Here is a 56,171-nt window from a genome sequence, read left to right as displayed (position 1 = left end):
CCCGTCACGGCGGACCTGGACGACGGGTACGCGGACCCGGCCGAGACGATCCGTCGCGCGATCGCCGCCGGGATCGTCGGCGCGAACGTCGAGGACCGTCTCCGCCCCTTCGACGAGGCCGTCGCACGCGTCGCCGCGATCACCGCCGCCGCCGAGGCCGAGGGCGTCGCCTTCCAGCTCAACGCGCGCACCGACGCGATCGTCCGGGGTGGCGACCGCCCGATCGACGAGAGCATCGAGGACGCCATCGCACGCGGGAAGGCGTTCCTCGACAACGGCGCCGCACTCGTCTTCGTGCCGGGTGCGATCCAGCGCGACGTGGTCGAGCGACTCGTCGACGGGCTCGGCCGCGGCAAGCTCTCGGTGATCGGGCTGCCCGGTGCCCTGCCCGCGGCGGAGTACGAGGCGCTCGGCGTCGCGCGCATCTCCTACGGTCCGCTCACGCAGCGGGTCGCGCTGCGTGCGCTCCGTGACCTGGCGACCGACCTGTACGGCGACGGCGTCGTGCCGGAGGACACCCCCGCCCTCAACTGACGGCCCACCGGACGGCAGGCGCGGTGCACGATCGCACCGCGCCTCCCGTCCGTCTTCCTGGACGTTCCGGACGAAGCGACGTATAGTGTCTTCTTGGTGCACTGCAGCGAACCCATCTGACTCGCGCACACCAGCACGTCTCGTACCGACCCGCCGGGTCGCATTCCACCGAGACCACCGCTCAGTCCGAACGGACGAGCAGCACGTCGAGACACGACGTGCGCACCCGCAGCCGATGCGTCGTGCCGGACCACGGAGTCCGCCGACCAGAGCACGGCCGGGTGCCGAACGACCAGGAAGTACCGCACCACCATGACCAGCAACGACCGCATCACCATCTCCGGGACCGCACTCGCGGCCCCCACCGTCTCCCCCGACCGCATCGCCGAGTTCCCGGTGCGCGACGACCGCTCGCAGCGCGAGTACCTCGTCCGCATCCCGGCCGACGACCTCCGCCTGTTCGTCACGCGTGACGCACGCGTGGACGTCGACGGCGAGGCCGGCTGGACCGTGCCCGGCCGCTCCTGGCGGGGCGAGTCGAGCCGGACCATCCTGCTCGCGCGCCGCGTCGGCAAGGGCGAGCTCGCCCTGGCCGCCTAGGTCGGACCTCGCCCGGGACCGCTCACACGGTCCCCGGTCCACACACGACGAACGCCGTCGGCCCAGCGCCGGCGGCGTTCGTCGTCTGTGCCTCCGGGTTGTCAGGCCGGGCCGTGCGACGACGGTTGCTCGGCGCCGCGGAACCGCAGCCCGCCGTCCGCGTTCACCGGCAGCGCCGGACCCGCGCGCCGTGCCGCGTCACGCAGACGACGGATGAACGCCGGGTCCTCGGGCTCGAGCTCGTCGTCCGGGGCGACCGTCACGCAGAGTTCGCTCGCCGGGCCGACCAGCAGGATCGACGTCGACACCGCGCCGTCGTCGCCCACGCTCGGCACCGTGATCGTGTCGGTGCGCGAGTTCGCTCCGAGGACGGCCGCGTAGTCGGCGACCGCATCCGCGATCAGGTCCCCCGTGAGGATCAGGCTCGCGTCGTAGTGGATGTACTTCACGTCTCCTCCTCATCTCTCCTTCGACGGTAGGTACCGCGTGTGCGAGGACGTACGGAGTGTGCGTTCCGTGGCCAGAGTGCCCCCGGCACGGGCGGCGATCAGACCTGCGGCGGTTCCGTGCGCAGGCGCTTCGCCTCGGGCTCGTCGGAGTGCGACGACGCAGCGTCCGTGAACCGCCCGCCGCCCACGACCGCGATGCGGCGCCCGAGCTCGTTGACCAGGTCCTCGTCATCCGGCTCGAGCTCGTCGTCGGGAGCCGCCTCGACCATGATCTGGGAAGCCGGGCCGAGCAGCACCTGCGCCGTGGTGCCGTAGCCCTCGGCGTCCGCGGTCGGGATCTCGACGATGTCCGTCGTCCCGTTCTCGCCGAGCGCAGCAGCGTAGGCGAGCACCGCCTCGGCGATCGCGTCGCCGGTCATCACTCGGTTCTCTCCGTAGACCACGTACTTCATGGGTCCAGTCAACGCCGCACCCTTGGTGAGCACTCAGGTCGGACGGGCCGCGGGGGACGCGCTGCTGCTCCGCCACGCCGGGCCTGCACGGCTGCGGAGATCGGCTCTTCCCAGTTCTGGGGACTGGTCAGGGCAACGCCCACCCGTTGGACTGGTCCCATGCGATCGTTCCACCCCCTCGACACGTCAGCGCTGCTCCGGGTCGAGATCGTCGACGCGATGATCCGCGTGCTCCGCGCGAACGCCCTGCACGAGGTGTCGTACGAGCACGTGGCCACCGAGGCGTCGCAGTCGCTCGACGTCGTCACCGAGGTGTTCCCGACCTGGGACGGACTCCTGCTCGCCACCATCGACCAGTGGAACGACCAGCGGACCACCGCGCTGCTGCCGATCGCCGAGCGCAGCGGCACGATCGTGTTCCTCCGCGCCATCGTCCGCGCGAACGTCGCCGACCCGTCGCTCATGCGGTTCCTGACCTCGACGCTCAACATCGCCGCGACGCCGCACCACCCGCTCGCGCCCATGCTCCACCTCCGCTGGCGGCGCTTCCACGCGTTCGTGCTCGCGGCCCTGCAGCGCGACGTCGAGCTCGGCCGGGAGCCGCGCACGATGGAGCCGGCTCGTGGCGCCGAGCAGCTCCTCGCGACGTACGAGGGGCTGCAGCTGCAGTCGATGGTCCGGCCGGAGATGGACCTGCTCGAGTCGTTCGACCGTGCGGTCACCCGGCTCCGCGAGGGCTGGTCGCGGGAGTACGTGCCGCCGGTGTGGGACCTCGAGGCCGTCGGCGGCGTCTGACGGACAGCAGCGCCCGCGCAGCCCTCGGCTGCACGGGCGCTCCCGGCCACGGCGCTCAGTTGTTGAAGCGGAACTCCACCACGTCGCCGTCCTGCATGACGTAGTCCTTGCCCTCGATGCGGGCCTTGCCGTGCGCACGCGCCTCGGCGATCGAGCCGGCCTCCACGAGGTCCTCGAACGAGATGACCTCGGCCTTGATGAAGCCCTTCTCGAAGTCGGTGTGGATCACGCCGGCAGCCTGGGGAGCCTTCCACCCCTTGCCGATCGTCCACGCCCGCGCTTCCTTCGGCCCGGCGGTCAGGTAGGTCTGCAGCCCGAGCGTGTCGAAGCCGATGCGGGCGAGTTGGTCGAGGCCCGACTCGGTCTGCCCGGTCGACTCGAGGAGCTCGGCGGCGTCCTCGGGGTCGAGGTCGATGAGCTCGGACTCGATCTTCGCGTCGAGGAACACGGCCTGGGCGGGAGCGACCAGCGCGGAGAGCTCGGCCTTGCGCGACTCGTCGGTGAGCACGGCCTCGTCGACGTTGAACACGAAGATGAAGGGCTTGGCGGACAGCAGCCCGAGCTCGCGGATCGGCCCGAGGTCGATCGAGGTCGCGGACAGCAGCGTGCCCTGCTCGAGCGCGGCCTTGGCCTCGTTCGCGGTCTCGAGCACGATCGGCTCGGCCTGCTTGAGCTTCACGGTCTTCTCGTACCGGGGCAGGGCCTTCTCGATGGTCTCGAGGTCGGCGAGGATCAGCTCGGTGTTGATGACCTCGAGGTCGTCCTTCGGCGAGACCTTGTTCGCCACGTGCACGACGTCGTCGTCGGCGAAGCCGCGGACGACCTGCGCGATGGCGTCGGCCTCGCGGATGTTCGCGAGGAACTTGTTGCCGAGGCCCTCGCCCTCGCTCGCACCCTTGACGATGCCGGCGATGTCGACGAACGACACGGGTGCCGGAACGGTCTTCTCGGAGCTGAAGAGCGTCGCGAGCTGGTCGAGCCGCGGGTCGGGCAGGTTCACCACGCCGACGTTCGGTTCGATCGTCGCGAACGGGTAGTTCGCGGCGAGGACCTGGTTCTTGGTCAGGGCGTTGAACAGGGTCGACTTGCCGACGTTCGGGAGACCGACGATTCCGATGGTGAGAGCCACGGGAGGACAGCCTACCGGCGGCGACCCGCCGGAGCCGACCCGTCCCTCCAGGCCGGTGTCGTCAGGACGGCCAGATGCCGGACAGGAAGCTCACGAACGTGAGCAGCAGGCCGTGCGCGATCCCGAGCACGATGCAGGCGACCAGCCCACCGGTGGCGAGCAGCGTCACGCCAGGACCCACCCCTCGGCGGGCGGTGTGCGCCTGCGCATCGACGCGGTGCGCGTGCGCCAGCAGCTCATCCCGGTCCCTCGACTCCCCCATGCGCCCGACTGTACGTCGCGGCGGATCACGACACCAGCGTCGCGATCCGCTCCTCGACCAGGTCGAGCACGTCGGCCTGGAGGCGCTGGGATCGCCGCCAGTCGCCGCGCACCTCGAGCGCGTGGTCGGCTCCGTCGACCGTGTGCAGCCCGGCACGGGTCGTCGCGACCGCGGACGGCAGCCACATCGGGTCGGCAGATCCGCCGAGCGCAAGCGATCCGGGTCCGGCCGCAGCGAGCGCGCCGACCACCGCCGCGTGCGTCAGGACCGGCGTGAGCCACACGCCGTCAACGCCGTCCCGGACCGCCCACGGCAGGGCGAAGCAGCCGAACGACTTCGCGACGACGAGGTCCGGGCGGCGGCCGTCGAGTGCGGCTGCCACCTGGTGCTCGACGAAGGCGACCGGGTCGTCCTTCGCTGCGGCGTCGACCGTCCACGTCGGCGCGACGACTCCGACGCCGTGCTGCTCGGCGATCGCGCGGGTCCACCAGAGCAGGGGCGCCTGTCGTCCGTACCCGGCACCGGGCAGGACGAGGACGAGCGGCGGGGAGGTCGGTCCGGTCACGCTTCGGACGCTACCGCGCCGGGCCGCAACGCCGGGGCCGCGTGCGGGTGATGTCGGAACCCCGTGCGACCATCGAGGGCGTGCCGTTGAACTTCACCGCGATCGACTTCGAGACCGCGAACAGCTCCCCCGCGAGCGCCTGCTCCGTCGGACTCGTCAAGGTCCGCGGCGGCCGCGTGGTCGAGCGGGCGTCCTGGTTCATCAAGCCGCCGGTGGGGCACGACGCCTTCCTCGAGTGGAACACCCGCATCCACGGCATCGTCGCGACGGACGTCGTCGGGGCCAAGGGCTGGGCCGAGCAGTACCGCGACATCGTGGCGTTCGCAGAGGGGGACGTCCTGGTCGCGCACAACGCCCGCTTCGACATGGGCGTGATCGCCGGCGGGTGCTCGGCGACGGGCACCGAGCTCGCCGAACACCACTCGCTGTGCTCCCTGCAGGTGGCGCGGAAGACCTACACGCTCGACTCGTACCGCCTGCCGATGGCGGCTCGCGCGGCCGGGCACGAGGGCTTCCAGCACCACGACGCCGCCGCCGACGCCGAGGCCTGCGCCGCGATCGTGGTAGACGCTGCGGGCCAGCACGGCTGCGACACGGTCGAGGCACTCGGTGCGGCGACCCGGGTGCACATCGCGCCGGTGCGTCCGCGGACCGAGCAGCCCCGCGCGGCGGGCCAGCCTCGGCTGTCGAACCGCCCGATGATCTTCGCCGACTGACGCCGTCCGGTCGCCGGGGCGGCGGAACGCCGGTGGTATTGTCACGACATTGCCCTACGGCGCCGTCGCCGGTGCCCTCTCCCCCGAAGGACCGCGATGACCAACGAAGGCCAGCTGCCGTCCGACCTGTTCATGGACCTCGACCGGTCCGGCCCGATGCCGCTGTACTTCCAGGTCGCCTCGCGCATCGAGGAGGCGATCCGCTCCGGAGCGATGCCGCCCGGTGCCCGGCTCGAGAACGAGATCGCCCTCGGCGAGCGACTCGGGCTGTCGCGTCCGACGATCCGTCGGGCCATCCAGGACCTCGTCGACAAGGGCCTGCTCGTCCGCCGTCGCGGCATCGGCACGCAGGTCGTGCACGGGCCGGTGACGCGCAAGGTCGAACTGACGAGCCTGTACGACGACCTGGCGCAGGGTGCGCAGACTCCGGCGACGAAGCTGCTCGCGCGCGACGACGTGCCCGCGAGCGACGTCGTGGCCGAGGCACTCGGCATCGCGCCGGGCACGACCGTGGCACACATCCGTCGGGTCCGCTTCGCCGAGGACGTGCCGATGGCGATCCTCGAGAACTTCCTGCCGCCCGAGTTCACCGACATCACCGACGACGACCTGCAGGCGCACGGGCTCTACCAGCTGCTCCGCGGCCGAGGAGTCACGATGCGCGTCGCGAAGCAGCGGATCGGGGCGCGGGCGGTCACGGACGACGAGGCCTCGTTGCTCGAGATCGAGGACGGCGACCCCGTGCTGACCATGACCCGCACCGCGTACGACGCGTCGGGCCGGGCGGTGGAGTACGGCGTGCACTGCTACCGCCCGGACCGCTACTCGTTCGAGGTCACCCTCGTCGACAAGTAGGCGACGGGTCCGCTGCCTCAGCTCGCGGACGGCACGCCGAGCTCGCCGGTCAGGTACTGGGCGCGACCGAAACCGAAGGACCAGTCCTGCGGGCCGTTCTCGACGTAGCCGATGAAGACGTCCTCGCTCGCGACGCCGACCTCGGCCAGGCGATCGTGGACCGCGCGGTAGAGGCCCTGCTTCGCCTCGTCGCTGCGCCCGCGCTGCGTGAAGACCTGGATGACGACGACCCCCTCCGTGCGCTCGAAGCCGAGACCGGCGTCCTCGGCGATGATCTGCTGCGCGGGGTGTTCGGTGATCACCTGGAAGCGGTCGCGCTCCGGGATGCCGTACTCGGCCACGATGGCGGTGTGGATCGCGTCGGCGATCGCACGGACCTCCTCCGGGGTGCGGCCGGTGGCGAGGTCGATACGGACGAGCGGCATGGTGCCTCCTGGTTCGGGAACTTTGTCCGTACATTCTCACAAGCGCCGGTCCAGAAGTCTCCCCATGACGGACGGGAGGCGCGGTGCCAGCCTGCACCGCGCCTCCCGTCCTCCTCCAGGTGCGTCTACAGCACCGGTGCCGCCGCTTCCGACGTCAGCCGTCCGTCCACCCGCGCCACGTCGTGCCACGCGCCGTCGGCGAGCGACGCCTCCGCCGCCTCCACGATCGACGCGGCCGCCAGCCCGTCGGCGACCGAGGGCGCGAGCTGCTCGCCGCGCAGCACGCTCGCGACGAACTGTGCCGCCTCGATCGTCTTGAGGTCGTCGTACCCCATCGCTGTGCCGGCACCGGGGTGGAAGCGCGCGAAGTGGCCGTCGCCCGGCGCGACGAGGTGCGTGACGTACCCGTCGACCTCCTGCCCGTCGAGCGCGACCTGCAGCTCGTTCAGGCGCTGGAAGTCCCACCGGACCGAGCCCTGCGTGCCGTAGACCTCGAGCGTGTACTCGGCGTGCGGGCCACGCATCACGCGGCTCGAGTCCATGGTGCCGACCGCGCCGCCCGCGAAGCGGAACAGGAGGGCAGCGTAGTCCTCGTTCTCGACGGCGCCGTGCTCGCCCGTCGCGGCCGCCGAACGGTCCACGATCCCCGTCCCGGGCCTGGGCCGGGTGTCGATGAAGGTCTCGGCGAGCGCCGTCACGCTGGTGATCCTGCCGACCAGGTACTGCGCGAGGTCCAGGCCGTGGGACAGCAGGTCACCGAGGACACCCGACCCCGCCCGCTCACGCTCGAAGCGCCAGGTGAGCGGGGCGTCAGGGTCGGACGAGTAGTCGGCGAGGAGCGACCCGCGCACGTTCGTGATGCGACCGAGCCGACCGCTCCGGACGAGCTCGCGGGCGCGCTGGATCGCCGGAGCGTGCCGGTAGTTGAAGCCGACGCTCGTGACGAGTCCCGCTCGCTCGACGGCTTCGTGGATCGCCCGGGAGTCGCTGGCGTACCGACCCATCGGCTTCTCGATCCAGAACGGCTTGCCGGCGGCAGCAGCCGCCACCGCCATCTCCCGGTGCAGGAAGTTCGGCGAGCAGATCGAGACGACGTCGACCGTGGGGTCGGCGAGGACCTCGTGGAAGTCGGCGACCGCGCGCTCGTACCCGAGGCGACCGACGGCCTGGTCGCGGGCCTCGGGCACGGGGTCGGCGGCGACCACCAGCCGCGGGCGGACGCCGAGCTCCGGGAAGTGGTCGGGCAGGGCGCGGTAGGCGCGGGAGTGCAGTCGTCCCATCCACCCGACCGAGACGAGACCGACGCCGAGGGTGTCCATCGCCGTCAGACCGCCGGGACGATGATGTCGCGCACCAGGGCGTCGAGCTTCGCGTCGGCGTCCAGGAACTGCCGCAACGTCGTGACCGTCGCGCCGAACCGGTCGAACTCGTCGATCGTCATGCCGTCGACGTCGTACCCGCGGGCGAACTCCGGCGTTGCTGCACGGAGGGCGTCGAGGACGTGCGCCGGGACCTCGTCGTCGATGGCGTCCGGGCGGAACGGCCAGGCGTTCTCGTTGATGTCCTTCGACCACTGGAACGGGGGCGAGACGACGAGGTCACCGCCCTGGAACTCCGACCACTGCAGTGCGTTGCGGAAGGCGGCGACGAGCACCCGCGAGCGGAACCCGCGCTCGCGGAAGACCCGGTACGCGTGCTTCACCGCGGCGACGCCCGCCCACTCCAGGTACCCGGGGTCGATCATCACGTGGTCGCGCGTGACGACGGTCTTGAGCCAGTCGTCGAACCGTCCGGCCATGAGGGTGACGACGTGCCCGAACTCCTGCTCCGGCAGACCGTCGGCGGCCCGGCGATCGAGTGCGCGCTCGATGGCCTCGCCGACCGCGACGACCTGCGGGACCGTGAAGGACACCGTCGCGTTGATCGAGACACCGCGGTACGCGGCCTCCTCGATGGCGGCGATGCCGACCTTCGTGGCGGGGATCTTCACGATGATGTTCGGCGCGAGCTGCGAGAAACGGACTGCCTGCTCGACGAGGGCGTCGCGGTCGCGGTGGAACCGTGGGTCGGTCTGCATGCTGAGCCGGCCGTTGCGGCCACCGGAGGACTCGAACGCCGGCAGCAGCTGAGCGGCGGCGGCGATCGAGAGCTCTTCGACGGCCTTCCACCCGATCCAGGACTCTCCTGCGGTCGGGTGCTCGGCGGCGATCTGCCGGATCCGGGGCTCCCACGTCCCCGGGTCCTGCTGGATGCACGTGTACGCGATGACCGGGTTGCAGGTCGCCCCGACGGCCCCGTACTCGTGGATGGCGGTCGCCAGCTCGCGCGGGTCGGCCGAGTCGTTCCAGAGTGCGGTCGGCGTCTGCGTCGCCGCCTGCAGCGTGACGGGGCGGGTGTCGGCCTCGGCGTGGGGTGGGGTCTGCAGGGTCGTGGTCATCGGTCGAGTCCCTTCCTGATGGCGTCGAGCTGGAAGCGCGACACGGCGTCCGCGTTCTCGTCCTCGGCGAAGACGCTGGACACGGCGACGGTGTCGTCGCGGTCGGTGAACCCGATGCGGGCGAGCCCGGCCCAGAACGCGTCGAAGTCGACGTCGGCCTGGCCGACCGGCAGGTGCTGGTGCACCCGTGCGGTGTTGCCCGGCGGGTTCGAGATGTAGCGCAGGCCGTGCGACCGGGTGTGGTCGAAGGCGTCGGCGACGTGCACGAGCTGCAACGAGTCCCCTGCCGCGTCGATGATCTCGTCCATGTTCCCGCCGTAGTGGAACGTGTGGCAGGCGACGTAGACGAAGCCGACGTGCTTCGAGTTCAGTCCGCGGATCACCCGCAGCGCCTCGAGCCCGTCCTCGACGAAGTCGTCGGGGTGCGGGTCGATGAGGACGCGCAGGCCCGCGTCCTCGATGATCGGCAGGAGTTCCTCCATCGAGCGGTAGAACGCGTCCTCGGACTCCTCCGCCCGTTCCGGACGGCCGGAGAACTCGGTGTTGATCGTGTCGACGCCCAGTCGCTTCGTGATCTCGATCACGCGCTTCCACTTCGTGACCGCCGCCTCGCGGGCATCACGGTCGGGGCCGGACCAGCGCAGCACCGGCAGCACGCTCGCCACCTGGACACCCGCGTCCGAGCACGCCGCGGCGAACGCGTCGACGAGGTCGTCGTCGGCCTTGGGGTGCCGGTAGAACGGGATGAAGTCCTGGTGCGGGGTCAGCTGGAGGTACTCGTAGCCGAGGTCGGCGACCTTCTGCGGGAACTCGAGCAGGGACAGGTCGTGGTGGAACGGCGTCGGGTCGAGGGCGATCTTCGGCATCAGGCCCCCGCGAGCACGTCCGCGGCGGCGGTCGTGTCGTAGAACGCGGGCTTCGCGACCGCGTACTCGACCGTCTCGAGCGCACCGGACTGCTGCGCCCGGACGGCGACCTCGGCCACGACCGACGCGGTGTACCCGTCCCAGGCACTCGGACCGTCGATGCCACCGGTGCGGGCGGCGTCGACCCAACGCTGGACCTCTTCGTCGTAGGCGGCGCCGAAACGCTCCTTGAAGGACGGCGTGACGCCCTGACCGGTGGCTCCAGCCGCGACGACCGTCGCCGAGGTGTCCCGCCCGATGTACGCGACGCCGGACTCGAACACGGCGTCCGTCGTGACCTGGTAGCCGAACTGGGCGTTGACGTTGATCTCGACGATCGCCATGGTCCCCGACTCGGTCGTGAACAGCACGAACTGCGGCTCGGGCAGGTCGGCCGGCGCGAGCGAGTTCTTCCGCGGCTTCTTCACCTCGACCGCGACGATCGACTCGCCGGTCAGGAACGGGATGATGTCGATCTCGTGGATCACCGAGTCGTGGATGAGCATCGACTCGCTGAAGTTCGGCGGGGTCGTCGGGTTGCGGTGCGCGTGGTGCAGGGCGAGCAGCGCACCGTGGGCGCCGGACTCACGCAGCGCCCTGAGCTCCTGGTACCCGGCGTCGAAGCGACGCATGAAGCCGACCTGGATCATCGGGCGATCGGCGTGCTGCTGCTCGAGCTCGACGATCCGCAGCGAGTCCTCCGCGCTCGTCGTCAGGGGCTTCTCGCACAGGACCGTCAGACCCCGCTCGAGCGCGGTCACGAGGATCGGCTCGTGCAGGAAGCCCGGCGTCGCGATGATGACGCCGTCGATCTGCGTGGCGTCGAGGGCCTCCTCGAAGGACGCCGCGGTGATCGCGCCGGGGGCCAGCGCTGCGGCGGCCTGCGCGCGGGCCTCGTCCGGCTCGACGACGGCGACGACGTCGGCGTTGGAGATCTTCGCGGTGATGCGCCGGACGTGGTCGGCGCCCATCATGCCCGCGCCGACGACGGCGACGCGCAGGTTCTGGTTGGTGGTCATGGTGTTCTCTCCTGGTGGTGGACGACGCTGCGTGGACGGTGCGTCAGGAGACGCGGGCGGCGGAGGTGGAACCGAAGATGTGCTGGAAGGTGCGCTCGGCGATCGGACCGGGGGCGTCGACCGAGCAGCCGTACATGTCCTGCTCGACGATGCCGAAGACCTGCGGGTTGATCCGTGCGACGGCCTCGATGATCGGAGCCAGCTCGGGGGTGCCGTGCGGCGGCTCGGTCATGATCCCCTGTGCGACCGCGGTGGCGAACGGCACGTCGTTCTTCAGGACGTCGAACAGCAGGTCGGTGTCCACCTGCTTGAGGTGCAGGTACCCGATCCGCTCCGGGTGCGCCGCGATGAGCTTCAGGTTGTCGCCGCCGTAGTACGCGAAGTGCCCCGTGTCGAGGCAGAGGTTCGTGTACTCCGGGTTCGTCACCTCGAGGAACCGCACGGTTTCCTTGTAGGTGCCGACGTGGCTGTCGGCGTGCGTGTGGAACTGCTGGTGGACGCCGAACTCCTCGAGCAGCGCCTTGCCGAGCTGGTCGTGCCCCTTGCCCAGGCGCTCCCACTGCTCGTCGGTCAGCGTGCGGGCCTCGAGGACCTCCTCCGTCGCGTCCGAGCGCCAGAGGTCGGGGATCGTCACGAGGTGCTCGGCGCCGAGCGCCGCCGCGAGCCCGGCCACCGCGACGGCCTGGTCCCACGCCCGCTGGAACTGGTCGTCGCCCTTGTGGAACCCGGTGAAGACGGTCCCGGCGGACAGCTTGAGCCCGCGGGACTCGAGCTCGTCGGACAGCTGCGACGGGTCGGTCGGCAGGTAGCCGTAGGGACCGAGCTCGATCCACTCGTACCCGGCCGCGGACGCCTCGTCGAGGAAGCGCTGCCACGGCACCTGTCCGGGGTCGTCCGGGAACCAGACGCCCCACGAGTCCGGGGCGGTACCGATGCGGATGGAGGCGGGTGCCGCGTCCGTGGACGGGGCGCCGGCGGGGGCTGCGGTGTCGGTCATGACGTCGCTGTCGCTTTCTGGGTGGGGTGGACGGTCGGGTCAGCCGAGCAGGGGCCGCTGCGACGCGACCTGCTGTTCGTACTCGGCACGGGCGTTCCGGGTGCTCTCGAGCGTGGAGGTCTGCGCGACCGGTACGTCCCACCAGCCGTTGCCCTCGGGGGCGTAGACGAGCGGGTCCGAGTTGATGTGCACCAGGGTGGTGTGGTCGTTCGCCTTCGCCTGACGCAGCGCGGCCTTGAGGTCCTCGACGGCGTCCGGGCCGGGCTGGACCTCGATGACGTCGACGCCGTAGGAGCGGGCGTTCGCGGCGAGGTCGACGGGGAGCGGGTCGCCGTTCTCGAACGACCGGGTCTCGTCGAGGTACCGGTACTTCGTGCCGTACCGCTCGGAGCCCACCGTCTCGGACAGGTGCCCGATCGACGCGTACCCGTGGTTCTGGATGAGCACCACGATGATCTTGATGCCCTCGGCCACCGCGGTGACGAGCTCGGTGTGCAGCATGAGGTACGACCCGTCGCCGACCATGACGATCGCGTCGCGGTCCGGCGCGCCCCGGCGGACCCCGATGCCGCCGGCGATCTCGTAGCCCATGCACGAGAACGCGTACTCGACGTGGTAGCCGAGCGCGTCCCGCACCCGCCACAGCTTGTGCAGGTCGCCCGGCAGCGAGCCCGCGGCCTGGATGACGACGTCGCGGGGGTCGGAGACCTCCTGCACCGCGCCGATGATCTCCGGCTGCCCCGGCAGGGCGCTGCCCGACGGCGCGAACGCGGCGTCGACCATCCGGTCCCACTCCTGCTTGCGGGACGCGATCTCGGCGGCGTACCCGGCGTCGACGGCGTACGACGATTCCGCCGTGAGGGCCGCAGTGAGGGCGACCAGCGCCTCCCGGGCGTCGGCGATCAGTGGCAGCTGCGAGCCGTGCTTGTAGGCGTCGAACGACGCAACGTTGACGTTGACGAAGGTGACGTCGGGGTTCTGGAAGGCGGTCCGCGAGGCGGTCGTGAAGTCGCTGTAGCGCGTGCCGATGCCGATCACGACGTCCGCCTGCGCGGCGATCGCGTTGGCCGCGGCCGTCCCGGTCGCTCCGATGCCACCGAGGTACTGCGGGTGGTCCCAGACGAGCGAGCCACCGCCGGCCTGCGAGGTGCCGACCGGGATCCCCGTCGCCTCGACGAACGCGCGGAGCCTGTCCTCGGCGCCTGAGTACAGGACGCCACCACCGGCCACGATGACCGGACGCTCCGCGCTCCGGATCGCCTCGACCGCACGGGCCAGCGGTCCGCGTTCGGGCAGCGGACGCCGGACGTGCCACTCGCGCGGCTGGAGGAACGACACCGGTACGTCGAGCGCCTCGGCCTGCACGTCCTCCGGCAGGGCGATCGTCACGGCACCGGTCTCGGCCGGGTCCGTGAGCACGCGCAGCGCGGCGAGCGCGATCGAGAACAGCTGCTCGGGCCGCTCGACGCGGTCGAAGAACCGCGAGAGCGGACGGAACGCGTCCGTGACCTGCAGCGAGGTGTCGTGCGGCATCTCGATCTGCTGCAGCACCGGGTCGGTCGTCCGGGTCGCGAACGTGTCCGAGGGCAGCAGGAGCGCGGGCAGCCGGTTCGTCGTGGCGAGCGCCGCGGCGGTGAGCATGTTCGCCGCACCCGGACCCACCGACGCCGTCGACGCGAAGGTCGCACGGCGGCGGTGCATGCGGGCGAAGCCGACGGCCTCGTGCACCATCGCCTGCTCGTTGCGGGCCTGGTGGTACGGCAGCAGGCCGGGCTGTTCGTCGTGGAGCTGCTTGATCGCCTGGCCGAGGCCCGCGACGTTGCCGTGCCCGAAGATGCCGAAGATGCCCGGGATCGTGCGCTCGCGGACGTCGCCGTCGACGGTCCACTGGTTCGATAGGAACTCGACGAGCGCCTGGCCGACGGTCATCCGGCGGGTCTGCTCCGGACCGGTGTGCTTGCTCATCGGGAGGGCTCCTTCTCGTAGGGCAGGCGTGGGTCGATCGACTCCGCGGTCCACGTCTGACGGACCCACCCGTGGGCCGGGTCGTCGGTGATGTTCCAGACGCGTTCCGGGTCCGGCCCGGCCATCACGTTGAGGTAGTACATGTCGTAGCCGGGGGCGGCGACGGCCGGGCCGTGCCAGCCGTACGGCACGAGGGCGATGTCGCCGGTCCGCACCTGGCGGAACTCGTCGATGGGTCGGTCGTCCGAGGCGTACGCGCGGTGCAGGGCGAACGGGTCGGCGCCGGCCGGCACCTCGACCACCCCCGACGAGACGTCCCGGGAGACAGCAGCCTCGTAGTAGTAGATCTCCTCGAGGTCCGACTCCTGGCCCGGACGGTTCGTGTCGTGCTTGTGCGGCGGGTACGACGACCAGTTGCCGGCCGGCGTGATCACCTCGCAGACGATGAACCCGACCGCGTCGAGGGCGGCCGGGGTGCCGAAGTTGTGCACCTGCCGGCTGGACTGCCCCGCGCCGCGGAGCTCGACCGGGACGTCGTCGCGCGCGACGTACACGCTCGGCTTGACCGTCTCGGTGGGTGCCTCGGCCACGGCGACCCGACCGGAGCCGGTGATCGTCGCGGCGGTACCGGACCCGAGGTACAGGACGTCGGTCGGCCCCTCGAAGACGTCGGAGCGTCCCTCGAGCGCCTGCTCGGTGTCGTCGTACGCGACGGTGAAGCTGCCTGCGAGCGGGACGACGAGCCGCTCGACCGCGTCGGCCGGGAGGCGCAGTTCACCCCCGTCCTGCACGGCGCCGGTCCGCAGACCGGTGTGCGTCCACCCCTCGATGCGGCCGTCGACGACGTCGGTCCAGCCCGCCTCGGGGCGGGAGCCCGCCGGGATGAACCAGCGGTCGTGCTGCTGCTGTTCGTTCGCCATGCTGCGGATCAGCCGTTCGACGGGAAGCCGAGGTCGACACCGCCGTGCGTGGCCGGGTCGAGCCAGCGCGAGGTGATCGCCTTCTGGCGGGTGAAGAAGCTCACGCCGTCGGCGCCGTACGCCTTGTGGTCGCCGAACAGCGAGTTCTTCCACCCGCCGAACGAGTAGTGGGCCACCGGCACCGGGATCGGGACGTTGATGCCGATCATGCCGACCTGTACGTCGCGCTGGAACCGTCGGGCGGCACCACCGTCGTTCGTGAAGATCGCCGTGCCGTTGCCGAAGGCTCCGGAGTTGATCAGCTCGAGGCCCTCGTCGTAGGACTGCACCCGGACGACCGACAGCACGGGCCCGAAGATCTCCTCGGTGTAGACGCGGCTCGAGGTCGGCACCTGGTCGATCAGCGTCGGGCCGAGCCAGAAGCCGTTCTCGTCGCCGTCGGGTCGGACGGTGCGGCCGTCCACCACGACCACCGCACCGTCCTGCTCGGCGACCTCGATGTACGAGGCGACCTTGTCGCGGTGCTGCTGGGTGACGAGCGGGCCCATGTCGCACCCGCGGCGTCCGTCACCGATGCGCAGCGTCGCGGCGCGCTCCGTGATCTTCGCGACGAGCTCGTCGGCGACCGGCTCGACCGCGACGACGACGGAGATCGCCATGCAGCGTTCGCCGGCCGAACCGAAGCCCGCGTTGATCGCGTTGTCCGCGACGAGGTCGAGGTCGGCGTCGGGCAGCACCAGCATGTGGTTCTTCGCCCCGCCGAGCGCCTGGACGCGCTTGCCGTGCTTCGTGCCCGTCTCGTAGACGTACTGCGCGATCGGTGTCGAGCCGACGAACGAGATCGACTCGACGTCCGGGCTGGTCAGGAGGCCGTCGACGGACTCCTTGTCGCCGTTGAGCACCGTGAGGACGCCGTCGGGCAGCCCGGCCTCCTGGAACTTCCGCGCGAGCCAGATCGCGGCGGACGGGTCCTTCTCGCTGGGCTTGAGCACGACGGTGTTGCCGGCGGCGATCGCGATCGGCAGGAACCACAGCGGCACCATCGCCGGGAAGTTGAAGGGCGAGATGATGCCGACGACGCCGAGCGGCTGGCGGATCGAGTAGACGTCGATGCCGGTCGAGACCTGGTCGGAGAACTCGCCCTTCATCAGCGACGGGATGTTCGTCGCGAGCTCCACGACCTCCTGCCCGCGGGCGATCTCGCCCAGGGCGTCGTCGATGACCTTGCCGTGCTCGCTCGTGATGATCTCGGCGAGCTCGGCCTTGTCGCGGTTCAGGACCTCGCGGAACGCGAAGAGGATCTGCTGCCGCTTCGCGAGCGACAGGTTCGCCCACGCCGGGAACGCCGCCTTGGCGCTCGCGATCGCCCGCTGGATCTCGGCCTCGTCGGCCAGGGCGACCTGCTTCGTGGCGACGCCCAGCGCCGGGTCGTAGACCGGAGCCGTCCGGCCGGAGGTCGACGTCACGTGCTCGCCGTCGATCCAGTGCCCCACCGTCGTGGTCTCGGTGCTGGTCTCGGTGCTGGTGGTCATGCGTGGCTTCCTTCCGGGACGGACGTGTCCAGGGTGGTGGACGAGGCAGGCGAGTCGGCGTGACCGCGAGCCGGTGTGGAGAACTCGTTCCGTGCCTCCCGGCTGTGGACGAGTGAGGACGCGACGTCGACCGCGGTGGCGACGTCACCGTCCTGCGGGTAGAGCAGGGTCCGGCCGACGACGAGTCCGCGGACGCCCGGCAGGGCGAGCGCGTCGGCCCACGTGGCGTAGGTCTCGTCGGGGCTGCCCGACGGGTCGCCGCCGAGCAGCAGCGTCGGCAGGGTGGTCGCGGCCATGACGCGGGCCATGTCGTCGACGACCGGGATCTTCAACCAGCTGTAGGCGCTCGACTCCCCCAGCCCGGCTGCGATCGCCATCGAGGTGATCACGGCGTCGGCGCTCAGGTCGTTGACGACGCGACCGTCGCGCCACGAGGACATGAACGGCTCGAGCATGATCGGCAGCTGCAGCGCGGCGGCTTCGCTGACCGCCCGTGCCGTCGCCTCGAGCGTCGGGGCGGTGCCGGCGTCGTCGAGCGCGACGCGGACGAGCAGCTTCGCGAAGTCGAGCCCGGCGTCCTTGATGGCCCGTGCCGAGTACGCGGTGTAGCGGTCGTCGAGCTCGAACGAGGCGCCGCGCAGGCCGCCGCGGTTCATCGAGCCGACGACGACCTTGCCGTCCAGCGCCCCCAGGAGGGCCAGGTCCTCGAGGACGTCCGGCGTGCCGAGGACCCCGTCGACGCCCGGTCGGCCGAGTGCCACGACGAGTCGTTCGAGCAGGTCGTAGCGGTCGGCCATCGCCGAGGCGTCGTCGCGGACGGCGAGCGCACCACGGGCGGGGTGGTCGGCTGCGACGATGAAGAGCTTGCCGTCGTCGGCGAGCAGCGGACGACGGGTGCGGGTCCGCAGGACCTCCGCGACCCGTTCCGGGGACCCGGCGCGCAGGTCGCGCAGCCGGGCGAAGTCGGCGGGGCTGATCTCAGGCATCGATGCCCTCCTTCGTGGTCGCCTGCGCCGGGTTCGTGCGCAGGAACTCCTCGATCTCGTCGCTCGTCGGCATCGCGGTCGAGCACTCGAAGCGGGTGGCGACGATGGCGCCGGCCGCGTTCGCGAACGCGAGGGTGCGGTCGAGGCTCCATCCCTGCAGCAGGCCGTGCACGAGTGCGCCGCCGAAGCCGTCGCCGGAACCGAGCCCGTTGACGACGTCGATGGTGTGCGGCCGGTACTCGACGGTCTCGTCGCGGGTCTTCGCGAGCACGCCCTTCGGTCCCTGCTTCACGATCGCGACCTCGACCCCGCGTTCGAGCAGCGCGTCGGCGGCGCGCACGGGGTCGGTCTCCCCCACGGCGACCTCGCACTCCTCGCGGTTGCCGACGGCGACGGTGGCGTGCTCGAGGGCGACGCCGACCTCACGGGTCGCGGCGGCCGGGGTCGACCAGAACACCGCCCGGTAGTCGAGGTCGAGCACGGTGTGGAGCCCGGTGGTGCCCTGCGCCTGCAGTGCCGCGCTCCGTGCCGCGTAGGCCGCGTGGTGCGCGCTGCGGCTCGGCTCCTCGCTGAGTCCCGTCACGGTCGTCCAGAACACCCGGGTCCGTTCGATGGCGTGGAGCGGCAGGGACTTCGTCGTGATCATCAGGTCCGGGGCCTTGGGCGCCCGGTAGAAGTACAGCGGGAAGTCGTCCGGCGGGAAGATCTCGCAGAAGGCGACGGGGGTGTTCAGGCCCTCGACGGTGGCGACGAAGTCGTTCGCGACGCCGAACTCCGGCAGTGTGCGGGCGATGTACCGACCGAAGGGGTCGTCGCCGGTGCGGGTGACGACCGCCGCGTCGGCGCCGTGCCGGGCGGCGGCGATGGCGACGTTGGTCGCGCTGCCCCCGACGGACTTCGAGAAGGTCGTGACGTCCTCGAGCGGTCCTGTCTGCTGCGGGTAGACGTCGACGCTGACGCGTCCCATCGTGATCACGTCGTGGACGTGGGGGGCTTCGTTGGTCATGCGACGCGAGGACCTTCCGTGCGGCTTCATCGGCGGACGATCACGACTGTACACGGACTTTGCCCTAATGTCAGTACATGGATGTGCCCGTTCCTCCGACAGGCGTGCACCCGCTCTGGAGGCGCGGTGTCGGTGGGCACTGCCACGGTTGCGTCATGCAGATCCTCGCCCTGGTCATCGGCCTCGTCCTCGGTGTCGCCGTCGGTGCCGTCGTCGCGTGGTCGCTCGCCCGCTCACGCGCCGGCGTCGACGCCGCCGCGGCCCACGCGACGGCCGACGCGCTGCGTGCGCAGCTCGACTCGGTGCGCGCCGACGCCGAGGAACGCCTCGACGCGCAGGACGCCCAGTACCGCCGCCAGGTCGACTCCCTCGAGCGACGGGCCGCCGAGCTCGAGCACCTCGTGCAGCGCATGCACGGCGCGGACGCGGCTCGGAACCAGGGCGAGTCGAAGGTGCTGTCGGCGCTCAGCCCCGTCGCGCAGACGCTGGACCAGATGCGGGCGAAGATCGCCGAGCTCGAGCAGTCGCGGTCCGAGCAGTACGGCGCCCTGTCCGCCCAGCTGCGGTCGGCCGCCGAGTCCGAGGAGCGGCTCCGTGCCACCGCGGACACGCTCGCGAGCGCCCTGTCGTCGAACAGCACCCGCGGCGTCTGGGGCGAGACGCAGCTGCGGAACGTGGTCGAGGCCGCCGGGCTCCTCGAACGGGTCGACTTCGACGTGCAGTCCGAGGTCACGACCGCCGCGGGCACCGCCCGACCGGACATGGTCGTGCACCTGCCCGGGGGCAAGACGATCGCCGTCGACGCGAAGGTCCCCTTCAGCGCGTACCTGCAGGCAGCGGAGATCCCGGCGAGCGCGACCGGGGCCGAGGGCGCTCGACGCGACCAGCTCGTGGCGCAGCACGTCAAGGCACTGCGGGCGCACGTGGACGCCCTGGCCGCCCGGGAGTACTGGACGGGCTACGACGCGTCGCCCGAGCTGACGATCGCGTTCATCCCGTCCGAGTCGCTGATCTCGAGCGCGCTGGCCGCCGACCCCGGGCTGCTCGACCACGCCTTCCGCAAGCGGATCGCGCTGGCGTCACCGGTCACGCTGTGGTCGGTGCTCAAGACGGTGGCGTTCTCGTGGCAGCAGGACGTCGTGACCGCCGAGGCCCGGGAGCTCTTCCGGGTGTCGCGCGAGCTGTACGGACGGCTCGCGACCCTGGGCGGACACGTCGACAAGCTCGGCCGCGCGATCCGGGGGTCCGTCGTCGACTACAACCGCTTCGTGGGGTCGCTCGAGCGTCAGGTGCTGCCGAGTGCCCGGCGCCTGTCGCTGCTCGACGAGTCCAAGGTGCTCGCCGACCCGGCGACGATCGACGACGAACCGCGGTTGCTCACCGCGCCCGAGCTCGTCGGCGCCCTCGACGAGGACTGAGCGCGGCGGCGGGCACGAGGCGCCCCCGCACAACGAGAAGCACCCCGAACCACGTGATCCCGTGGTGCGGGGTGCTTCTCGTTGTGCGAGCGGTCAGGCGTCCCGGAGGAGGTCAGCGCACCGGGCGGATCAGAACCACTTCTCGGCGCGGTGGTCGGCCTGGATGCGGCGGATCGTGTTCGAGCGCGAGCGCAGGACGAGCGAGTCCGTGTGGATGACGCCGCGCGAACGACGGACACCGTCCACGAGCACACCGTCGGTGACACCCGTCGCGACGAAGAACGTGTTGTCGCCCGTCACCAGGTCGTCCTGGTCGAGGACCTTGTCCAGGTCGTGCCCGGCGTCGAGGGCTTTCTGGCGCTCCTCGTCGTCCTTCGGCTGGAGCTTGCCGAGGATCACACCACCGAGCGCCTTGATCGCGCACGCGGTGATGATGCCCTCCGGGGTACCGCCGACACCGACGCACATGTCGATCTTCGAGCCGGGCAGCGCGGCCGAGATGCCGCCGGCGACGTCGCCGTCGAGCAGCAGCCGGGTGCCGGCACCCGTGGCGCGGATCGCGCGGATGAGCTCGTCGTGGCGCGGGCGGTCGAGGACGGCGATCTGCATGTCCTCGATGTCCTTGTGCTTCGCCTTCGCGAGCGCGCGGATGTTCTCACCGATCGGCTTCTCGAGGTCGAGGATCCCGCGACCCTCGGGACCCGCGGCGATCTTGTCCATGTAGAACACGGCCGACGGGTCGTACATCGACCCGCGGTCCGACACGGCCATCACGGAGATGGCGTTCTGCCGGCCGGCGGCGGTGAGCGAGGTGCCGTCGATCGGGTCGACCGCGATGTCGCAGGCCGGGCCGTGGCCGTTGCCGACGTGCTCGCCGTTGAACAGCATCGGGGCGTCGTCCTTCTCGCCCTCGCCGATGACGACCACGCCGTCGAAGTTCACCGTGCCGAGGAACTTCCGCATCGCGTCGACGGCCGCACCGTCCGCGAGGTTCTTCTCGCCCCGGCCGACCCACGGCTGCGCACGGATCGCGGCGGCCTCCGTCGCACGCACGAGCTCGAGCGCCAGGTTGCGGTCGGGCTGGAGGAACAGGGAGCCGGTCTCAGTCGTGGGAGTCACGACCAGAGCCTACCGACCGGCGACCAGCCGGGGCCGCAGCAGCGGACGTCGTGAACGCATGTGCACGACGCCCGGAAGGTACCCGCGTAACGACCACCGCGCCTCCAGTGCCGCTGACTAGGCTCGGCGGGGAACCACCAGTCGAAGGAGATCGCAGTGCCCATCGCAACGCCGGAACAGTACGCCGAGATGCTCGAACGAGCGAAGGCCGGCAAGTTCGCCTACCCCGCGGTGAACGTGTCCTCCTCCCAGACGATCAACGCGGTCCTCCAGGGCCTGCAGGAGGCCGGCTCGGACGGCATCCTCCAGGTCACCACCGGTGGTGCCGACTACTTCGCCGGGCACACGGTGAAGAACCGCGCCGCCGGTGCCCTCGCGATGGCGCGCTTCGCCCACGAGGTCGCGAAGAACTACGACGTCACCGTCGCGCTGCACACCGACCACTGCCCGAAGGACGCCCTCGACGGCTTCGTCATGCCCCTCATCGCCGCGAGCGAGGAGGAGGTCCGTCAGGGCCGCAACCCGATCTTCCAGTCGCACATGTGGGACGGCTCGGCCGTGCCGCTCGACGAGAACATCGAGATCGCCCGGACGATGATCGAGAAGACGCGCAACATCAACGCGATCCTCGAGGTCGAGATCGGCGTCGTCGGCGGCGAGGAGGACGGCGTCCAGCACGAGGGCACCAACGATGCGCTGTACACGACCCCGAACGACGTCGAGAAGGTCGTCGACGCGCTCGGGCTGGGCGATCGGGGCCGCTGGATCGCCGCCCTCACGTTCGGCAACGTGCACGGCGTCTACAAGCCGGGCAACGTGAAGCTGCGCCCGGAGCTCCTCGGCGAGATCCAGGCCTCGGTCGCGCAGAAGCACGGCACCGGCGAGAACCCGCTCGACCTCGTGTTCCACGGCGGCTCCGGCTCGACCGACGAGGAGATCCACGAGGCGGTCCGCAACGGCGTCATCAAGATGAACATCGACACGGACACGCAGTACGCGTTCACGCGCTCGATCGCCGACTCGATGTTCCGCAACTACGAGGGCGTGCTGAAGATCGACGGCGAGGTCGGCAACAAGAAGCAGTACGACCCGCGCGCGTGGGGCAAGGTCGCCGAGACCGCCATGGCGGCCCGCGTCGTCGAGGCCGCGAAGGTCCTCGGCTCGGCCGGCAACAGCAAGGGCTGATCCGACCGCAATCCGGGGGTCACCGGCCGGCAGGAACGGGGCGCGTCCGACGGACGCGCCCGTTCCGCGTCCGGTCGCCCCCACCGCCCGTGACACGATGGACCGGTGACCACCGACGCCATCGCCTCCTCGTTCGCCCAGTACGTCACCGAGTCCCCCACCGCGTTCCACGCGGCCGCGGTCGCGCGGGACCAGCTCGTCGCAGCGGGGTTCACCGAGCTGTCGGAGCTCGACGCCTGGCCGACCGAGGCGGGCGCCTACGTCGTCGTCCGTGACGGCGCGGTCATCGCCTGGCGTCTGCCGGAGTCGGCGACGCCCACCACCCCCTTCCGGATCCTCGGTGCACACACCGACTCCCCCGGCTTCCGCATCAAGCCGAACCCGGCCGTGCGCGTGGGCGGGTGGGAGCAGCTCAACGTCGAGGTCTACGGCGGCGCGCTCCTGTCGACCTGGTTCGACCGCGACCTCCGCATCGCCGGCCGTGTGGTCGACGCCGACGGATCGGTCCGCCTCGTCTCGACCGACGCGGTGGCCCGGATCCCGAACCTCGCGATCCACCTCGACCGCGGGGTGAACGACGGCAAGGAGATCGACCGACAGCGCCACACCCTGCCGGTCGTCGGCACGGACGGCACCACCGGCGGCACCGACGTGCTCGCGTGGCTGCGCGGACGGCTCGGGGACGACGCGGTGTCGTGGGACCTCTTCCTCGCGGACACGCAGGCCCCGGCACGGATCGGCATCGACCGGGAGTTCCTGGCGTCCGGCCGGATGGACAACCTGACGAGCGTGCACGCCGGGCTCCGCGGGATCGTCGACGCACCGACCGACGGCGACCACGTCCCGGTGTTCGGGGCGTTCGACCACGAGGAGATCGGCTCGTCGACCCCGTCGGGTGCCGGCGGACCGTTCCTCGAGGACGTCCTCGGCCGCGTGCAGGAGGGACTCGGGGCCACCCGGTCCGAGGCTGCTCGGGCGTTCCGAGCCTCGTGGCTGCTGTCGAGCGACGCCGGGCACCTCGTGCACCCGAACCAGCCCGAGAAGCACGACCCGACCAACCGCCCGCGTCCGGGAGGCGGGCCGCTCCTGAAGATCAGCGCGAACCAGCGCTACATGACCGAGGCGAAGGGCGAGGCGGTCTGGGCTGCCGCGTGCGACGCCGCCGGGGTGTCCTGGCAGCCGTTCGTCAACGTGAACACGATCCCCGGCGGCTCGACCATCGGCCCGATCGCGGCGACACGACTGGGCATCCCGACGATCGACATCGGCGTCGGCCTGCTGTCGATGCACTCGGTGCGCGAGCTCGTGCACGTCGACGACCTCGCAGCACTGCACGGAGCGGTCGCCGCCTTCCTGGCCGGCTGACGGACCCGGTCGGGCGTCTGCGGGTCAGGCGCCCGACTGCTGCATCAGCACCTGCACGAAGCCCGGGTCCTGGAACATCACCACGGCGAACGCGACCAGGCTGATCAGCGACGCCACGGCCCCGCCGAGCAGCGGGACCCAGAACGTCCACCGTCGGGCAGCCAGTCGACGCACGGACCACCACGCGACGAGGGCGAACACGACGACGTTCGCGATGGCTCCGACGACCGCGGCGGTCGACAGTGCCGCGGGGTCGGAGAGCTGCAGGCCCTGCTGTTCGAACGCCCTGCGAACGGCGGAGGCGACGTCACGCACGGCGAGCGCCTGCACGACCGAGAGCAGACCGAACGCGAGCAGGGCGACGCTCACCACGAAGTCGAACTGCGACGCGCCGAAGCGGCTCGACAGCGCCGTCGGCCGTTCCCGCCCGGCCGCCGGGCCCCGGGACGGAGCGGCTCCACGGTTGCTGCGGGCGCCCGTCCGACGGTCCTGCCCGGCTGTACCCCGGCCGGCCGGCGTCCCCGCGGCTGCGCGGTCGCGCTCCTCGGCCTCGCGGCGTTGCCGTTCGAGCCGTTCCTGCTCGACCAGGACCGGGTTGACCCAGCCGTCCGGTGCGTACTCGCCGTACTCGGGTGCCGGCGTGCCGTGGACCCGGCCGTCCCGCCGACCGGCTGCCGGTGCGGCGGACGTGGGGCGGGCCTCCCGGCCGAGCGCGGTCTCGTCGACGTGGCCCGGCTCGCGGGCCGGTGCCGACGACCAGTCGCCGCTCACGAGCGACGCCCGCCGAGGGCGCGGGTGGGGTTGCCCGAGGCGTCCGTGCGGAGCTCCTTGGGGAGCGAGAACATGAGGTCCTCGTGGGCGGTCACGACCTCCTCCACGGTGCCGTAGCCGGCGTCCGCGAGCTGCTCGAGCACCTCGGTGACGAGTTCCTCGGGGACCGAGGCGCCGCTGGTGACGCCCACCGTGCGGACACCGTCGAGCCAGTCCTGACGGATCTCCTCGGCGTAGTCGACGCGGTGTGCGGCGGCTGCACCGTACTCGAGGGCGACGTCGACGAGCCGCACGCTGTTCGACGAGTTCGCCGAGCCGACCACGATGACGAGGTCCGCCGCGGGGGCGACCTTCTTCACCGCGACCTGGCGGTTCTGCGTGGCGTAGCAGATGTCGTCCGACGGGGGGTTCTCGATCGACGGGAACCGCTCGCGCAGCAACCGCACGGTCTCCATCGTCTCGTCGACGCTCAGCGTGGTCTGCGACAGCCAGACGAGGTTGTCGGGGTCGGGGACCTCGAGCGCGGCGACGTCCGCGGGGCCGTTCACCAGGATCGTGCGCTCGGCGGCGTGCCCCATGGTGCCCTCGACCTCCTCGTGCCCGGCGTGGCCGATGAGGACGATCGTGCGGTCAGCCTTCGCGAAACGGGTGGCCTCGCGGTGGACCTTGGTCACGAGGGGGCAGGTCGCGTCGATCGCGTGCAGGTCACGCTCCGCGGCACCGGCCACGACGGCGGGTGAGACGCCGTGCGCGCTGAAGACGACGTGCGCGCCGCGCGGGACCTCGGCGACGTCGTCGACGAACACCGCGCCGCGCTGCTCGAGCGTGGAGACGACGTGGACGTTGTGGACGATCTGCTTCCGCACGTAGACCGGCTCGCCGTACTGCTCGAGCGCCTTCTCGACGGCGACCACGGCGCGGTCGACACCCGCGCAGTACCCGCGGGGGGCGGCGAGCAGGACCTTCTTCGTGCCGGCGACCGGCTCGTCCCGCAGTCGGCCGCGCGCTGCGTGCACCCGGGGCGGGGCGAGCGGGACCGTGCGGCCGTTGGTGATCGTCACGCCCCCGATGATAGGTGCCGGGCACGCGCGGGGCCTGGGTGCGGCGCTGTCGCCGGCGCGCGCCGGGGCAGGCGTGCAGCAGCGCGTGTCGGCGCTGTCGTCGGCATGCGGCACGATGGGGGCATGGCGATCGAACAGGGCCCGCCGACGGCCGACAACCCGTGGCCCGTCGCCCTGCTCGGAGCGAAGCTCCGCGACTGGATCGACCGGCTCGGTACCGCCTGGGTCGAGGGCGAGATCACGCAGTGGAACGTCGCCGGCGGCAACGTCTACGGCAAGCTCAAGGACGTCGAGGTCGACGCGACCGTGTCGTTCTCGATCTGGTCGAGCGTGCGCTCCCGGGTGCCGGCGGACCTGCGGCAGGGCGCCCGGGTCGTCGCGGCCGTCAAGCCGAACTACTGGGTCAAGGGCGGCTCGCTCACCATGCAGGTGGTCGAGATGAAGCACGTCGGGCTCGGTGACCTGCTCGAACGGCTCGAGCGACTCCGACGCACCCTGGCCGACGAGGGGCTGTTCGACCCGTCCCGCAAGAAGCGCCTACCGTTCCTGCCGCACCGCATCGGGCTCATCACGGGCAAGGACTCCGACGCCGAGAAGGACGTCAAGCGGAACGCGCAGCTGCGATGGCCGCAGGTCGAGTTCCGCACGGTGCACACGGCGGTCCAGGGCGAGCGCGCCGTCGGCGAGGTGACCGCGGCGATCGTCGAGCTCGACGCCGATCCGACGGTCGACGTCATCATCGTCGCCCGGGGCGGCGGCGACTTCCAGAACCTGCTCGGCTTCAGCGACGAGGGGCTCGTCCGGACCGCGGCCGCCGCCACCACCCCGATCGTGTCCGCGATCGGGCACGAGGCCGACCGGCCCATCCTCGACGAGGTCGCCGACCTGCGCGCCTCGACCCCGACCGACGCCGCGAAGCGCGTGGTGCCCGACGTCGCCGAGGAGCTCGCGAACGTACGGCAGGCACGGGCCCGGCTCGGACTTCGCCTCTCGCACACCCTGTCGGTCGAGGCCGACCGGATCGCGGCACTCCGGTCCCGTCCGGCCCTGGCGTCGACGGCATGGCTCGTGGACACCCGGGCAGAGGAGGTCGCGCGCGACCTGTCCCGTGCTCGCGAGCTGCTGGACCGACGACTCGAACGCTCGCACAGCGACGTCGGGCACCTGACCGGACGCCTGCGGGCGCTCTCGCCGCGCGACACCCTGCGCCGCGGGTACGCGATCGTGCAGCGGACGGACGGCGGCGTCGTGCGCGGCACCGAGGACCTCGACGGCGCGACCCCGGTGCACGTCACGCTCGGTGCCGGCACCGCGACGGGCACGCTCGAGCCGGAGGGTCCCGGGCCGGACGGTTCGGGGGCGTAGCCCGTTCTCCACACCCTCGGCCGCGGGTGCGCCACGTCGGAGGGCGCTCGGTAGGATCGGGGTGTGTCATCCCAGCAGGAACCCGTGCCGTCCGACGTGCAGTCGCTGAGCTACGAGGCAGCGCGCGACGAACTCGTGCGCGTCGTCGGTGAGCTGGAGCAGGGGTCCGCGACGCTCGAGCGTTCGCTCGCACTCTGGGAACGTGGCGAAGCCCTCGCGGCCCGCTGCGAGGAGTGGCTCGTCGGTGCACGGGCCCGGCTGGACGCCGCCCGTGCCGCATCGACCGGTGCGGACACCGCCGACCACGACGGGGCAGCACGGTGACCGACCGCGACGGACGTCCCGTCGTCGCCGAGCTCGGCCGCCCGGAGACCCCGGAGGAGACCTGGGCCCGGAAGGACGCCGCGCGCCGCACCCGACGCGAGCACCAGACCGCGTTCAACCTCGTCCTCGCGCTCATCGCCTCGCTCGGCATCGTCCTCTTCCTGGTCGCCGTCGTGGTCCGGCCCGACCAGACCGTCGACCGCTCGGTCGACTACCAGCAGGTCGCCGCCGGCGCGGACGTGCCCGGCGTGACGCTCGCGGCACCGGACCTGCCCGACGGCTTCACCTCGAACCGCGCCGACTTCCAGGACAAGACCTCGGACGGCGTCCGGGTCTGGACCGTCGGACTCGTCACCCCGGACCGCCAGTACATCGGTCTGCAGCAGGGCCTCGACGCGAACGCGTCCTGGGTGGCGAACCAGCTCGACCAGAAGCCGTCCACCGGCGACCGCACCATCGACGGCACGAAGTGGACCGTGTACGACCGCCGCGACGAGGGCAAGGACGCCGGCAACCACGCGTACTCGCTCGTCCACACCTTCGGCGACAGCACGATCGTCCTGTCCGGCACCGCCGACGACTCGTCGTTCACGACCGTCGCGAAGGCCGTGACCGAGCAGTTCGCGAACTGACCCCACCCGACCGAACCCGAAGCACGAGGAAGACCATGCCCGACCGCGCCGCATCCACCCCGTCCGACGCCCTCCGCCTGCTCGTCGAGGGCAACGCCCGCTTCGCCGCCGACAAGCGCCGCACCGGTCGGATCGACCCGGACCGTCGCGGCGAGCTCACCGGCTCGCAGGCCCCGTTCGCGACCGTGCTCGGGTGCTCCGACTCCCGCGTGCCGTTCGAGCACGTGTTCGACGCCGGGATCGGTGACCTGTTCGCGATCCGCAACGCCGGTCAGATCGTCGACGACGTCGTGCTCGGCTCGATCGAGTTCGCGGTCGTCGCCCTCGGCACCCCGCTCGTCGTCGTCCTCCGACACACCGCGTGCGGGGCCGTCGCCGCAGCGCGCTCGGGTGAGCCCGTTCCCGCCCCGCACCTGCAGTCGCTCGTCGACGCGATCGCGCCGAGCGTCGAGCGGGTCCGCGCGACCGATGCCGAGCTCCCGCAGGAGGCCGTCGGTGCCGCGCACCTCGAGGCCACGCTCCGCCAGGTGATCGAGCGCTCCGGCGTCGTCTCCGACGCGATCGCCGAGGGCCGGCTCGCCGTCGTCGGCGCGACCTACGACCTGGGGACCGGCGAGGTCTCCGTCGACACCGTCGTCGGCGAGGCCTGACCGGCACCGACGACGACCGTCCCGACACCGACGGGGCACCACGACCGCACCGACGCGACCGCGCCGGTGCACCACAGGAAGGACCACGACGACGTGACCGACACCACCGCGACCACAGCCACGAACGGCAGCCCCGAGGGCGAGTACCGCATCGAGCGCGACACGATGGGCGAGGTCCGGGTCCCGGCATCGGCCCTGTACCGTGCCCAGACCCAGCGCGCCGTGGAGAACTTCCCGATCTCGGGCAGCGGTCTCGAGCCGGCGCAGATCGTCGCCCTCGCCCGGATCAAGCGAGCCGCGGCGGTCGTCAACGGTTCCCTCGGCATCGTCGACCCGGCCGTCGCCGACGCGATCGCGCAGGCCGCCGACACGATCATCGGCGGCGACCACCACGACCAGTTCCCGGTGGACGTCTACCAGACCGGCAGCGGCACCTCGTCGAACATGAACATGAACGAGGTCCTGGCGACCCTGGCGACCCGCATCGCCGGCACGGACGTCCACCCGAACGACCACGTGAACGCGTCGCAGTCGTCGAACGACGTCTTCCCGACCTCCGTGCACGTCGCCGTGACCGAGGCCCTCATCCGCACGCTCGTCCCCGCGCTCGAGCACCTGGCGGAGTCCCTCGAGGCCAAGGCCACGCTCTGGGCCGACGCGGTGAAGTCCGGGCGCACCCACCTGATGGACGCCACCCCGGTCACCCTCGGCCAGGAGTTCGGCGGCTACGCCCGGCAGGTCCGCCTCGGCATCGAGCGCGTGCAGGCCACGCTCCCCCGCGTCGCCGAGGTCCCGCTCGGCGGCACCGCGGTCGGCACCGGCATCAACACGCCGAAGGGCTTCCCGCAGCAGGTCATCGCCCGGCTGGCCTCGGACACCGGACTGCCGATCACCGAGGCGCTCGACCACTTCGAGGCCCAGGGCGCCCGTGACGCACTGGTCGAGGCGTCGGGTGCCCTCAAGGTCATCGCGGTCAGCCTGACGAAGATCAACAACGACCTGCGCTGGATGGGCTCCGGTCCGAACACGGGTCTCGGCGAACTGCACATCCCCGACCTGCAGCCCGGCTCGTCGATCATGCCCGGCAAGGTCAACCCGGTCATCCCCGAGGCGACCCTGATGGTCGCGGCCCGGGTCATCGGCAACGACGCGACCGTCGCGTGGGCAGGCGCCTCGGGTTCCTTCGAGCTCAACGTCGCGATCCCGGTGATGGGCACGGCGCTGCTCGAGTCGATCCGCCTGCTCGCGAACAGCTCGCGGGTGCTGGCCGACAAGACCGTCGACGGGCTGCAGGCGAACCTCGAGCGTGCGCGCGCCTTCGCCGAGTCGTCGCCGTCGATCGTCACGCCGCTCAACCGCGTCATCGGGTACGAGGCCGCCGCCAAGGTCGCCAAGTACGCCGTCGCCGAGGGCATCACGGTGCGCGAGGCCGTCGTCGCCCTGGGCCACGTCGAACGCGGCGAGGTCACCGAGGAGCAGCTGGACAGCGCGCTCGACGTGCTGTCGATGACGCACCCGAACTGACGGGCGCCACCCGCTGACGGGAGGCGCGGTGCCGGCTGGCACCGCGCCTCCCGTCCGTCGTGCTGGTTGCCCGAGACTCGCGCCCAGCGACACTTCTCGGGCCGCCGAGCGCGAGAAGTGTCGCTCAGAACGAGACTCGGCGCGGCGCCACCTCCGCTACCCGAGGTCGGGCGAGTCGAGCAGCTCGGTCACGAGCGCCGCGATCGCCGACCGCTCCGAGCGGGTCAGCGTCACGTGTGCGAACAGCGGGTGCCCCTTCAGCCGCTCGATCACCGTGGCGACCCCGTCGTGCCGGCCGACCCGCAGGTTGTCCCGCTGTGCGACGTCGTGCGTCAGGACGACCCGCGAGTTCTGCCCGATGCGCGACAGCATCGTGAGCAGGACGTTCCGCTCGAGGGACTGCGCCTCGTCCACGATCACGAACGCGTCGTGCAGGGAGCGTCCGCGGATGTGCGTCAGCGGCAGGACCTCGAGGATCCCGCGCTCGACCACCTCGTCGAGGACGTTGTCGGACACCAGTGCGCCGAGTGTGTCGAAGACCGCCTGCGCCCACGGGTTCATCTTCTCGGAGGCGTCACCGGGCAGGTACCCGAGCTCCTGCCCGCCCACGGCGTAGAGCGGCCGGAACACCATGATCTTCTTGTGCTGCTGCCGTTCGAGCACGGCCTCGAGCCCGGCGCACAGCGCGAGCGCGGACTTGCCCGTGCCGGCGCTGCCGCCCAGGGACACGATGCCGATCTCCGGGTCGAGCAGGGCGTCGATCGCGAGCCGCTGCTCCGCGGAGCGGCCGCGCAGCCCGAACACCTCGCGGTCGCCACGGACGAGCGACACCGCGCCGGCCTCGTGCACGCGTCCGAGGGCCGACCCGCGCTCCGAGTGGATGACGACACCGGTGTTGACGGGCACCCCGTCGAGCGTCGAGGTCCGGATCTCCTCGCGCTCGTACAGGTCGCTCATCTGCTCGCCGGAGACCTGCAGGTCGGTGATGCCCGTGTAGCCGGAGTCGACGGCGAGCTCGGCGCGGTACTCCTCGGCCGCCATGCCGATGGAAGAGGCCTTGACCCGCAGCGGCAGGTCCTTCGACACGACGACGACATCGAGCCCGTCGTTCGCCAGGTTCGACGCGACGGCCAGGATCCGCGAGTCGTTGTCTCCGAGCTGCAGCCCCGACGGCAGCACGGACTGGTTGGAGTGGTTCAGCTCGACGCGGAACGAGCCGCCGCCGTCGAGTGCGACGGGGAAGTCGAGACGCTCGTGCTCGATGCGCAGTTCGTCGAGCAGCCGCAGTGCCTGCCGCGCGAAGTACCCGATCTCCGGGTCGTTGCGCTTGGACTCCAGCTCGCTGACGACGACCACGGGCAGCACCACGGCGTGCTCGGCGAAGCGGAACAGGGCCCGCGGATCACTGAGGAGCACCGAGGTGTCGAGCACGTACGTGCGTTGGGCGACCGGTGTGGACGAGTCCGCGGTGGTCCGCTGGGCGGCTTCGCGAGAGACGTTACGAGAGGTCACGACCACTCCATCCCCGGGCCGCACTCGGCCCGGTCACTGTCCTCGACGCGGCCGGAGAGCGGTCCCGAAGCACCGTTGCCTGGCCGCTTCGACCGGGCACTGTGCCCGGTGGGGCCAAGCTACGACCGGCCCCTGACAGGCGTGCCGCGACACGCGGTTCCGCAGGTTACGGTCGCGTGAACGCGGGCCGCGCACGGCCTCCGACGATGGGTCCGAGTCTCGCGCTCACCGACACTTCTCGGGCCTCCGGCCACGAGATTCGTCGCTCAGCCCGAGTCTCGCCGCGCTGCGCGCAGCGCGCCGCGCGCAGCGCGCTACTGCATCGTGGCGTAGGACAGGCAGGCGTCGCGGAACATGTCGAGCGTCGCGTCCGTGGTGGAGGCGAAGACCGACACCCGTGCGACACCGAGCCGCGTCGTCGCGGTGACCCCGTGGTTGTGCAGCGCGGCGGACAGGGCGGTGAGCCGACCCTGCGGCGGTCGCAGCACGACGATGCCTGCGCGCTCCCGCGGGTCCCGGCTCGACTCGACCGACAGACCGAACTCGTCGGCGATGTCGAGCACCCGCTCCACGCGATCGGCCACACGTTCCTGCACGGCCCCGACCCCGACGGACACGAGCCGCTCGAGCGACACGGCCATCCGTGCCTGGGCGACCGGGTCGACGCGCGTCATCTGGTAGCCCGCGGCACCCGGCTTCACCGACGGCACCTCGGTCGGCCAGCCGGTCGTGCCGTGCGGTCCGGACAGCGCCGGACGCAGGCGGTTCAGGGCCCGGTCGCTGAACGCGACGAAGCCCGTGCCCCACCCGGCGTGCAGCCACTTCTGCCCACCGGCGGCGACGACGTCGGCGACCTCGTACGGGGCGTCGACGACCCCGAAGCCCTGGATGGCGTCGACGATCAGCAGGCGGTCGCCGATGACCTCCCGGATCGCGGCGAGGTCGGCGAGGTACCCGGTCTGCCAGTCGACGAGGGACACGGCGACCGCGGTGACGTCGTCGGTCAGGCGCTCCTGGACGAGCGACGGGGTCATCCAGCCGGCGCCGGACTCGATCACGACGGGCTGCACACGGCCGCCGGTGGCCGAGGCCGCGCTCGCCAGTGCGAGCGGCAGCGACGGGTACTCGTCGGCAGCGACGAGGACCCCGCCGGTCAGGCCGAACGCGGTGTGCAGCAGCCCCGGGGTCGTGGCGGTCTGCGAGACGACCTGGTCCTCGCGGCGACCGACGAGCCGGGCGGCGACGGTGCGCACCCGGGCGTCCTGCTCGTCGAGGGTCTCCATGGCGCCGAAGCGCATGCGCTCCTGGATCGTGCCGAGCACGCGCTGCTCCTCGAGCACGGCGGTCTGCACCGGCCCGAAGGCGGCGTGGTCGAGGTAGCCGGACTCCTCGTCGAAGCCCGCCGCGTACTCGGCGATGTTCACAGGCGCAACCTTCCGTGGGACGAAAACCCTGTGAGCCTACTGGGACCGGCCGGGCCCGAGCGAACCTGGGCCGCGGGACGCACTCGCAGCGGCACCCCGAGTGGCCCGCGATCAGCAGCCGAGGTGACCGTCCGGACGGCGATCAGCCGCCGAAGCGGCGGGAGCGCAACCCGAAGTCGCGGACGGCACGCAGGAAGTCGACCTCGCGCAGGTCCGGGTAGAAGGCCTCGACGAAGTAGAACTCGCTGTGCGCGCTCTGCCACAGCATGAAGTCCGAGAGTCGCTGCTCCCCCGAGGTGCGGATCACCAGGTCCGGGTCCGGCTGGCCCTGCGTGTAGAGGTGGTCGCCGATGAGCTCGGGCGTCAGCACCTCGGCCAGGGTGTCGAGGGTGCCGCCGCCCTCGCCGTGCGCGCGCACGATGCTCCGCATGGCGTCGGCGATCTCCCGTCGGCCGCCGTAGCCCACCGCGAGGTTGACGTGCAGGCCGGAGTGGGCCGCGCTCAGGGCCTCGGCGTCGGCGAGCGCCCCGAGGAGCCCCGCGGGCAGTCCCTCGTCGGAGCCGACGTGCTGCACACGCCAGTCACGGTGCCCGGCGAGCGTCCCGGCGAGGTCGCCGATGATCCCGACGAGCTGCTCGAGCTCCTCGCCGCCGCGTCCGGTCAGGTTGTCGGCGGACAGCAGGTAGAGCGTCACGACCTCGATGCCGAGGTCGTCGCACCAGTCGAGGAACTCGGGGATCTTCGCGGCACCTGCGCGGTGCCCGTGGGCGGCCGACTCGAGGCCGAGCTGCTTCGCCCAGCGACGGTTGCCGTCCACGATCATCGCGACGTGCTTCGGTATCGCCTGGCCGTCGATCTGTCGGCGGATACGGCGCTGGTAGGCACGGTAGAGGACGCCGCGCCCTGCCCATCCCACCCTGCCGGTCACGCCACGACTGTAGTGCACCGCGGCCTCGACCGTGCCGAGGTGTGCACTCCCTGCTGCCGTTCGGCCTGGGGCCCTACTGTCGCCCCATGCAGGACGAGACCGACACGCTCCCCCACGTCCCGTTCACCGAGGAAGCAGCCACCACCGAGGCACCCCGCCCTGCCTGGCGCGGGTGGATCCACCTCGGCACGTTCCCGTTCGCCATCGCGATGGGCATCGTGCTCATCACCCTGGCCGACAGCGGGGCGGCGAAGGCCGGCAGCGCCGTGTTCATGGCGACGTCGCTCCTGATGTTCGGCGTCTCCGCGACCTACCACCGCTTCCCGTGGGGTCCGACGGTGAAGAAGGTCCTCAAGCGGATCGACCACACGAACATCCTGCTGCTGATCGCCGGTACCTACACGCCCATCGCGATCTGCGCGTTGCCGCACACGCTCATGGTCGTCGTGCTCTGGGTGATGTGGACCGGCGCCGCGCTCGGCATCGCCTTCCGCGTGCTGTGGATCGGCGCACCGCGCTGGCTGTACGTGCCGATCTACCTGGTGCTCGGGTGCGCCGCGCTCGGCCTGCTCCCGCAGTTCTTCGCCGCGAGCGTCCCGATGACGATCCTCGTGCTCTCCGGTGGCCTGGCGTACATCCTCGGCGCCTTGGTGTACGGCTTCAAGCGGCCCGACCCCGCCCCGACCGTGTTCGGCTTCCACGAGGTCTTCCACGCCCTGACCGTCGTCGCCTTCGCTGCGCAGTGGGTCGGCGTGCTCATCGTGGCCCTCGACCCGGTGCGCTGACCGCGACCGCCGCCGGCGGCGGTCGGTGAGGGTGACCGCAGACGGACGGGAGGCCCGTGGCACGCTCGCCACGGGCCTCCCGTCCGTCTGCTGGTCGCGTCACGACCGGTGATGACGCTGCTGCCGACGTCGCTGCTGCTGACGTCGCCGCGGCAAGCCGCGGTCAGCCGCGTTCGGTGTCGTCGCCCACGTCCGTCCGGCCGTCCTCGCCGATGCGGCGCGACGGCTCGTCCGTCGTGACGCCCTCGCCGGCGTCGGACTCGAGCCGCTGCCGGATCTCCGCGCGGTACCGGGTCCGGCGGATGCGTCGGGTCATGTCGACCACGAGCAGGATCGTCACGACCGCGACGACCGCGATCGCGATGAAGCCGGCGACCCCGGGGGTGACGTCGACGTCGGGCACGACCGACGGGCTCGGGCTGGGGGCGGCGGCGATGGCCGTCAGGGTGGTGCTCACGCGGTGGTGTCCTCGTCGTCAGGGAGCCCCGCGAACAGGTCGGACTCCGGTAGGTCGGTGGGCACGCGTGCCTCGACCAGCTGGTAGTCCTCGGTGGGCCACACCGTCGCGAGGAGGTCGTTCGGCCAGGAGAAGAAGAAGCTGTCCGGCGGCACCTGGCTCGCGTGCGCGTGCAGCGCTGCGTCGCGGGCGTCGAAGTACGCGCTGACGTCGACGTGCGTCGTCGCGAGGTCGGGCCGGTCGGCGAACCGCTCGACCCACTCGCGGAGCTGCTCGACCGCCGGGTTGTCCGGGTCGCGCTCGCGCAGTGCCTCGTGGATCGTGCGGAAGCGGCGGGGGTTCATGGTGCGCTCGTAGTAGAGCTTGCTGACCGCCCACGGCTCCCCCGCTGCCGGGTACTTCGTCGGGTCGGCGGCGTCGCGCCACGCGGCCACCGAGACCTCGTGCGTGCGGATGTGGTCGGGGTGCGGGTACCCGCCGTTCTCGTCGTAGGTCACGAGCACGTGCGGGCGGAAGCGGCGGACCACGCGGACGAGCGCCTCGGTCGAGTACTCGAGCGGCACCGTCGAGAACGTGCCCGGACGGACCGTCTCGCCCTTCTCGGCGTCCGGCAGTCCGGAGTCGTGGTAGCCGAGCCACACGTGGTCGATCCCGAGCGCTGCCTGCGCCGCGGCCATCTCCGACCGGCGGTAGCCCGCCATGTCACGGTGCGCACGGCTCGTCGCGGGTTCGCCGAGCTGGTCGTTGAGGATGTCCCCGGCCTCGCCACCCGTGCACGAGACGACCATCACCTGGTGTCCCTCGGCGACGTACCGGGCGGAGGTCCCGGCGCCCTTGCTCGACTCGTCGTCGGGGTGGGCGTGGACGGCCAGCAGGCGGAACGGCACGAGGATCCTCACGGGTGCGGGTCGAGCGGGGCGCGCACGCGTCGACCGCGGGCGTGGGGGCAGCGCACAGCGGGGCGTGAACTACCCTGGGACCAGGATAATCACCCCAGGAGCCCCGAACTGTCCGAACCGCTGCACCCCACCGCCACCGCTGCGACCGCCGCGCCCGGCACGGCCGCGTCGCTGGACGATCGGTACGGGCGCACGCCGGAGCGTCGGCGCCGCGGCAGGCTGTTCGGGATCGTCGCAGCGATCGCCGTCGTGCTCGTGTTCGTCGCGTGGGTCGTCTGGGCCGGGCTCGACCAGGAGTCGCACGGGCTCGACAACACCGAGCTCGGCTACACCGTCGTCTCCGACCACAGCACGGTCGTGCACTCGCAGGTGTCGGCCGACCCGGGCACCGAGGTCCGCTGCGCCGTGCAGGTGCTCGACAAGTCGTACTTGATCGTCGGGTGGAAGGAGGTGTCGCTGCCGGCCTCCGAGCAGCGCACCCGCTCGATCTCGACCGAGGTGAACACCACGACCCGCGGCGTGACCGGCTTGATCCACGACTGCTGGGTTCCCTAGACTCGACTGATTCGCGGACGAGACCGGCCACACCGGCCGGTCTCGTCCTTTGTCGAAAGGGAGACCGATGAGCAACGACACGCAGACCACCTGGCTGACCCAGGAGGCGCACGACCGTCTCACGGCCGAGCTCGCGCAGCTGTCGGGCCCGGCCCGCAAGGAGATCGCGGACCGCATCGAGGCGGCGCGTGAAGAGGGCGACCTCAAGGAGAACGGCGGCTACCACGCCGCGAAGGACGAGCAGGGCAAGATCGAAGCCCGCATCCGCCAACTCACCGAGCTGCTCAAGCACGCCACTGTGGGCGAGGCGGACTTCGACGGCACCGTCGAGCCGGGTACCGTCGTGACCGCGGTCATCGCCGGTGACGAGTCGACGTTCCTCGTGGGCAACCGCGAGATCGTGGCCGAGGGCTCCGACCTGACCGTGTACAGCCCGGTCAGCCCGGTCGGTGCCGCGATCCTCGGGCTGCGCGCGGGCGACGAGACGACCTACACCGCGCCGAACGGCAAGGAGATCAGCGCCAAGGTGACGAAGATCGAGCGCTACCAGCCGTAGGCGGCCGGCGGCGGCGCCACGGCCCGCGGCCGGCGGCTGGCGGCCGGCGGCGCGACGTGCCCGTGCACGACCAGGAGCAGCTCGCACCACGGAACCACGTGGCGCGAGCTGCTCCTCGTTGTGCGACGGCCGGGCCGCGCGCACGGTGCCGGGTGCGCGTCGCCCGGCACGGCGACGCACGCACGCCGCCGGGCCGGGCGCTCGGCGCCGGTCAGTGCGCCACGACGTCGCGGTGCGCGAGCGACCGGACGCACGGGAAGCACACGAGGTCCCCGACGGCGACGTCACCCGGCAGCAGCACCTCGTGCCCGGCCGTCCCGGTCGTGTTCGTCGTGAGCGTCACCTCGGCCGCGGGAGCGACGCTGCGTCGGCCGATCAGCCGCGCCGCGGTCAGCACGGCGCAGTCGGGAACGACCGCGTCGAGCTCGACGAACGCCACGCCCCACGGTCGCCGGACCCGCGTGACGGTCGCGACGGTCACGCAGACGTCGGCGGGGTGCCAGTCGCGTGGGCGGTACCGCGGCGGTGCCTGCTCCGCGGTGTGCACGCAGGGCGTCCCGGCCACCGCGGCCAGGCGCTGCATCGACACCGCGCGGACCCGGACGTCGTCGAGCGTGGCCTCGGTGCCGGCTGGCCAGACCGTCGGGTCGAGCGGATCGGGCAGCGAGGCGCGGAGCGAGGGCAGGATCGACGTGAGGGTCATGACGGGAGCATCACGCGCCTCCCGGCCGTCCGCGGCGTCGCTCACGCGCCCCTGACGCCGGGACGGCCGTCCCGTGCGCAGCGCTGACACCGACGTGTGCAGCGCGGCTAGTCAGTGCTCGAGCAGCTCCGGACGGAAGCCGACCTCGTGGAGGCGCTTCATGACCTCCTGCGCGTGTTCCGGGCCGCGTGCCTCGATCGACAGGTCCAGGGCGACCTCGTTGATCACCAGGCCCTGCCCGTGCCGGGTGTGCAGCACCTCGACGACGTTGGCGCCGGCGTCCGAGATGACCTGTGCGACGCGGGCGAGCTGGCCGGGGCGGTCCGGCAGCATGATGCGGATGCCGATGTAACGCGACGCGGCGACGAGCCCGCGGGTGATGATGCGCTCCATCATGAGCGGGTCGATGTTGCCGCCGCTCAGCAGCACGACCGTCCGGCCGGTGTCGCGGACGGCGCCGGACATGATCGCTGCGACACCGACGGCGCCGGCTGCCTCGACCACGAGCTTCGCGCGCTCGAGCAGCACGAGCAGGGCGCGGGCGGTGTCGTCGTCCGACACGGTGACGATGTCGTCGACCAGGTCGCGGATGATCGGGAAGTTCAGGTCGCCGGGTCGGGCGACGGCGATGCCGTCCGAGATCGTCGGCTTCGTCGTGATCGTCACCGGCTGGCCGGCGGTGATCGAGGACGGGTAGGCGGCGGCGTTCTCCGCCTGCACGCCGATCACCCGGATCGGACGGCCCAGGCGCTCGGACATCCCCTTCACCGCGAGGGCGATGCCGGAGATGACCCCGCCTCCGCCGATCGGCACGACCACCGTGTCGACGTCGGGCACCTGGTCGATGATCTCGAGACCGAGCGTGCCCTGGCCGGCGATGACGTCCGGGTGGTCGAAGGGCGGGATGAACACCGCGCCGGTGTGGGCGGCGAAGTCCTTGGCGGCGCTCAGTGCTTCCTCCACGGAGTGGCCGCGCAGCACCACGTCGGCGCCGTAGTGCCGTGTCGCCTGGAGCTTCGGCAGCGCGACTCCGACCGGCGTGAAGATCGTGGCCGGGATGCCGAGCTCGCGGGCGGCCAAGGCCACGCCCTGCGCGTGGTTGCCGGCGCTCGCGGCGACGACACCGGCCGCACGCTGCTCGGGGCTGAGCGCGGCGAGCCGGTTGTAGGCGCCCCGCACCTTGTAGGCGCCGGTGCGCTGCAGGTTCTCACACTTCAGGTGCACCGGTGAGCCGAGCAGCTCCGCGAGGAACTGCGACGTCTCCATCGGCGTGACGCGCGCGACGCCCGCGATCGTCCGCTGCGCGGCCTCGATGTCCGCCAGCGAGGGGAACGCCGCGGTCTGCTGCTGGGGCACGGAGGTGTCGGTCACGGTCCCATCATCGTCCGTCAGGGCGTCCACGGCGAACTCGTGACGGTCCTTCGGTGAGCGCCCGCTCAGCCCGCGGTCCCCTTCGCGGCGGTGGGCTGCTCGTCGCTGCCCGGCGCGGGGACGCCATCGGGGTGGCGCTTCCGCCAGCGGCGGCGCTTCTTGGCCTCGACGGTCGCGTGGTGGTCGCGCTGCTTCGCCTCGAGCACGTGGTCGGAGTCGAGCCCCTTCCACCGGCCGCTGGCGATCGTCGTGACCATCGAGTTCACGGTCGCGATCAGCGGCACGGCGAAGAACGCGCCGGCGATGCCCGCGAGCCCGGACGCCGCCGTCACGCCGAGCACGACGGCGAGCGGGTGCACCTTGACGGCACTGCCCATGACGAGGGGCTGCAGGATGTGCCCCTCGACCTGCTGCACGACGAGGATCACGCCGAGCATGACGAGGGCCGCGACCCAGCCGTTGAAGATGAGCGCGATGAACACGGCGAGGAAGCCCGTCACGATGGCACCGACGACCGGGATGAACGCGCCGAGGAAGACGAACACGGCGATCGGGATGACGAGCGGGAGCTGCAGTGCGGCGGCGCCGATGCCGATGCCGACCGCGTCGACGAAGGCGACGAAGATCTGCACGCGGATGAAGCTCGTCAGCGTCGTCCACCCGGCGACACCCGCGCCGTCGATGGCCGAGCGGGCGTTCTTCGGGAACAGCCGGACGGTCCAGCGCCAGACGTTCTTGCCGTCGATGAGCAGGAAGATCACCGTGAAGATGACGACGAAGAGCCCGGTGAGCAGGTGCGTCAGCGACGAACCAGCGCTCGCCACCCCCGACAGGATCGAGCCGGAGTTGCTCGACAACCAGTCGGTCGCCTGGTTCAGGTAGTTGTTGAGGTCGGACTGGCTGATGCCGAGCCCGGAGTTCAGCACGAACTCGCGGATGGTGTCGTACTGCGAGAGCGTCCGGTCGCGGAGCGAGGGGTACGACGCCGCGATCTGGTCGACGACGAGCCAGATGAGCCCGCCGACGGCCGCGAGACCCCCGACCAGGCTGACCACGACGGCGATCCACTTCGGCACGTGGTGCCGCTGCATCCAGTTCGACAGCGGCACGAGCAGGGCGGCGACGACGATCCCGATGAGGAACGGGATGAGGACCTCGCTGAAGAGCGTGACGAGGTAGATGAACACCGCGACGACACCGATGACCACCAGCACTCGCCACGACCACGCGCCCGCGATCCGCATGCCCGTCGGCACGACCTGCTCGACGACGGGATCCGGATGCGTCTTCTTTCCCCAGGCCATGCGGCGAGTGTACCGACGGGCGCCGGAGCGTGTTCCAGATGCGGCATACGTCCGTCCGACGTCGGTGTCGGCGCTGATCGGTAGCGTCGTGCCATGGTCAGGTCCACGCTCTCCGCCGCCGAGGCCCGCCGTGTCACCCTCGCGGCCCAGGGCTTCGGCGCACCCGCTCGCGACGCCGTGGGCACCCGCACGCTGACGACGACGATCGGCCGACTCGGGCTGCTGCAGATCGACTCGGTCAACGTCTTCGAGCGCAGCCACTACCTGCCCCTCTTCGCCCGCCTCGGCGCCTACGACAAGTCCACGCTGGACCGCTTGACCATGCGCCGCTCCGGCCCGTACGCCGAGTACTGGGCGCACGAGGCCGCGTTCCTGCCGCGGGCCGACCTCCCGCTCTTCCGCTGGCGGATGGACGCGTACCGCGAACGCGACGCCCGGCCGAACCGGATCGCCGGCGTCGAACGCACCGCGAGCGTCCGCCGCGAGCTCCGCGCCCTGCTCGCCACCGAGGGTCCCCTGCCCGCGAGCGCGGTCGAGCACGAGGCGAACGTCCGCCGCGGGCCGTGGTGGGGGTGGAGTGACGTGAAGGCGGGCCTCGAGCAGATGTTCCGCTGGGGCGAGGTCGTCAGCGCCGGACGCGCCGGGTTCGAGCGCGTGTACGCCCTGCCCGACCAGGTGTTGCCGGCGGGCACGCTCGAGGGTGCTCCCGACCGGCACACCGCCGTCACCGAGTTGGTCGGGCGCGCCGCGCGCGCGTTCGGCGTCGGGACCCGCGCGGACCTCGCCGACTACTTCCGCCTGCGCGCGGACGACACCACCGCCGCGATCACGGAGCTCGAGGAACGCGGCGAGCTCGTGCCGGTCCGGGTGGAGGGCTGGCGGGACCCCGCTTGGCTGCACGCCGATGCCCGGGTCCCGAGGCACGTCGCCGCCGACGCGGTGCTCAGCCCGTTCGACCCGGTCGTCTGGTTCCGGCGCCGAGCGGAGCGCATGTACGACTTCCACTACCGGATCGAGATCTACACACCGGCGCCGAAGCGCGTGTTCGGCTACTACGTGCTGCCCGTCCTGCAGGACGACCGCCTGACCGGTCGCGTCGACCTGAAGAGCGACCGGCAGCGCGGGGTCCTCCGGGTCCGGACCGCCTGGCAGGAGCCGGGTGAGCAGCTGGACGCGGAGCGCCTCGCCGCGACGCTGCGGCGGGCGGCCGCGTGGCAGGGCCTCGACGGCGTCGAGGTCACCGACCGGGGTACGGCCGCCGGCGCGGTCGCCGCAGCGCTCGGGGTCGCGCTCGTCCCGCACGAGGCCGCGGACGACGCCGACGCTGCCGAGGCGGCTCCCGGGGACGACGCGGTCGCCTGACCGCCGGCCGGGAGGCACGGCGTGGGTCCGCCTCGCCCGTCCGGCCCCGGTGCGGCACGACCCGGCTCAGCTCGGCTCAGCTCGGCTCAGCTCGGCTCAGCTCAGCTCGGCTCGGCCCACGCGAGACGCCGCGAGTTCCGCGAGGCGCCGCGGCTTCGTCGAGACGCCGCGACTTCCGACCGCGTCTCGACGGTGCGAGGCCGTCTCGCGCACACGCCCGCGTATCGACGACCGCGGTGCGAGGCCGCCTCGCGCAGACGCCGGCGTCTCGACGACCGCTGTGTCAGAACCGGTCGAGGCTCCCCCGGAGTCGAGCGACCCGGTCGGGCAGCGGCGGGTGTGTCGAGAACAGCCGGTCCATCACACCCGGGCGCATCGGGTCGGCGATCCACAGGTGCGCCATCGACGAGTTCTGCGTGCGTGTCGGTCGGCCGTACGCCTCGAGCTTCTCGAGCGCGCGGGCGAGCCCCTCGGGGTACCGCGTCGTCAGCGCGCCCGTGGCGTCGGCGAGGTACTCGCGCTGCCGGGAGACGGCGGCCTGCACCGCGGCGGCCGCGATCGGGGCGACGAGCACCGCGACGAGCCCCGCGATGATCAGGATCGGGTTGCCGCCACCGCCGCCGTTGTCGTTGTTCCGCCCGCGACCACTCAACCCGCTGAAGATCGAGATGCGCAGGAGCACGTCCGCCAGGAACCCGACCGCGACGACCAGGCCGAAGACGATCGTCGAGACGCGGATGTCGTAGTTCTTGACGTGCCCGAGCTCGTGGGCCATGACGCCCTGCAGTTCGCTGTCGTCCATGATCGCCAGCAGCCCGGTCGTCGCCGCGACGGTGGCGTGCTCCGGGTCACGACCGGTGGCGAAGGCGTTGGGCGCCGGGTCCTCGATGACGAACACCCGTGGCATCGGCATGCCGTTGGTGATCGCCAGGTTCTCGACCGTCCGCCAGAGCCGCGGTTCCGTGTTCCGGTCGATCTCGATGCCGCCCGCGATGGCCGTGGCCTGTCGTCCGGCCAGGAAGTACTGGAGCAGCGCGTACCCGAGTGCGACCAGGAGGACGATGACGCCGACCGAGACGTTGCCCGCGAGGTAGCCGCCCAGGAACCCGAGTGCCCCGACGATGATCAGGAAGACCAGGATGATGACGACGGTGTTGCGCTTGTTCCGCGCGATGGCGCTGTACACGGGTCAGGCCGCCCTCGTCGAGGTCAGAACTGGACGCGCGGCGGTTCGGCGATCGCCGCGGGCTCGGCCGTCTCGAAGAACGTCGCCTCGGTGAAGCCCTTGCTCTTCGCGAACGTCGAGTTCGGGAAGACCCGGATCTTCGTGTTCAGCTCACGCACGCCACCGTTGTAGAAGCGTCGTGCGGCCTGGATCTTGTCCTCGGTGTCGACGAGCTCCGACTGCAGCTGCAGGAAGTTCTGGCTCGACTGCAGCTGCGGGTAGCCCTCGGCGACGGCGAACACGCTCTTCAGGGCCTTCTGCATGTGTCCCTCTGCCACGGAGGCGCTCGAGGCGTCACCGGCGCCGAGGGTCTCGGCCCGGGCACGCGTCACCGACTCGAAGACGGACTTCTCGTGCGCGGCGTACCCCTTCACCGTGTCGACGATCGTGGGGATGAGGTCCGCGCGGCGCTTCAACTGCACCGTGATGTCGCTCCACGCCTCGTCCACGCGCAGCTTCAGCGTGACGAGCGAGTTGTAGGTCACCCAGAGGTAGATCCCGATCACGACGAGCAGGACCACCACCACTCCGACGACGATCAGCGTCGTGACGAGTCCGGTGTCCATCTGGGCGTACTCCTTTGCGCGTCGGGTCCGGCGCGGTGGGACAGCGACCGGTGCGTGGCCGTGGAACGACCGTCCACGAGTGTACCGAGGCGCACCGGACCGACCCGTTCCCGCAGGATGGTTCACGGGTGATTCCCGAGTGGCGTACACCAGCCGTGCGGCGACCTCCACCCGAGCGTGGGTACGAGCACACGTCGCGGGACACATCATCCGGGTGGTGGATTGACCCGAGCCCGATCATCACGTGTGATGGAGGTGGTGGACACGCTCGGGGACAACGTGCAGACGAGGACGGTCGGAGGCGGCGGTCCCGTCGGTCGACCCCGATCGCGGACCGGACTGCTGACCGCGGCGCTGGCGATCGTGATGACGGCCGGAGCGGTCCTGCTCGCCGCACCACCCGCCTCCGCGGCGACCGTCGCGCCGCCCGCCCCCACGGCGACCACCGCGCCGCAGCAGGACGTCCGAGCCCGGACGGCGTCCCCGACGCCCTTCCCCCAGTTCGGCACGCTGCCGCCGGACACCGACTCCCCCTCGCCGTCCCCGACGGACCGTCCCGCCGTCCGCCCGACCATCGCCGATCCCGGTGACGTCACGACCGCCACCGTCCGGTTCCACGGCAGCGGTACCCCCGGGCACCAGGTGCGCGTCTCCGGTCCGGCGACCACCGGCTCGACCGGATGCGCGGCAGCGGTCGCGTCGGACGGCTCGTGGGCGTGCATCGCCACCGTGCGCTCGGGTCCGCAGCAGGTCTTCACGGTGACCGACGAGACGGACACCACGCTCGGGTCCTCGCGCGCGCCGGCGTCCGACGTCGTGGTCCCGCCGGCCGTCACGACGGACCGACCGACGTCCGGTCCCCTGTCCGGCACCGGTCTCCCGGGAGCCACCGTGGCCGTGTCGGTCGCCGGCTCCCCGGCGGACCGCACCGCGCGCGTGGACGCCAGCGGCCACTGGACGGTCACGCTGCCCGGCGACACCCGGGACGGCCGCGTGACGGTCTCCGCAGCCCAGACCGCGAGCACCGCGAGCGGCTTCCGCTCGGACCTGCGGAGCGCCCCGTCCGACCCGCGGACGATCGTGGTCGACCGGACCGCCCCGGCAGCGCCGGTCGTCACGGCGCCGGGGTCCGACGAGCGCGTGCGCTCGCAGCCCTTCACCGTGCGCGGGACCGGTGAGCCCGGCGCGGTCCTCACGGTCTACCTCGACCGCTCACCGGTGTGCCGTGCCGAGGTCGGGGCGGACGGCCGGTGGGCGTGCACGACGACGGGCGCCGCCGCCCGTGCCGGTACCCGGAGCGTGAGCGCCATGCAGCAGGACGCTGCCGGCAACTCCTCGCCGTCCTCGACGGCGGTCCGCATCGTCCTGTCCGGCCCGACCGCCGCGCCGACCGACGGACCGAGCGCGAACGCCTCCGGCGCCCCCGACGGAGCGACCACGGCGTCCGGCGCGCCGGGCGCGACGCCGGATGCGAGCGGTGCCGCCGGTGGCGGTCCGACCGACGGTCACACGGGCGGCGGGACGACCGGCTCGACGGGGAGCACCGGCACCGGCACCGGAGGCGGAGCCTCCGGGCGGCCCGACTGGTCCGGCCCTGCCGGCGACTGGTCCGCCAGCACCGCGTACGACCGCGGAGTCCGCACCGTCCAGGCGTCGTTCTCCTGGGGCACGGTGCTGCTCGCCACCGGGATCGCGGCAGGGTTCCTCCTGCTCGTCGCCGTCCCGCTCGCCCTGGTCGGGGCCGCCGCTCGCGGCCGCCTCCGCAACCCGTTCGCCGCCCTGCTCGGCCGCAACCGCTCCCGGACGGACCGACGGCTCGGCGACGAGGTCATGCCGACCTGGGCCGCGGCGGCCGTGGGCGTCGGGATCGTCGTCGTGACGACGCTGCTCGGCGTCGGTGTCTCGCTCGAGGCCCGCTACGTCCGCCTGGCGCTCGGAGTGCTGCTCGGGTCGGCCGTCACCACGGGCGTCGTCGTCCTGGCCTCCCGCTGGGCTGCCGACCGGGACCGCGCCGCCGTCGGCTTCCGGGTCTCGCCGTGGCTCGTGCTCGCCGCCGTCGTGGGGTGCACCCTGACCCGGGTCGCCGACCTCTCCCCCGCACTGGTCGTGGGAGCGGTGCTCGTCCCCGTCGGACGTCCCGGCGCCGACACCGCCGCCCTGCGTCTGGGGACGAGCGCTGCCCGCGGTGTCCGGAGCGCCACGGCACGCTCGATCGCGCTGCTCTGCGTCGCCGCGGCCGGTTGGGTCCTGCACTCGCTCGTGGACGCTTCCGGGTTCTGGACGACGCTGACGGCCGAGTTCGCGACCACGCTGTGCGTCGGGGCCGTCGGCGCGCTCGTCGTGACGCTCCTGCCGTTCCGCGGCTCGGCGGGTGCGGCGCTCGTCACCGAGGCGCGTGCGCGCTGGGTCGCGCTCACGGCCGGCGCGGTGGTGCTGGCGGCGCTCGCCACGGGCGGGGCGGCGCCCGCCGTTCCCTCCCCGACGGAGACCGCAGTCGCCGCCGGCGTGAGCGCCCTCGCGGTCGCCTGCTGCTGGGTCTGGGTGCGCGGCTCGAGCACGCGCACACCCGCGTCGCGCAGCTGACCGGCCACGGCCGCACGGTCGCCAGTCGCCCGTCGGACAGGAGGCGCCGGGTCCGACCGCCACGTCGCGCCGGCTCGCACGCACCGGACAGGGGACCTGCGGCACGGCCGCCACGCACCTCCCAGCCCGCATCGACCGGACGGGAGGCATGCCGCACGGCCGCCACGCGCCTCCCGGCCCACGCACCGGACGGGAGGCGCGAGCGCGGACCGCCACGAGCCTCCCGTCCGTCGGGTACCCACCCGCGTCAGGTGGTGCGGTGCGGAGCGTTCCGGCGGAACAGGCCGGGCAGCAGGCCGCCGATCTTCGTCCCGATGCACAGGCTCACGAACGTCGCGAGTGGGACGCCGAGTGCGACCGGGTCGAAGGTGGTGACCGCGACGAGCCCCACGGTGCCGGGCACGAGGAGCAGGAACGCGGGGAAGAACGACACCGTCGCCGGGATCACCGGCACGAGCCGCTCGAGCAGGCGGGTCGCGACGAAGAGCAGCGCGGCCGCGGCGCCGGTCGCGACGACACTGCCCCAGACGGGCGTCGTGCCGCTCACGACCGCGTAGGCGCTCATCATGACGGCGACGGACACGACGGTCAGCCGCCACCCGGAGCGGAACACCAGCCCGAGACCGACGGCCAGGCCGGCCACCGCGACCCAGGACACCCAGTAGGACGGGACGGCCTCCCAACCACCCCGGAGGGTCCCGACGCCGGCGACCTCGCCGACGAGCGCCGCCGACGACGGGTCCACCCGCAGCCCGGTCAGCGCGCTGCCGGCGGCGATGCCCGCGGCCATGAAGCCGAGCGTGATGAGCCCCTGGACGAGCCGCGAGGCGCCGGTCACGATGTCGGCGGCGGTGAGCTCGAGCAGCGCGTTCGTGATGAGCGCACCGGGCACGAACACCGCCACGGGTGCGCAGACGGCGAACAGGGGCACGTGGTCGAAGCCGGTGCCGGCGGCGACGAGGCCGACGACGCTCGTCGACATGAAGGCGGCGAGGAACGGGATGATCGCGACGGCCTCGCGGAACCGCCGGAGCACCAGGCTGAGCACGCCGACGAGCGCACCGACGACGAGCGCGAGCACGATCGCCCACCAGGGGCAGCGGAACACGACGGCCAGGCCGACCGAGGTCAGCGCGTTGCCGGTGATCCAGGGCAGCGCCGGCGGTGGGACGGTGCCCGCACGGATGGCGCGCACGCGGGCGGGGATCTCGGCGAGGGCGATCGACCCGCGCTCGAGACCGAGCACCAGTCGGTTCGCGCGCGCTGCCTGGCGGGAGGAGAGCTCCACGCCCTCGGCGTTCACGATCGTGGCGGCGCCGGTGGCGACCTCGCTGACCATGACGAGCGCGGGCAGGACCCCCACGGCGAGCGTCGGTCCGACCCCCGCGGCGTCCCGGGCCTTCTCGAGCGCGGAGCGGACGTCGGTCACGGAGCTGCCTGCGTCGAGCAGCAGGGCCCCGAGGGTGCCGAGCAGCATGCCGGTGGGGACCGTCTCACCGTCGACGACCTCGACGTGTGCCTCGGGTCGGTTGAGTGCGTTGCGCAGGTTCGCGAGGGCGCTTCCGAGTCCGACCACGGGACTCGATGGTACGCGGCCGTGGCGGTGCTCCCGGCCGCGGCGCTGGTCCCGAGTCTCGGGCCGAGCGACAGGACTCGCGGGTCGCGGCCCGAGGATCGTCGCTCAGGCCGAGTCTCGCGGCGGCGGACCCGGGTCTCGTGGTACCCCCGGTGGGACTCGAACCCACAACTCGGCGATTTTAAGTCGCATGCCTCTACCGATTGGGCCACGGGGGCGGCCCGGAACAGCCTACCGATGCGACGACGGCCGCCGCCCCACGCGGGGGCGACGGCCGTCGGTCGTCTGGCGCCTGGTGCTACTTGGCGTCCGCCGGAGCCGCGACGGGCTCGGCGTCCTTCGAGACGTCCTCGGCCGGGGTGGCGTACGCGGGGCCGGCGGCGTCGGCCGGCTGGCCCTCTGCCGGAGCCGGGGCAGCGACGGCCGCGGGCTCCTCGGCGGCAGCGGGCTTCGGACGCGACGCGAAGGCCTCGAACGCGGCGCGCGGCGTCTCGCGGTCGTCGAGCGACGCGATGTCACGGCCCAGGAAGAAGCCGCCGACCCAGTCGCCGATGACGCGCCACTTGCGCTCCCACGACGGCATCGCCAGACCGTGGTACCCGCGGTGCGCACCCCAGGCCAGGAAGCCCTTCATGGCGAACTTGCCGGACTGGAACACACCGGTGCCGAGACCGAGGCCCGCGACGGCACCGAGGTTCTCGTGCTTGTAGTCGTTCGTCGCCTCGCCGCGGATGACCGCGACCAGGTTCTTCGCGAGCTGCTTCGCCTGACGCACGGCGTGCTGGGCGTTCGGCACGCAGAAGCCGCCGACACCGCCGCCGGTCAGGTCCGGCACGGCCGCGACGTCGCCGCAGGCCCACGCGTCGGCGATCACGCCGTTGTCATCGACCACGCGGAGGTCGGGCTGCACGCGGATGCGACCGCGCTGCTCGAGCGGGAAGTCGGTGCCCTTGACCATCGGGTTCGCCATGACGCCGGCGGTCCAGATGATCAGGTCGGACTCGATCGTCTCGATCGACTCGTCCTTGGCCTTGAGCTGGCAGACGCCGCCCTCGGCCGAGGCCAGCTGGGTCTCGAGGTGCACCGTGGCCCCGCGCGACGCGAGGTTCTCGAGCACCCAGTGCGAGGTCTCGAGCGACACCTCGGGCATGATGCGCCCCATCGCCTCGACCAGGTGGAAGTGCGTGTCGTCGAAGGACAGCTGCGGGAAGCTCTTCAGCAGGTCCGATGCGAAGGAGCGGAGCTCGGCGAACACCTCGATGCCCGCGAAGCCACCGCCGACCACGACGACGGTGAGCAGGCGGTCACGCTCGGGACCGGCCGGCAGGTTCGCCGCCTTGTGGAAGTTCGTGAGGATCTTGTCGCGGATCGCCGCGGCCTCCTCGATGGTCTTCAGGCCGATGGCCTCGTCCGCGACGCCGGGGATCGGGAAGGTGCGCGAGACGGCGCCGGCGGTCATGACGATCTGGTCGTAGGACTCCTCCCACGCCTCGCCCTCGGCCGGGGTGATCGTCGCGGTCTTCGTGGCGTGGTCGACCTTGGTGACCTTGGCCGTGACGACGCGCGTCTTCTTCAGGTGACGACGGTGCGAGACGATCGCGTGGCGCGGCTCGATCGAACCGGCGGCGACCTCGGGCAGGAACGGCTGGTACGTCATGTACGGGAGCGGGTCCACCATGGTGACCTCGGCTTCACCCTGACGCAGGTGCTTCTCGAGCTTCCAGGCGGTGTAGAAACCGGCGTAGCCGCCGCCGACGACGAGGATCTTGGGCACGGGGGATGATCTCCTTGGAGTGGGGTGGTTGCTTGCCGGGAGGCTGGTCAGACTTCGCCGCCACCCGCCCCGACTCCAGCGTCTGCGATGCCATCATACGCCCGGCACTCACACCGGGAGGGCGACCAGTCCACGCGCTCGAGCGCGAGGTCGCCGATGGGGTTGACGCCGGGTCCGGCAGCGAGGGCGTGGCCGACGAGGGCGTGCAGGCACTTCACACGGGTGGGCATGCCACCGGCGCTGATGCCGTCGATCTCGTCGACGTGCTCGATCGACTCGCGGTCCGCCAGGTAGGACTCGTGGGCCGCGCGGTACTGCGCCGCGACGGTCTCGTCCTCGAGCAGCGCGGCGAGTTCGGGCATGACGTGGTTCGCCTCGAGCGTGCTCACGGCCGCGGTGGCGGCAGGGTGGCACAGGTAGTAGAACGTCGGGAACGGGGTGCCGTTCGCGAGTCGGGGCTTCGTCGACACGACGGTGGGGTTGCCGCACACGCACCGTGCCGCGATCCCGACGACGTCGCGGGCCGGTCGCCCGAGCTGCGCCGAGACGACCTGGATGTCGCGGTCGGACGGCGGGTCGAAGGGAGGGGTCGTCACGGGCACGTGAGCCTACCCGAGTCCCGCTCGCCGTCCTACTCCGTGACGACGCTGCGGTCCAGGGGCCTACTTGCCGTCGCTGGTGGCGGCGCCGGTCGGGTCCCCGGTGCCGGAGACGTCGGGGGCCACGAGCTGCTCGGTGGTCTTCTCGGTCAGGCCGGACTGCAGCACGCTGGAGAGCATCGCCTGCACCCAGTCGACCTTGGGTGTCTGCACCGTCGAGCTGACCGGGCTGCCCGAGTCGGTCTCGGTCCGGTCGGACCCCTTCGCCTGCTCCGCGCCCATCACGAGGTAGCTCTCCTCGCCCGGGTACACGTAGAGCAGCCGGTCGCGGGCCTGCGCCTCGATGTAGGCCGGGTCGTCCCACCGCGCGACGTCCTGCTTCTTCTGGCTGACGTCCGCCTTCTGCGCCGCCACCTCGCGCTGCTGCTGCGCGATCTGCTCCTGCTGCTGGATCAGGGTGCGCAGCGAGGGTGCGAGCACGACGACGAACAGCACGATGATCGCCAGCATGAGCAGGCTGAAGCCCGAGAACCGGATGGACCGGTACCAGGGCTGCTCGTGCGCGCCGGACTCCGGCACGGCCACGGGGATGCGGCGGACGCGGGGCTTCTGGCTGGGCACGGCTCGACGATAACCGGCCCCGGTCGGTCACGTGGCCCGGCACGCGGACCGGCACGCGTCCTTCGGCACCCTCCCAGCGGCCGGGAGGCGCGGCGCGGCGGCCGCCACGCGCCTCCCATCCGGTGGTGGGCCGCCTGGGTGGCTGGCTGCCGGTGGGCGGGCCGGCTGCCGATGGGCTGGCTGGCCGGCTGCCCGTGGGCTGACTGGCCGGCTGCCGATGGGCTGGCCGGCTGCCGAGCGGGCAGGACATGCCGCTCACGTCCGTCGAGCCGGCGCGATTCGTCGGTCTCGAGCGCCGAGCGTGACAGATCGGGCCCGCTCGATGCCGTCGACGCGAGCGCCCGGGAACGGCGAGACGCCGCCCTCCCGCAAGGAGGACGGCGTCTCGGACCGTGCGGTGTGCGACCTAGAGCGCGGCGGCGCGGGGGAACGCGGTGCGGCCGGCGTAGACGGCGGCGTCGCCCAGTTCCTCCTCGATGCGGAGCAGCTGGTTGTACTTCGCGACGCGGTCCGAACGGGCCGGGGCGCCGGTCTTGATCTGGCCGCCGTCGACGGCCACCGCGATGTCGGCGATGGTGGTGTCCTCGGTCTCGCCCGAGCGGTGCGACAGGATCGCGGTCATGCCGTGGCGGTGCGCCAGGGAGACGGCGTCGAGGGTCTCGGTCAGCGTGCCGATCTGGTTCACCTTGACCAGGATCGAGTTGCCGGCCTGCTCGTCGATGCCCCGCTGCAGGCGCTTCGGGTTCGTGACGTACAGGTCGTCGCCGACGAGCTGGAGCTTCGAGCCGAGCTCGGCGGTGAGGTGCTTCCAGCCCTCCCAGTCGTCCTCGGCCAGGGCGTCCTCGATGGTGACGAGCGGGTAGTTCGCGACGAGGTCCGAGAAGTACCCGGTGAACTCCTCGCTCGAGAGCTGCTTGCCCTCGAACGCGTACTTGCCGTCGTGGAAGAACTCGGTCGCGGCGACGTCGAGGCCGAGCGCGATGTCCTTGCCCGGGGTGAAGCCGGCCTTCTCGATCGCGGCGAGCAGGAAGTCGAGCGCGGCGCGGTTCGAGGCGAGCTCGGGGGCGAAGCCGCCCTCGTCGCCGAGGCCGGTCGCGAGACCCTGCTTCTTCAGCTCGCCCTTGAGGGCGTGGTAGGTCTCGACACCCCAGCGCAGGGCCTCGGAGAAGCTCTCGGCGCCGTAGGGCACGAGGAAGAACTCCTGGATGTCGACGTTGGTGTCGGCGTGCGCGCCACCGTTGACGACGTTCATGAGCGGGACGGGCAGCGTGTGCGCGTTCGGGCCGCCGAGGTAGCGGAACAGCGGCAGGTCGGCGGAGTCGGCAGCGGCACGGGCGACGGCGAGCGAGGCGCCGAGGATCGCGTTGGCGCCCAGACGGGACTTGTTCTCGGTGCCGTCGAGCTCGATGAGCGCGGCGTCGACGAGACGCTGGTCGGTGGCGTCGAAGCCCTCGAGCGCCGGGCCGATCTCGTCGAGGACGGCGTCGACGGCCTTGAGGACGCCCTTGCCGCCGTAGCGGTTCGCGTCGCCGTCGCGGAGCTCGTACGCCTCGAACGCACCGGTGGAGGCACCGGACGGGACGAGCGCGCGCGAGACCACGCCGTCGTCGAGGAGGACCTCGACCTCGACCGTCGGGTTGCCTCGGGAATCGAGGACTTCGCGTGCGCCTACGGCATCGATCTGGGCCACGGGGTACTCCCTACGAGTTCGGTTGTGGTGGACAGCGGGTCGATCCTACCGAGGCACGGTGGACGCCTCGCCGCGGATGACGTCGGGTGTGGAGGAGTTCACGCCAAGGGGCGGAACTCGACACCCTCCAGGCTCTCGGTGTCGGCGCGGACGCTCGCGAAGGCCGCGAACCCCTGCTCGGCGAGACCTGCGAGCAGGTTCTTGGTGTTCTTCGGCCGACGCTCGAGGCGCACACGGCGGTGCGATGCGAGCGCCTCGGACTTGAGCGCCGCGAGGCGGACCGGGTCGACGTCCTTGTCGTACAGGAGCACGACCGCGTCGGACTCGGCCGACTCCGGCAGCATGACGAGGTCGACCAGCCGCTCGAACCCGAGCGAGAAGCCGACCGCGGGGACGTCCTGTCCGAGGAAGCGTCCGATCATGCCGTCGTAGCGACCGCCGCCGCCCAGGCTGTAGCCGAAGTCCGGGTGGGCGACCTCGAAGATCGTCCCCGTGTAGTACCCCATGCCGCGCACGAGCGTCGGGTCGAAGCGCAGGTCGACGCCCGGCAGGGCCTCGCGCAGCCGGAGCAGGTCCGCGAAGGCCTCGGCGTCCAGCCACGGCGCTCCCGCGACCGAACCCCAGTCCGCAGCCTCGAGCGCGCGGATGGTGTCCTCGAGCCCGGGCAGGTCGGCGCCGATCGTCTCGCGGAGCTCGGCGGCCACGCCGTCGGCACCGATCTTGTCGAGCTTGTCGACGGTGATGAGCGCTCGGTCCGCTGCGCCGGGGTCGGTGATCCCCCACGACGCGAGCAGCGCCAGCAGGATCCGTCGGTCGTTGATGCGGATGGTGGTGTCCGCGATGCCGAGCGCGTCGAGCGCCGCGGTGGTCGCGCGGATGAGCTCGATCTCCGCGAGCTGCCCCGGCTCGCCGAGGATGTCGATGTCGCACTGGACGAACTGCCGGTAGCGCCCCTTCTGCGGGCGCTCGGCACGCCAGACGGGCGCGATCTGCACGGCGCGGAACACCGACGGCAGCTCGGCACGGTGCGAGGCGTAGAAGCGGGCGAGCGGGACCGTCAGGTCGAACCGGAGCCCGAGGTCCGCGAGGTCGAGCGGGGCACCGGCCTGCTGCAGGTCCTCCGTCGTGAGCCCGCGGCGCATGACCGCGAACGCGAGCTTCTCGTTGTCGCCGCCCAGGCCCGAGTGCAGGCGTGCGGCGTCCTCGACGACCGGGGTCTCGATCTCGTCGAAGCCGTGCCGCGCGTAGACGTCGCGCACGACGCCCAGGACGTGCTCGCGGCGGGCCTTCTCCGCCGGGAGGAAGTCACGCATGCCACGGGGGGCCGTCACGGTCGTCGCCATGCGCCAATCCTGCCAGAACCGGGGCAGGACCTTGCACGCCTGCCGACCCACTGATACTCTGGATGCAGAACCTCGGTCTGGTGGTCTCCTGATCCGATCACCAGGTCGTTCGCGGGGCCGGTGTGCTGCAACGGTGCCCCGTGGTTCGAGCGGGCGTCCCTGTCGACGTGTCCCCCTGGCACGTCGTGTCCCGCTCGCGGGCACCCTCCTTTTTCGGGTTGGGAGGGTGCCCGCTTCTCTGATCGGGAGCCTTCCCGATCCCTCGTCCGGGAGGCCCGCCTCACTCCCCGACGCGCGCCTCGGCTTCCAGCCGGGTCACCGCAGCCCGCAGGCTCGCCACCACGTCGATCCCCGCCTCCCGCGCGGCCGCGACCTCGGCGAGCATCCCCGCACCCCACCGCTCGTCCGCGGCGTCCACGGCGTCCGCCGCATCCACCACGTCCACCGCCCCGCTCGCGGCGCCGGCCGTCCCGTCCGTCCCCGCGACCTCCTGTTCCGGCGCGCGCACGACGGCGGCGACGACCGTGGCGGCGTCCCCACGCTCCTCCAGGCGTTCGAGCAGCTTCACGGCCCGCTCGAGCGGCGGCATCGGCCGCGGGACCCCGTCGACCACACTCGTCCGTGCGGCCTTCTCGGCAGCCTTCGCCGCCCGCCACACCCGGACGACCTCGGCCTCGGTGTCGGCCCGTTCGGAGCCGAACACGTGCGGGTGCCGGCGGACCATCTTGTCCCGGGCATCGGCGGCGACGTCCTCGAGGTCGAAGCGCCCGTCCGCCGCCGCCAGCCCGGCGTGCAGCACGACCTGGTAGAGCACGTCGCCGAGTTCCTCGCGCAGTTCCTCGTCGTCACCGGAGTCGATCGCGTCGACGAGCTCGTACGACTCCTCGACGGCGTAGCGCGCGAGTGAGGCGTGGGTCTGCGCGCGGTTCCACACGCACCCGCCCTCGGGAGCGAGCAGGCGGTCGACGACTTCGACGAGGTCCGTGACGGCGGTCATGGCGCCATGCTCGCACGCAGGCCGCTCCGGTAGACTCGCCCCTGGTGTGTCGGGAAGTCTGGTCGACGGTCATCCTCCCGTACCCGCACACCGTCGGAGATCCATGTCGGCACTCGTCCGCTCCCCCCGTTTCAGCGCGATCGCGCTCCTGACCGCCGCCGTGCTCGGCCTGATCGTGGCGAACTCGCCGCTGGGGCCCGGCCTCGAACGGGCCCTCGACGCGCACTCGCCGTGGGGAGCGATCGGCCTCGACCTGTCCGTCTCGCACTGGATCAGCGACGGCCTGCTCGCGGTGTTCTTCCTGCTCGTCGCGATCGAACTGAAGCAGGAGCTCCTCGACGGTGAGCTGTCGAACCCGAAGACGGCGGTCATCCCGGCCATCGCGGCGGTCGGCGGTGTGCTCGTCCCGGCGGGGATCTTCCTCCTGGTGACCTCGGGCACGCCGTACCAGCACGGGTGGCCGATCCCGACGGCGACGGACATCGCGTTCGCGCTCGGTGTCCTGGCGATGTTCGGCCGAGGGCTGCCCTCCACGCTCCGCGTGTTCCTGCTCGCGCTCGCGGTGCTCGACGACCTCATCGCGATCGTCATCATCGCCGTCGTCTTCGCGCACGGCACAGACTTCCTCGCGCTCGGCGGAGCGGTCGTCGCCCTCGTGGTCTTCGCCGTGCTCGGTCGGATGCTCCGCCCCGGCCGGGACGGTCAGGTGTGGGTCATCGCCGCGATGGTGCTCGTCGGGCTCGTCACGTGGTGGCTCGTGTACCACTCGGGCGTGCACGCCACCATCGCCGGCGTCGCGCTCGGGCTCGTGCTGCCGCGTCGTCCGGGGCACACCCTGCACGAGAACGTCGAGCCGTGGTCGAACGCGGTCGTCCTGCCGGTGTTCGCGTTCGCCTCGGCTGCGGTGGTGATCCCGGCCGTCGGCATCGGTGAGCTCTCCCCCACGTTCTGGGCCGTCGTGCTCGCCCTGCCGGTGGGGAAGGTGATCGGCATCACGCTCTTCGGGGCCGTCGCGACGCGGATCTTCCGCGCGCCGGGTCGGTCGACGCTGTCGTTCTGGTCGATCGTGACGGTCGGCGTGCTCGGCGGGATCGGCTTCACGGTCTCGCTGCTCATGAACGAGCTGGCGTTCTCCCGGAACGAGGAGATCCTCGACGAAGGCGTGCTGGCCGTGCTCGTCGGCTCCGGGATCGCGATCCTCGCCTCGGCGGTCGTCGTCAGCCTGCGCGCGCGTCGGTACCGCGCGCGGCGCGAGCTCTCCGAGGCCGAGGCGACCGAGTGACGGACGGGAGGCGCGGGGGCCGCGGGGCCCCCGCCCCCCCCCCCCCCCGGGGGGGCGCGAAGAAGACCCGGCGCCGCCCCCGGCCGCGGTGTCCAC

55 protein-coding genes and 1 tRNA gene (1 of these 56 running past the window's edge) are annotated in these 56,171 nt (G+C 71.9%); 19 read left to right on the top strand and 37 right to left on the bottom strand.

Annotation, left to right across the window (positions count from 1 at the left end; all coding sequences use genetic code 11):
- A protein-coding gene (locus tag ABIC52_RS13415) for an isocitrate lyase/PEP mutase family protein (protein WP_126890856.1) crosses the window boundary here: on the top strand, window positions 1-534 show its 3' portion. 243 nt of this gene lie to the left of the window's left edge; the window shows 534 of its 777 coding nt (coding positions 244-777); its start codon lies off the left edge, out of view; its stop codon occupies window positions 532-534.
- A gap of 312 nt (window positions 535-846) precedes the next feature.
- On the top strand, window positions 847-1,134 hold the full coding sequence (locus ABIC52_RS13410) for a hypothetical protein (RefSeq protein ID WP_126890855.1): 288 nt from the start codon (window positions 847-849) through the stop codon (window positions 1,132-1,134).
- A 101-nt stretch (window positions 1,135-1,235) separates the two neighbouring features.
- Here ABIC52_RS13410 and ABIC52_RS13405 read toward each other — a convergent pair whose 3' ends face one another.
- Window positions 1,236-1,583, bottom strand: a complete 348-nt coding sequence (locus ABIC52_RS13405) for a hypothetical protein (RefSeq protein WP_126890854.1) — start codon at window positions 1,581-1,583, stop codon at window positions 1,236-1,238.
- Window positions 1,584-1,681: 98 nt separating this feature from the next.
- Window positions 1,682-2,047, bottom strand: a complete 366-nt coding sequence (locus tag ABIC52_RS13400; RefSeq protein ID WP_126890853.1) for a hypothetical protein — start codon at window positions 2,045-2,047, stop codon at window positions 1,682-1,684.
- Window positions 2,048-2,194: 147 nt separating this feature from the next.
- On the opposite strand from ABIC52_RS13400, the gene ABIC52_RS13395 reads away from it, so the two are divergent.
- Entirely contained in the window at window positions 2,195-2,830 is a 636-nt protein-coding gene (locus ABIC52_RS13395) for a TetR family transcriptional regulator C-terminal domain-containing protein (RefSeq protein ID WP_126890852.1), read from the top strand.
- Between the two features lie 55 nt (window positions 2,831-2,885).
- Here ABIC52_RS13395 and ychF read toward each other — a convergent pair whose 3' ends face one another.
- From ychF to ABIC52_RS13380, 3 genes are all read right to left on the bottom strand, one after another.
- Window positions 2,886-3,959: a redox-regulated ATPase YchF gene (gene ychF, locus ABIC52_RS13390; RefSeq protein ID WP_354027565.1), complete on the bottom strand. Its 1,074-nt coding sequence runs from the start codon at window positions 3,957-3,959 to the stop codon at window positions 2,886-2,888.
- A gap of 61 nt (window positions 3,960-4,020) precedes the next feature.
- Window positions 4,021-4,221, bottom strand: coding sequence for a hypothetical protein (locus ABIC52_RS13385; protein WP_354027564.1), 201 nt, complete (start codon window positions 4,219-4,221; stop codon window positions 4,021-4,023).
- A gap of 25 nt (window positions 4,222-4,246) precedes the next feature.
- Window positions 4,247-4,786, bottom strand: coding sequence for a hypothetical protein (locus ABIC52_RS13380; protein WP_354027563.1), 540 nt, complete (start codon window positions 4,784-4,786; stop codon window positions 4,247-4,249).
- A 50-nt stretch (window positions 4,787-4,836) separates the two neighbouring features.
- Between ABIC52_RS13380 and ABIC52_RS13375 the strand changes: the two genes are divergently transcribed.
- The gene (locus ABIC52_RS13375) at window positions 4,837-5,502 is read left to right on the top strand and encodes an exonuclease domain-containing protein (protein ID WP_354027562.1); all 666 of its coding nucleotides are present in this window, start codon (window positions 4,837-4,839) and stop codon (window positions 5,500-5,502) included.
- Window positions 5,503-5,598: 96 nt separating this feature from the next.
- Window positions 5,599-6,357 carry a GntR family transcriptional regulator gene (locus tag ABIC52_RS13370; protein WP_354027561.1) on the top strand — a complete coding sequence of 253 codons (759 nt, stop codon included), beginning with the start codon at window positions 5,599-5,601 and terminating at the stop codon, window positions 6,355-6,357.
- A 17-nt stretch (window positions 6,358-6,374) separates the two neighbouring features.
- Here the strand turns inward: ABIC52_RS13370 and ABIC52_RS13365 are convergent, their stop codons facing one another.
- The 11 genes from ABIC52_RS13365 to iolC form a co-directional block, all read right to left on the bottom strand.
- Window positions 6,375-6,782: a tautomerase family protein gene (locus tag ABIC52_RS13365; protein ID WP_354027560.1), complete on the bottom strand. Its 408-nt coding sequence runs from the start codon at window positions 6,780-6,782 to the stop codon at window positions 6,375-6,377.
- Between the two features lie 125 nt (window positions 6,783-6,907).
- Window positions 6,908-8,101 (bottom strand): Gfo/Idh/MocA family protein, encoded by a 1,194-nt coding sequence (locus ABIC52_RS13360; RefSeq protein ID WP_354027559.1) that lies wholly within the window; start codon window positions 8,099-8,101, stop codon window positions 6,908-6,910.
- Window positions 8,102-8,106: 5 nt separating this feature from the next.
- Window positions 8,107-9,219 carry a transaldolase family protein gene (locus ABIC52_RS13355; RefSeq protein ID WP_209823168.1) on the bottom strand — a complete coding sequence of 371 codons (1,113 nt, stop codon included), beginning with the start codon at window positions 9,217-9,219 and terminating at the stop codon, window positions 8,107-8,109.
- Entirely contained in the window at window positions 9,216-10,085 is an 870-nt protein-coding gene (locus ABIC52_RS13350; protein ID WP_126890844.1) for a sugar phosphate isomerase/epimerase family protein, read from the bottom strand. Before ABIC52_RS13350 ends, ABIC52_RS13355 begins: the two co-directional genes overlap by 4 nt.
- Entirely contained in the window at window positions 10,085-11,143 is a 1,059-nt protein-coding gene (locus ABIC52_RS13345) for a Gfo/Idh/MocA family protein (RefSeq protein WP_126890843.1), read from the bottom strand. The genes ABIC52_RS13350 and ABIC52_RS13345 overlap by 1 nt, the downstream gene beginning before the upstream one ends.
- Window positions 11,144-11,186: 43 nt before the next feature.
- A complete protein-coding gene (locus ABIC52_RS13340; RefSeq protein ID WP_209677633.1) occupies window positions 11,187-12,140 on the bottom strand; it encodes a sugar phosphate isomerase/epimerase family protein in 954 nt (317 codons plus the stop codon).
- Window positions 12,141-12,179: 39 nt separating this feature from the next.
- A complete protein-coding gene (gene iolD, locus ABIC52_RS13335) occupies window positions 12,180-14,105 on the bottom strand; it encodes a 3D-(3,5/4)-trihydroxycyclohexane-1,2-dione acylhydrolase (decyclizing) (RefSeq protein WP_354027558.1) in 1,926 nt (641 codons plus the stop codon).
- Window positions 14,102-15,025, bottom strand: coding sequence for a 5-deoxy-glucuronate isomerase (iolB, locus tag ABIC52_RS13330; protein ID WP_126890840.1), 924 nt, complete (start codon window positions 15,023-15,025; stop codon window positions 14,102-14,104). The genes iolD and iolB overlap by 4 nt, the downstream gene beginning before the upstream one ends.
- Before the next feature lie 8 nt (window positions 15,026-15,033).
- Window positions 15,034-16,557, bottom strand: coding sequence for a CoA-acylating methylmalonate-semialdehyde dehydrogenase (locus ABIC52_RS13325; protein WP_354027557.1), 1,524 nt, complete (start codon window positions 16,555-16,557; stop codon window positions 15,034-15,036).
- Window positions 16,554-17,543, bottom strand: coding sequence for a class I fructose-bisphosphate aldolase (locus ABIC52_RS13320; RefSeq protein ID WP_354027556.1), 990 nt, complete (start codon window positions 17,541-17,543; stop codon window positions 16,554-16,556). The genes ABIC52_RS13325 and ABIC52_RS13320 overlap by 4 nt, the downstream gene beginning before the upstream one ends.
- Entirely contained in the window at window positions 17,536-18,549 is a 1,014-nt protein-coding gene (gene iolC / locus ABIC52_RS13315) for a 5-dehydro-2-deoxygluconokinase (protein ID WP_354027555.1), read from the bottom strand. The genes ABIC52_RS13320 and iolC overlap by 8 nt, the downstream gene beginning before the upstream one ends.
- Before the next feature lie 155 nt (window positions 18,550-18,704).
- Here iolC and ABIC52_RS13310 point away from each other — a divergent pair, with 155 nt between their 5' ends.
- Window positions 18,705-19,967: a DNA recombination protein RmuC gene (locus ABIC52_RS13310; protein ID WP_250367071.1), complete on the top strand. Its 1,263-nt coding sequence runs from the start codon at window positions 18,705-18,707 to the stop codon at window positions 19,965-19,967.
- 129 nt (window positions 19,968-20,096) lie between these two features.
- On the opposite strand, the gene glpX is transcribed toward ABIC52_RS13310, so the two are convergent.
- On the bottom strand, window positions 20,097-21,086 hold the full coding sequence (glpX, locus tag ABIC52_RS13305; protein WP_126890835.1) for a class II fructose-bisphosphatase: 990 nt from the start codon (window positions 21,084-21,086) through the stop codon (window positions 20,097-20,099).
- 156 nt (window positions 21,087-21,242) lie between these two features.
- On the opposite strand from glpX, the gene fbaA reads away from it, so the two are divergent.
- Window positions 21,243-22,271, top strand: a complete 1,029-nt coding sequence (fbaA, locus tag ABIC52_RS13300; protein WP_250367070.1) for a class II fructose-bisphosphate aldolase — start codon at window positions 21,243-21,245, stop codon at window positions 22,269-22,271.
- A 105-nt stretch (window positions 22,272-22,376) separates the two neighbouring features.
- Window positions 22,377-23,636, top strand: coding sequence for a M18 family aminopeptidase (locus tag ABIC52_RS13295; protein ID WP_354027554.1), 1,260 nt, complete (start codon window positions 22,377-22,379; stop codon window positions 23,634-23,636).
- A 24-nt stretch (window positions 23,637-23,660) separates the two neighbouring features.
- Here ABIC52_RS13295 and ABIC52_RS13290 read toward each other — a convergent pair whose 3' ends face one another.
- Entirely contained in the window at window positions 23,661-24,407 is a 747-nt protein-coding gene (locus tag ABIC52_RS13290) for a DUF6264 family protein (protein WP_354027553.1), read from the bottom strand.
- On the bottom strand, window positions 24,404-25,468 hold the full coding sequence (locus tag ABIC52_RS13285; RefSeq protein ID WP_435526079.1) for a 4-hydroxy-3-methylbut-2-enyl diphosphate reductase: 1,065 nt from the start codon (window positions 25,466-25,468) through the stop codon (window positions 24,404-24,406). Before ABIC52_RS13285 ends, ABIC52_RS13290 begins: the two co-directional genes overlap by 4 nt.
- Before the next feature lie 123 nt (window positions 25,469-25,591).
- On the opposite strand from ABIC52_RS13285, the gene xseA reads away from it, so the two are divergent.
- The 5 genes from xseA (at window position 25,592) to ABIC52_RS13260 (ending at window position 29,963) form a co-directional block, all read left to right on the top strand.
- Window positions 25,592-26,833 carry an exodeoxyribonuclease VII large subunit gene (gene xseA, locus ABIC52_RS13280; RefSeq protein WP_209677626.1) on the top strand — a complete coding sequence of 414 codons (1,242 nt, stop codon included), beginning with the start codon at window positions 25,592-25,594 and terminating at the stop codon, window positions 26,831-26,833.
- A gap of 63 nt (window positions 26,834-26,896) precedes the next feature.
- Window positions 26,897-27,157, top strand: coding sequence for an exodeoxyribonuclease VII small subunit (locus tag ABIC52_RS13275; RefSeq protein ID WP_126890830.1), 261 nt, complete (start codon window positions 26,897-26,899; stop codon window positions 27,155-27,157).
- Window positions 27,154-27,789 (top strand): DUF4245 domain-containing protein, encoded by a 636-nt coding sequence (locus ABIC52_RS13270; protein ID WP_209677624.1) that lies wholly within the window; start codon window positions 27,154-27,156, stop codon window positions 27,787-27,789. Before ABIC52_RS13275 ends, ABIC52_RS13270 begins: the two co-directional genes overlap by 4 nt.
- A gap of 35 nt (window positions 27,790-27,824) precedes the next feature.
- Window positions 27,825-28,439 (top strand): carbonic anhydrase, encoded by a 615-nt coding sequence (locus tag ABIC52_RS13265; protein ID WP_126890828.1) that lies wholly within the window; start codon window positions 27,825-27,827, stop codon window positions 28,437-28,439.
- A 93-nt stretch (window positions 28,440-28,532) separates the two neighbouring features.
- Window positions 28,533-29,963 carry a class II fumarate hydratase gene (locus ABIC52_RS13260; RefSeq protein ID WP_209677622.1) on the top strand — a complete coding sequence of 477 codons (1,431 nt, stop codon included), beginning with the start codon at window positions 28,533-28,535 and terminating at the stop codon, window positions 29,961-29,963.
- A gap of 156 nt (window positions 29,964-30,119) precedes the next feature.
- Here the strand turns inward: ABIC52_RS13260 and phoH2 are convergent, their stop codons facing one another.
- The 3 genes from phoH2 to ABIC52_RS13245 all read right to left on the bottom strand — a co-directional run bounded on the left by phoH2 (window position 30,120) and on the right by ABIC52_RS13245 (window position 33,827).
- Window positions 30,120-31,475, bottom strand: a complete 1,356-nt coding sequence (gene phoH2 / locus ABIC52_RS13255; protein ID WP_354027552.1) for an RNA 5'-3' helicase PhoH2 — start codon at window positions 31,473-31,475, stop codon at window positions 30,120-30,122.
- A gap of 314 nt (window positions 31,476-31,789) precedes the next feature.
- The gene (locus tag ABIC52_RS13250) at window positions 31,790-32,899 is read right to left on the bottom strand and encodes an aminotransferase class V-fold PLP-dependent enzyme (protein ID WP_354027551.1); all 1,110 of its coding nucleotides are present in this window, start codon (window positions 32,897-32,899) and stop codon (window positions 31,790-31,792) included.
- A gap of 142 nt (window positions 32,900-33,041) precedes the next feature.
- Window positions 33,042-33,827, bottom strand: coding sequence for an isoprenyl transferase (locus tag ABIC52_RS13245; protein WP_238638099.1), 786 nt, complete (start codon window positions 33,825-33,827; stop codon window positions 33,042-33,044).
- A gap of 86 nt (window positions 33,828-33,913) precedes the next feature.
- On the opposite strand from ABIC52_RS13245, the gene trhA reads away from it, so the two are divergent.
- A complete protein-coding gene (trhA, locus tag ABIC52_RS13240) occupies window positions 33,914-34,612 on the top strand; it encodes a PAQR family membrane homeostasis protein TrhA (RefSeq protein ID WP_126890825.1) in 699 nt (232 codons plus the stop codon).
- 163 nt (window positions 34,613-34,775) lie between these two features.
- On the opposite strand, the gene ABIC52_RS13235 is transcribed toward trhA, so the two are convergent.
- Together ABIC52_RS13235 and mca are read right to left on the bottom strand one after the other, a co-directional pair.
- Window positions 34,776-35,069 (bottom strand): hypothetical protein, encoded by a 294-nt coding sequence (locus tag ABIC52_RS13235; protein WP_354027550.1) that lies wholly within the window; start codon window positions 35,067-35,069, stop codon window positions 34,776-34,778.
- Window positions 35,066-35,956: a mycothiol conjugate amidase Mca gene (mca, locus tag ABIC52_RS13230; protein WP_209823159.1), complete on the bottom strand. Its 891-nt coding sequence runs from the start codon at window positions 35,954-35,956 to the stop codon at window positions 35,066-35,068. The genes ABIC52_RS13235 and mca overlap by 4 nt, the downstream gene beginning before the upstream one ends.
- Here mca and ABIC52_RS13225 point away from each other — a divergent pair.
- Both ABIC52_RS13225 and greA read left to right on the top strand, forming a co-directional pair.
- Entirely contained in the window at window positions 35,864-36,523 is a 660-nt protein-coding gene (locus ABIC52_RS13225) for a DUF4307 domain-containing protein (RefSeq protein ID WP_354027549.1), read from the top strand. The two genes, mca and ABIC52_RS13225, sit on opposite strands and share 93 nt — an antisense overlap.
- 67 nt (window positions 36,524-36,590) lie before the next feature.
- On the top strand, window positions 36,591-37,079 hold the full coding sequence (gene greA / locus ABIC52_RS13220; RefSeq protein ID WP_126890821.1) for a transcription elongation factor GreA: 489 nt from the start codon (window positions 36,591-36,593) through the stop codon (window positions 37,077-37,079).
- A gap of 211 nt (window positions 37,080-37,290) precedes the next feature.
- Here the strand turns inward: greA and ABIC52_RS13215 are convergent, their stop codons facing one another.
- The 3 genes from ABIC52_RS13215 to ABIC52_RS13205 all read right to left on the bottom strand — a co-directional run bounded on the left by ABIC52_RS13215 (window position 37,291) and on the right by ABIC52_RS13205 (window position 40,457).
- Window positions 37,291-37,782 carry a hypothetical protein gene (locus ABIC52_RS13215; protein ID WP_354027548.1) on the bottom strand — a complete coding sequence of 164 codons (492 nt, stop codon included), beginning with the start codon at window positions 37,780-37,782 and terminating at the stop codon, window positions 37,291-37,293.
- A 111-nt stretch (window positions 37,783-37,893) separates the two neighbouring features.
- Window positions 37,894-39,153: a threonine ammonia-lyase gene (ilvA, locus tag ABIC52_RS13210; RefSeq protein WP_126890819.1), complete on the bottom strand. Its 1,260-nt coding sequence runs from the start codon at window positions 39,151-39,153 to the stop codon at window positions 37,894-37,896.
- 65 nt (window positions 39,154-39,218) lie between these two features.
- Entirely contained in the window at window positions 39,219-40,457 is a 1,239-nt protein-coding gene (locus ABIC52_RS13205) for an AI-2E family transporter (protein ID WP_209823155.1), read from the bottom strand.
- A 93-nt stretch (window positions 40,458-40,550) separates the two neighbouring features.
- On the opposite strand from ABIC52_RS13205, the gene ABIC52_RS13200 reads away from it, so the two are divergent.
- A complete protein-coding gene (locus tag ABIC52_RS13200) occupies window positions 40,551-41,819 on the top strand; it encodes a winged helix-turn-helix domain-containing protein (RefSeq protein WP_354027547.1) in 1,269 nt (422 codons plus the stop codon).
- 283 nt (window positions 41,820-42,102) lie between these two features.
- Here the strand turns inward: ABIC52_RS13200 and ABIC52_RS13195 are convergent, their stop codons facing one another.
- Window positions 42,103-43,005 carry a M48 family metalloprotease gene (locus ABIC52_RS13195; protein ID WP_126892687.1) on the bottom strand — a complete coding sequence of 301 codons (903 nt, stop codon included), beginning with the start codon at window positions 43,003-43,005 and terminating at the stop codon, window positions 42,103-42,105.
- 23 nt (window positions 43,006-43,028) lie between these two features.
- Window positions 43,029-43,610: a LemA family protein gene (locus ABIC52_RS13190; RefSeq protein ID WP_126892688.1), complete on the bottom strand. Its 582-nt coding sequence runs from the start codon at window positions 43,608-43,610 to the stop codon at window positions 43,029-43,031.
- A gap of 249 nt (window positions 43,611-43,859) precedes the next feature.
- On the opposite strand from ABIC52_RS13190, the gene ABIC52_RS13185 reads away from it, so the two are divergent.
- Window positions 43,860-46,193, top strand: coding sequence for an Ig-like domain-containing protein (locus ABIC52_RS13185; RefSeq protein ID WP_354027546.1), 2,334 nt, complete (start codon window positions 43,860-43,862; stop codon window positions 46,191-46,193).
- A gap of 247 nt (window positions 46,194-46,440) precedes the next feature.
- Here the strand turns inward: ABIC52_RS13185 and ABIC52_RS13180 are convergent, their stop codons facing one another.
- From ABIC52_RS13180 to ABIC52_RS13145, 8 genes are all read right to left on the bottom strand, one after another.
- Complete coding sequence (locus ABIC52_RS13180; protein WP_126890963.1) at window positions 46,441-47,769, bottom strand: threonine/serine exporter family protein; 1,329 nt, start codon at window positions 47,767-47,769, stop codon at window positions 46,441-46,443.
- A gap of 141 nt (window positions 47,770-47,910) precedes the next feature.
- Window positions 47,911-47,987: transfer RNA gene (locus tag ABIC52_RS13175), tRNA-Leu, on the bottom strand.
- An 80-nt stretch (window positions 47,988-48,067) separates the two neighbouring features.
- Window positions 48,068-49,543 (bottom strand): NAD(P)/FAD-dependent oxidoreductase, encoded by a 1,476-nt coding sequence (locus ABIC52_RS13170; RefSeq protein ID WP_209677609.1) that lies wholly within the window; start codon window positions 49,541-49,543, stop codon window positions 48,068-48,070.
- A gap of 47 nt (window positions 49,544-49,590) precedes the next feature.
- Window positions 49,591-50,139 carry a DUF501 domain-containing protein gene (locus ABIC52_RS13165; protein ID WP_126890965.1) on the bottom strand — a complete coding sequence of 183 codons (549 nt, stop codon included), beginning with the start codon at window positions 50,137-50,139 and terminating at the stop codon, window positions 49,591-49,593.
- A 66-nt stretch (window positions 50,140-50,205) separates the two neighbouring features.
- On the bottom strand, window positions 50,206-50,763 hold the full coding sequence (locus ABIC52_RS13160; RefSeq protein WP_126890966.1) for an FtsB family cell division protein: 558 nt from the start codon (window positions 50,761-50,763) through the stop codon (window positions 50,206-50,208).
- A 406-nt stretch (window positions 50,764-51,169) separates the two neighbouring features.
- Entirely contained in the window at window positions 51,170-52,453 is a 1,284-nt protein-coding gene (gene eno / locus ABIC52_RS13155; protein WP_058728084.1) for a phosphopyruvate hydratase, read from the bottom strand.
- A gap of 98 nt (window positions 52,454-52,551) precedes the next feature.
- Window positions 52,552-53,796, bottom strand: coding sequence for a histidine--tRNA ligase (gene hisS, locus ABIC52_RS13150; protein WP_354027545.1), 1,245 nt, complete (start codon window positions 53,794-53,796; stop codon window positions 52,552-52,554).
- A gap of 280 nt (window positions 53,797-54,076) precedes the next feature.
- A complete protein-coding gene (locus ABIC52_RS13145) occupies window positions 54,077-54,793 on the bottom strand; it encodes a MazG family protein (protein ID WP_354027544.1) in 717 nt (238 codons plus the stop codon).
- 103 nt (window positions 54,794-54,896) lie between these two features.
- Between ABIC52_RS13145 and nhaA the strand changes: the two genes are divergently transcribed.
- Window positions 54,897-56,075: a Na+/H+ antiporter NhaA gene (nhaA, locus tag ABIC52_RS13140; RefSeq protein WP_209823141.1), complete on the top strand. Its 1,179-nt coding sequence runs from the start codon at window positions 54,897-54,899 to the stop codon at window positions 56,073-56,075.
- The last annotated feature ends 96 nt before the right edge of the window (window positions 56,076-56,171 follow it).

This window comes from Curtobacterium oceanosedimentum (genome assembly GCF_040545555.1).
In the GTDB taxonomy this organism is placed as follows: domain Bacteria; phylum Actinomycetota; class Actinomycetes; order Actinomycetales; family Microbacteriaceae; genus Curtobacterium.
Note: the sequence above shows the minus strand (reverse complement) of the source record. Positions and strands in the feature narration are given on the sequence as shown.

What these genes read in the sequence shown, in the direction of transcription:
- ABIC52_RS13410 (WP_126890855.1), top strand. Translation starts at nt 847, where the DNA reads ATGACCAGCAACGACCGCATCACCATCTCCGGGACCGCACTCGCGGCC.
- ABIC52_RS13395 (WP_126890852.1), top strand. Translation starts at nt 2,195, where the DNA reads ATGCGATCGTTCCACCCCCTCGACACGTCAGCGCTGCTCCGGGTCGAG.
- ABIC52_RS13385 (WP_354027564.1), bottom strand. Translation starts at nt 4,221, where the DNA reads ATGGGGGAGTCGAGGGACCGGGATGAGCTGCTGGCGCACGCGCACCGC.
- ABIC52_RS13375 (WP_354027562.1), top strand. Translation starts at nt 4,837, where the DNA reads ATGTCGGAACCCCGTGCGACCATCGAGGGCGTGCCGTTGAACTTCACC.
- ABIC52_RS13370 (WP_354027561.1), top strand. Translation starts at nt 5,599, where the DNA reads ATGACCAACGAAGGCCAGCTGCCGTCCGACCTGTTCATGGACCTCGAC.
- ABIC52_RS13365 (WP_354027560.1), bottom strand. Translation starts at nt 6,782, where the DNA reads ATGCCGCTCGTCCGTATCGACCTCGCCACCGGCCGCACCCCGGAGGAG.
- ABIC52_RS13360 (WP_354027559.1), bottom strand. Translation starts at nt 8,101, where the DNA reads ATGGACACCCTCGGCGTCGGTCTCGTCTCGGTCGGGTGGATGGGACGA.
- ABIC52_RS13355 (WP_209823168.1), bottom strand. Translation starts at nt 9,219, where the DNA reads ATGACCACGACCCTGCAGACCCCACCCCACGCCGAGGCCGACACCCGC.
- ABIC52_RS13350 (WP_126890844.1), bottom strand. Translation starts at nt 10,085, where the DNA reads ATGCCGAAGATCGCCCTCGACCCGACGCCGTTCCACCACGACCTGTCC.
- ABIC52_RS13345 (WP_126890843.1), bottom strand. Translation starts at nt 11,143, where the DNA reads ATGACCACCAACCAGAACCTGCGCGTCGCCGTCGTCGGCGCGGGCATG.
- ABIC52_RS13340 (WP_209677633.1), bottom strand. Translation starts at nt 12,140, where the DNA reads ATGACCGACACCGCAGCCCCCGCCGGCGCCCCGTCCACGGACGCGGCA.
- iolD (WP_354027558.1), bottom strand. Translation starts at nt 14,105, where the DNA reads ATGAGCAAGCACACCGGTCCGGAGCAGACCCGCCGGATGACCGTCGGC.
- iolB (WP_126890840.1), bottom strand. Translation starts at nt 15,025, where the DNA reads ATGGCGAACGAACAGCAGCAGCACGACCGCTGGTTCATCCCGGCGGGC.
- ABIC52_RS13325 (WP_354027557.1), bottom strand. Translation starts at nt 16,557, where the DNA reads ATGACCACCAGCACCGAGACCAGCACCGAGACCACGACGGTGGGGCAC.
- ABIC52_RS13320 (WP_354027556.1), bottom strand. Translation starts at nt 17,543, where the DNA reads ATGCCTGAGATCAGCCCCGCCGACTTCGCCCGGCTGCGCGACCTGCGC.
- iolC (WP_354027555.1), bottom strand. Translation starts at nt 18,549, where the DNA reads ATGACCAACGAAGCCCCCCACGTCCACGACGTGATCACGATGGGACGC.
- ABIC52_RS13310 (WP_250367071.1), top strand. Translation starts at nt 18,705, where the DNA reads ATGCAGATCCTCGCCCTGGTCATCGGCCTCGTCCTCGGTGTCGCCGTC.
- xseA (WP_209677626.1), top strand. Translation starts at nt 25,592, where the DNA reads ATGGCGATCGAACAGGGCCCGCCGACGGCCGACAACCCGTGGCCCGTC.
- ABIC52_RS13265 (WP_126890828.1), top strand. Translation starts at nt 27,825, where the DNA reads ATGCCCGACCGCGCCGCATCCACCCCGTCCGACGCCCTCCGCCTGCTC.
- trhA (WP_126890825.1), top strand. Translation starts at nt 33,914, where the DNA reads ATGCAGGACGAGACCGACACGCTCCCCCACGTCCCGTTCACCGAGGAA.
- greA (WP_126890821.1), top strand. Translation starts at nt 36,591, where the DNA reads ATGAGCAACGACACGCAGACCACCTGGCTGACCCAGGAGGCGCACGAC.
- ABIC52_RS13215 (WP_354027548.1), bottom strand. Translation starts at nt 37,782, where the DNA reads ATGACCCTCACGTCGATCCTGCCCTCGCTCCGCGCCTCGCTGCCCGAT.
- ABIC52_RS13205 (WP_209823155.1), bottom strand. Translation starts at nt 40,457, where the DNA reads ATGGCCTGGGGAAAGAAGACGCATCCGGATCCCGTCGTCGAGCAGGTC.
- ABIC52_RS13200 (WP_354027547.1), top strand. Translation starts at nt 40,551, where the DNA reads ATGGTCAGGTCCACGCTCTCCGCCGCCGAGGCCCGCCGTGTCACCCTC.
- ABIC52_RS13190 (WP_126892688.1), bottom strand. Translation starts at nt 43,610, where the DNA reads ATGGACACCGGACTCGTCACGACGCTGATCGTCGTCGGAGTGGTGGTG.
- ABIC52_RS13185 (WP_354027546.1), top strand. Translation starts at nt 43,860, where the DNA reads ATGGAGGTGGTGGACACGCTCGGGGACAACGTGCAGACGAGGACGGTC.
- hisS (WP_354027545.1), bottom strand. Translation starts at nt 53,796, where the DNA reads ATGGCGACGACCGTGACGGCCCCCCGTGGCATGCGTGACTTCCTCCCG.
- ABIC52_RS13145 (WP_354027544.1), bottom strand. Translation starts at nt 54,793, where the DNA reads ATGACCGCCGTCACGGACCTCGTCGAAGTCGTCGACCGCCTGCTCGCT.
- nhaA (WP_209823141.1), top strand. Translation starts at nt 54,897, where the DNA reads ATGTCGGCACTCGTCCGCTCCCCCCGTTTCAGCGCGATCGCGCTCCTG.